Source organism: Anaerovibrio sp. JC8 (assembly GCF_002100115.1).
GTDB lineage: Bacteria > Bacillota > Negativicutes > Selenomonadales > Selenomonadaceae > Anaerovibrio.
In genome coordinates, this window is sequence record NZ_ANBM01000004.1 from 1 (window position 1) to 57,671 (window position 57,671).

Consider the following 57,671-nt stretch of genomic DNA (forward strand, 5'->3'; position numbering starts at 1 on the left):
TTCGAAGAACCTGAATGGCTCTAAAAGTTTCTAGAATTACCTTTGTAATAAAGGAATTTCAGTTTGTTGCACAAACTTGTATGTTTACTACTTTATGAAAAGTAGTACCATCATCTGGCTTGAATCATGTGTGCATGATTCCTTATTGCATTGTTTAGTTTTCAAAGAACACTATGCTTTTCTCAGAAGCTTTTACTTCGTGAGTCAGCTTTTATAATATAACTCTTTTCCAAAGCCTTGTCAACAACTTTTTAAAATTATTTCAGACTTCGCTATGAAGTTATTCATTCGTCTTCACCTTTGCTGTCCATCTCTGCGCATCGGGTGACGACTTGTCCTATATTACACGTTTATTACCTCATTGTCAACATTATTATTGCTTATTTTTAGTTTTTCAGTTACAAATTCTTCCATCAATAGCTATGTTTTAACAAAAACAGCTACCATATGTAAGCCTTTTAATAGTATAATTGAAGGTATCTTTGTGGCCTTAATGCAGGCCCAAAACGGAGGACTATTACTTAATGATTAATTTATCACAAATTGCTACTGAGCAGGCCAATCCATCTACTGCTCATATTGATGAGCTTTCCACATTGGAAATGCTGAAAACAATTAATGAGGAGGATCATAAGGTGGCCAGCTCCATTGAGCCGGCCCTGCCTGTTATAGCCCAGGTGGTTGATATCATTGCCCAGAGGCTGAAAAACGGTGGCCGTCTTTTCTATATAGGTGCCGGAACCTCAGGACGTCTTGGCATTCTTGATGCAGTGGAATGTCCCCCTACCTTCGGCACAAATCCGGAGCTGGTACAGGGCATTATCGCCGGCGGTACTCCAGCTATTTTCAAGGCTGTTGAAGGTGCTGAGGATTCCCTGGAGCTGTCCCGTGGTGATTTAAACGAATACTGCTTCAACGACAAGGATGTCTTGGTGGGCATTGCTGCTTCCGGCCGCACTCCATACACCTTGTCTGCCATTAATTATGCAAAAGAAATCGGGGCCACTGCCGTATCTCTTACCTGCAGCCCAGATTCTCCTATGGAAAAAGCGGCTGATTATGCTATTGTAGTACAGCCGGGACCGGAGGTTATTACCGGCTCCACCCGCCTTAAGGCAGGCACCGCCCAAAAGCTTGTGCTCAATATGTTATCCACCGGCACCATGATTAAGCTGGGCAAGGTGTACGGCCATTTAATGGTGGATGTAAAGGCTTCCAACAATAAACTGACTGAACGGGCCACCAGAATTGTCATGGAGGTTACGGACTGCGACCGTGAAACTGCAGTTGAAGCCTTAAAAGAGGCAAAGGGCAAGGCTAAGCTGGCTATTTTCCATATTATTTCCGGCGAATCAATTGAAACATCCAAAAAACTGCTGGATGAATCTGAAGGCTATATCGGCATGGCCTTAAAGAAGCTGCCAAAATCTGATAATTAACATAGAGAGGTACCACATGGATTACAAGGAAATTGCTGAACAAATATACACTAAAGTAGGCAAGAAGAATAACATTACCGATGTTACCCACTGCATGACCAGACTCCGTTTAAAGCTAATGGATTATGACAAGGCTGATACGGATGCCATAAAAAAAATACAGGGTGTTATGGGCATCAATATTAATGAGGCAGAGCTGCAAATTGTTCTGGGCCCTGGCAGAGTGGATAACGTATTCAGCGAATTTACTGCTCTGATGGATAATGAAGCTTCCAGTAATAATATTGAGGCATTCTCCTCCAAGAGTGGAGATATTAAAAAACCTTCCATTGGTGACGGCAAGGAGCTTCATGCACAAATCCGGGCAAAGAATGCCACTCCATTTAAGTTGCTGACCAAGCGTATTGCAAATATTTTTATCCCTATGATTCCCGGTTTTATTGCCTGTGGCTTGCTGACCGGAATTTTGGGAATATCCTTCAAGATTAATCCGGAACTGACCAGCTGGCCTATTATTCAGCTGCTGACAGTTATGAGTAATGCTATTTTCTTTGGCTTAAATATCCTGGTGGGCTACAATGCAGCCAAGGAATTTGGCGGATCTCCCACCATGGGTGCCATTTTGGCCATTGTTCTAAGCCATCCAAATCTTGCCAATATTAATCTTATGGGAAATAATCTGGTGCCGGGCCGTGGTGGTATAATTGCAGTCCTTATGGTGGCTATTCTGGGAGCTCTTCTGGAACGTTATTTGAAAAAAATCATTCCTGAAATGTTTAGCCTGTTTCTCACGCCATTGCTTGTTCTGCTTATTGGTGGTCTGACTGCCATATTTATATTGCAGCCTGTAGGACAGATCATTGCAGAAGGCATCGGAATGGCAGCTACTACTGCCATTCAACAGGGTGGCGTTATTACCGGCTTTATACTTGGCGGAATATGGTTGCCCCTGGTCATGCTTGGGATTCATCAGACCATGACTCCTATTCATGCCCAGCTTTTGTCTGAATATGGTGTTACTATTCTCCTGCCTATTCTGGCTATGGCCGGCTGTGGCCAAATTGGTGCCTCCATTGCTGTCTATGTAAAAACAAAAAATAAATTTCTCAAAAAAACCATTCTCTCTGCCCTGCCTGTTGGTATAATGGGAGTAGGCGAACCACTTATTTACGGTGTTACCCTGCCCCTGGGCAAGCCTTTTATCGGAGCCTGCATTGGCGGTGCCTTCGGCGGTGCCGTACAGGCGGCATTTATGGTAGGAGCCTCTGCCATGGGTATTTCCGGGTTGCCTCTGGCTGCCACCACTAACAATATCCCTGTTTATCTTGTTGGTCTTGTAGTGGCATATATAGGTGGTTTCATTGCCACATGGATTATAGGCTTTGATGACCCTGAGGAGGAAGAAGAGTAATATGAGTAATGGAATTTCAGTTTATCTCGGTCTTGATAACCATTTTGATGAAAACATTGCACTTATAAAAAAAGCATCCCAGTCCGGGATTAAGCGGATTTTTACCTCCCTGCACATTCCTGAGACTAATGCTGAAGTTTTAAAGGCTGAACTTAAAGAGATTCTTGATACAGCCAAAGAATGCAATATGGACGTTATCTCCGACGTATCTCCGCGTGCCATGAAGACTTTGGGCATTGCTGGATTCTCCCTCAATAATTTTGCTGAGCTGGGAATCTACACTCTGCGACTCGATGACGGTTTCACTACCGACGACATTATTACTATGAGCCAGAATGACCTTGGCATAAGGCTGCAGCTTAACGCCTCCACCGTCACCGGAGAATTTCTGGATAAGCTGAAATCTTCCGGTACAGACATGACAAAGCTGGAAGCCATGCACAATTTCTTCCCCCGGGAAAATACGGGGCTTTCTGAAGAATTCGTTTATAATAAGACCTGTCTCTTACATCAATATGGCATTAAGGTGAGTGCGTTTATTCCGAGCCTTCATCGTCCACGTTCACCAATCTTTGCCGGGCTTCCTACTCTGGAAATGCACCGCAAAACCAGCTTTGATTTTTCTCTGCGTCATCTGTTGGCTATAGGCATTGACTCCGTATTTGTGGGTGATTCCCTGCCAAGTGACAGGGAGCTGGAATTATTGGGGGCCTATTCCGATACTGATGCCATCCTGCTTCGTCCTGAGCCTTGGACAACAGATGAGGACATTATAGATATCCTGAAAAAATCCTTTACCACCCGTCCTGACGAGGCACGTGACGTAATCCGTACCCAGGAAAGCCGAAGATATGTGCAGGAGGCCAATATAACCATAAAAGCGGACAACTGCGGTCCACGAAATGTTGGCTATGTTACCCTTGATAATGAAAACTACGGCCGTTATCAGGGGGAGCTGCAGATCATAAAGAGCTTCCTCCAGGCCGATCACCGAGTCAACATTGTGGCCTCCCTGTCCAATGATGAAAAACAGCTTATCAAATATCTTACTCCAGGCAAAGCCTTCAAATTCGTATTTTAAGTATTTGTTATAACAAAAAAGGGATAAAACCTAACCGCCAGGCGGATTGGTTTTATCCCTTTTAAATTGCTCAAATCAATGGATTAGCTATGAGCTGCAGCCTTTCTGACTACATCATAGTCTCCATCCTTGGCCTTTACGAAGCCGTTAATCTTAACGCCCTTCATGATGCTGCCGACAGCTGCATCGCTGTCATTCATGCGCTCAAAGGCCTGAGTCAGCTGCTTAACAATCTCCGGATCTACACCAGGACCTGCTGCAATAGCATCCTTTGGAATAGGGTCAGTCATGAAGATAATATCCAGATTGTTGGCTGCATTGGCACCAGCCTGCTCAAATGCCTCGGAATATGTAGCACCGGCCTCAATTACACCGTTCAATACGGCCTCAATAACCTTGTTGTGGCTGCCCAGGAATCTGGTAGAGCCAAAGAAGGTATCAGGGTTCTTGCCGTTTTCAATAAGAGCTGCCTTTGGATATACATAGCCGGAAGCAGACTTCTTGTCAACAAAACCGAAGGACTTGCCCTGCAAATCGTTGAGGGTCTTTATGCCGCTGCCCTTCTTGGTAATGATGTAACCAGTATAATTAGTTGCATTGTTTACCTTTGGAGTTACCAAAGGAGTAATATTGGTAGTACTCTTGGCAGATACATAAGCCGCCGGGGAGAACCAGCCCACATCAGCAAGATTATTTTTCAGGGCGCTGCCCAATGCTTCATAATCATTTACAATAATGGTTCTTGCCTTCAGGCCAATCTTCTTGGCTACCTCAGCAAGAATTGGCATATGGCTTGCCCGAATCTTTTCCGGAGCAGTGAACGGATTTACTGCGAAGATAATCTCATCCTTGCTCTTGAACTGTACAGCCACCTTCTGGAGGTTATCACTAACATTCAGGAGAGACTTGGCATATTCACCGATTTCATCCAGACTTGCCAGCTGATGGCTAACCGCAGAGCTGGTCTCCTGGGTATTGCCGGCAATATCAACAGTAGCCTGTCCGATGCTCTCAATAACCTTGGCCATTTCATCAGTAGTTGCACACTGTCTGTTGGACATGTCACTAAGGGAGCTTACCACACTTTCAATGGTACGGATATTGTTAACCATTTCACCCATAGCTGCGGAAGATTCAGCTGCCATGGTTTCAACAGAAGTAAGGCGCTGGGAACCCTCGCGCATGCTCTTGGTAACACCGGAGGTAGTACCGGTGATTTCTTTTACGATTTCCTCAATTTCCTTGGTGGTCTCTTCACTTTCAGCAGCCAGCTTTCTAACTTCCTCTGCTACTACGGCGAAGCCCTTACCATGCTCGCCGGCACGGGCAGCCTCAATAGCCGCATTCAGCGCCAGCAGATTTGTCTGGCTGGCAATACCACGAATCTTTTCAACGAAGTTTTCAATTTTCTCAGAGGCCACATTCAGCTCATCAATATCAGCTACCGCAGACTGTACCACTTCACCAACATTATTGATAGCCCGACTTACCTCATTAATGGAATCACGATACTGTTCAGCCAAGGAAGAAGATTCCTTGCACTGCTCCAAGCTGGAGATAGCAGTATCAGACACATTATGGGCAGAACCGGCAATTTCCATAACACTGGCGGAAGCCTCCTCCAGGCTGCTGGCATTTCCCTGGCTCTTGGAGCTAATGGACAATGCCAATTTATCCAGCTTGTCCAAAGTATTTCTAAACTGGCCAATACCCCATAACAGTTGCTGAGACGCATAGGCCATTTCCTCTGAAATACCCAGCATGTCTACATTTGGCTTGTCTGCCCGTACAACAGCGCTGCTTTCCTTGGCAATTCTTGCTGCTGGTCTGCTGACAGGCTTTGAAACGACCTGTTCATCACCCTTCACGATGGCATTAACACCGGCTGCACCAATGCCTCCCGCAACCACAATGCCAACTATTACGCCAAGGCCACCGCCTATCAGTGAACCGATGACGCAACCAACAGCTGCACTAAGCACCTGGCATAAAATAAGTTTTGATTTCATTCCCTTACTCGCCCCTTTTTATCCTTTTAAAATGCTAATAATTAGCAAGACTCACTATATAAAAATACATGATATTGAAAAAATACACAAGCCTATTATTGCACCGACTATGGAACCATTCATCCTGATCCACAGCAAATCAGGCTCTGCCTTGTCGTAAATCAGATGGTTCATCTGGTCGTCCGTTAGGCTTCCAAGCACATCCCTTGAAATATCACCCAGCATCTCCTGTGCCTGAAGGGCACCACGCCCGGTAATACCATACACTGTATCATTGACAAAGTCATTGATACCCGTCTTGTTTTCAAGTAGCTTCCAAAAGGTATCAATCAATAATCTCGCCAGCCAATACATGATTTTGCCTTCTTCACTGCCCCCAACAAAATCAATTTTGGCCACAGAATTCCTTACATAAAAAGTCTCTTCCTTAGTTTTCGACCAAGTGGTGGAGAATTCCTGCTTTAATTCAAAATTATTTAGGGTCTTTTTTACTACTTCTGTTAATGAAGCTAAAACCGCCTGTCGCTCATGACTACCATTGGTTGCCAGCTGTTCCAAAAGCTTGACGGCCTGTTGCTGAGTAAGCTCTGCCGCCTCCTCTACATTAACAAGATTGGAGCTTTGCGCCCCTGCCATCATCATCTTGGCCATGGGGTTGTCAAGCTTTCCTTCTATATAATTGTCCAAATAATCACCCAGGACCTGTTTAAAACCGTCCTGAGATACATAACGGCCTGCGCCCTTAATAAATTCATCAGCCAGACGCTCCACAACATCGCTGTTTTCAGTGCCACGGCCCAGCTCCTCCATAAGCTTTTCACCCATAGCGGGGCTGTTCAGCCACTCATCCAGCTTATTGGCCGCCAGTATCTTTATGCCATTTATATTTTCCGCCAGAAGGGTCTGAAGCCATTTGGCCGCCTTGTCACGGTTTTCCTCCAGGGTAAGCCATTCCATAATCCTTGCGGAATAATCAATGGATTTGGCCTTGTTCAAGAGCTTCTTCTTGGAAAAAAATTCCTTCTGCAGCATTTTTCCTGTAGCTTCCACAAAGGCCTCCCGCCGTCTCGGCAGAATAGCTGTATGATATGGGAACCCCAAAGGCTTTTTGAAAAGGGCCGTTACTGCAAACCAGTCGGCAATACCACCCACCAGTGCAGCCTCCGCACAAAAAAGCAACCCCTTGGCAAAAAGATTATCAGGATATTCAATGTGGAGGCACAGGGTAAAGAAGAATATCGCCGCCGCCCCAAGCAGGGTTTTATCGGCCTTGTTCCAGTTCTTCCAAATCATGGATGAATCACCTGCCCTGCCAAATAAACTACAATATACAAAGCCATGCCGGCCAGGGAGCCAACCACAGAGCCATTGATACGAATCATCTGCAGATCATCAGCCACCTTCTCCTCGGTAAACTCCACCAATTCCTCATCGGAAAGCCCCTTAAGGCGTTCCTCAATCATATTGGTAATGGTGTGATGATTGTTCTCCAGCTCCTTTGCCATCCACGCCTTGATAACCGTGTCCATTTTCTGCTTCCATTCATGGTTTTCCACAAATTTTTCCAGAAAATCCTGAGCCGCCTTATGGACCTTGTCACCGATTTCACGGCTGGAAATAACACCCGCAAGATAGTTATTTACCATAGCCTCTATCCTTTCCTCCGAGGATAATCCACAAAGCTTCTCCTCAAGATTATCCCTGAGTCTTTGATTTTGGCATAGCAGCTGCATCCGTTCCAGCATCCACTGAGAAAGCTTTTGCCACTTTTCCTCATCATTTCGCACAGAGTCAATCCAGTTCCCAGCTTTATTAAGCAGCAGTCCCGTAACCTTTTCCCTGTCAATGCCCATGAGCCCCATTACGAAACCGCGGCCCATACCGTCTCCCTCGTATTTTTTTAGAAATTCTCCCACATTTTCCCTCAAAATAGAGGCAAGGGCTTCTTCCTTAAGGATATCCTCGCCAGCATCCAGCAGGCACCTAAGTATAACATCAGATATTTCCCTGTTGGAAAGGCGCTCCATTATATCATTGGAAACGGCAGGAATAATTTTTCCATCCACTGTTTCCTTAATAAACGGAGTCACCCTTTTTGCCATGGTTAGGGTATCAATATCCCTGATTATTACCCTTGCAGTTTCCTCTGCCAGCACAGACAGGCGTTCCTTGCCCTGGGCATCGATGTAACGGGCCAACAGCTCTGCCACATCCTGCTTGTTGACAAACTGCATGACATTTTCTGTGCTTAAAAGATCATGGCCTACGAACTCCACTATTGCGTCCATAATCCGCTGCCGGTTTCTTATGATTATTTCCGTTTTATAAGAAATGCCCAGTGGCTTTCTAAAAATAGCGGTAACAGCAAACCAGTCCGCCATGCCGCCGATGGTGGCGGCCAAAAAACCGTTGTGCAGCATACCGCCCCAAAAGCCATAAGCTGATGGCCAGGACATGGTTGCCCCCGCCCCGAGAACACTTATGGCCAGTGCCACTGTTGCTTTATATTTCTTCTTCATTGATTACCTCGACAATTCAAAATGCTGTCCGGGGAAGATGTCCATTTTCACCTGCCCCTGGACAGCACTTAAATCTATGCTTTTTTCGACAAGCCATCAGCCTCGGCCCGTGGTCCTCTTTCCTTGGCTACCGACAGCATCAGCTTGATGCGGTTCATCTGATTAACCTCACTGGCCCCGGCATCACAGTCAATGGCCAGAATATTGGCTCCCTTATAGTGACGGCGCAGCTCATGAATAACCCCCTTGCCGGTAATATGGTTTGGCAGACAGCCAAATGGCTGCAGACATACCACGTTCGGCACGTTGTTCTTTATCAGCTTAACCATTTCACCGGTCAGGAACCATCCCTCGCCGGCCATATTGCCCAAGGACACGTGTTCCTTGGCCATCTGGGCAATTTCCTTAATTGTATGAGGCGGTGTAAACCGCTTGCTGTGCTTCATGGCCTTCCGCACCGGGCGACGATAAAACTCCATAAGCTGGATAAACATCTGGGATATCAGCTTGCTCTTCAGCTTACCATCCAGCAATTCCCGTTTCACAACCGCATCATAAGCGGAATACATAAAGAAGTCCACAAAGTCAGGCATAACCACCTCAGCCCCCTCCTCGTAAAGGAGACGTTCAATGTGGTTGTTGGCCACCGGATGGTACTTGGCCAGAATCTCACCTACAATGCCAACCTTTGGCTTCCACATATTTTCATCTATTGGAACAGCCTCAAAATCCTCCACAATAGCCTTGATGTTATTGGAGAACCGCTTGTAGCTGCCCTTCTTTTCGTTCAGGTCCGCCTTGCAGCGTTCCATCCACTGGGCATACAGCCTATCACTGTCACCAATGTGCAGCTCATAAGGCTTGGTGCGGTTCTTCACATTCATGAGAACATCACCATATACCGCCGCTTTAATGGCGTCCGTCAGGCTATCCCTATCAAAATGGAAGGCATCTGTTTCCAGGCCCCAGCAGGCAAATACAGGAACCTGAGGATAACCCGCATCCTTCAATGCCTGGCGCAACACATTGATATAATTGGTGGCCCGGCAGGCACCACAGGTCTGGAACAGCATAATGGATGTATTGTTCGGGTCACACTTGCCCTGCTGAATGGCATTTATCAGCTGGCCAATGACAACGATGGCCGGATAGCACATATCGTTATGAACAAACTTCAGCCCAACATCCACCGCACTCCGTGGCATTTCAGGAATGATGACATTGTAGCCATGCTTGTTCAGCACCGACTCAAACAGCTCAAACTGAATTGGAGCCATCTGCGGTGCCAGAATGGTATGGGTACCCTTGCACTCCTCCGTAAACCGTGGACGCTCGGAAATTTCCAGCTGCTGATATTCCACCGGCTTGCGACGGGCCAAGGCCGCAATAAGGGAACGCAGGCGAATACGGGCTGCCCCCAAATTGCTTACATCATCCAGCTTAATCATGGTATAGATACGCTCATGGTCCTCCAGAATGGACTTCACCTGGCCGGTGGTCAGGGCATCCAGTCCACATCCAAAGGAGCTGAACTGAATAAGTGTTACGTTGTCATGCTCTGCCACATAGTGTGCCGCATGATAAAGCCGGGCATGATAGCTCCACTGGTTGACAATTTTCAGTGGCTCCGACTTAACCGGCATATGATAAACTGCGTCCTCGGAAATAATCGGCAAATCATAGCTCTGAATCATCTCCGGAATGCCGTGATTTATCTCCGGATCCACATGATAAGGACGGCCCGCCAGCAAAATAACGTGCTGACCCTTGGCCTCTGCTTCCTTCAGAATTTCGGCACCCTTCTGGCGCACCTCCTCCCGATAGGAGTCCAGCTCTGCGTAAGCCATTTCTGCCGCCTTGGCAATGGCCGACTTCTTTAGGCCCTCACCATGCCCCAGCTCCTCATAAAGGCGCTTGACCATCTTTTTCTTGTCATTGATTGGCAGGAATGGTTCCAGAAATTCTACATTCTTTTCCTGTAAAATATCCATGTTGCCACGGATATTTTCCGCATAAGAGGCCACCACAGGGCAATTGAAATGATTATCAGATGGATGCTGGTCATCGGTCATATTATATGGCAGGCATGGATAGAATATCTTATCAATTCCCCGCTCCACCAAATCCATTACGTGGCCGTGAACAAGCTTGGCAGGATAGCACAGGGAATCCGACGGTACTGTAGCCATACCGCTATAGTACAGCTGAGCCGAGGATTCACTGGACAATACCACCTCATACCCCAATTCCGTAAAGAAGGTAAACCAGAACGGATAATCCTCGTACATGTTGAGAACCCGCGGAATACCAATTTTACCCCGTGGAGCTTCCTTTAGCGGCTTATAGTGATTAAACAGCCTGTCATATTTAAATTGATAAATATTGGCTGCCTTTCGTTCTTTTCGTTCCTTGCCAGCTCCCCGCTCACAGCGGTTTCCGGTGAAGTAACGTCCCCCATCCGGGAATATCTGCACTGTAACCTGGCAGGAGTTGCCACAGCCCTGACAGCGGAAGGAATTGCTCTTTACAGTAAAGCTCTCCAGCTCCTCCAGTGGCAAAATACTGGACTGCTGACTGCCGGATTCCAGAGACAAGATCGCTGCCCCATAGGCCCCCATAAGGCCCGCAATATCCGGTCTGATAACATTACGCTCCAGCAGGAGCTCCATGGAACGCAGAACTGCATCATTGTAGAAGGTACCGCCCTGAACCACAATATGCTCCCCCAAGGAGCTGACATCCTTCAGCTGCATTACCTTAAACAATGCATTTTTTATGACTGACAAGGCAATGCCGGCGGAAATATCCCCTACTGCAGCCCCATCCTTCTGGGCCTGCTTTACCTTGGAATTCATAAATACTGTACAACGGGTGCCCAAATCAACCGGAGCCTTGGACTCCAGTGCCTTGGCCGCGAATTCTCCCGCTGTCATATTAAGGCTCTGGGCAAAGTTTTCTATAAAGGAGCCGCAACCGGCAGAGCATGCCTCATTAAGGGTGATGCTGCCAATGTTGCCCTTATTGACATAGAAACACTTCATATCCTGACCACCGATGTCCAATACAAAGGACACTTCCGGACAAAATTCCTGGGCCGCCCGAAGGTGGGCAAAAGTCTCTACCTCGCCATTATCTGCATGCAGGGCCGCCTTGACAATAGCTTCACCATAGCCCGTAGTGGTAACAGAGGCGATATAGGAGTCCTGGTTCATGGCCCCATAAAGCTCTTTCATTTCCTGCACCACTGTATTCAGCGGTGAACCGTGATTGCTGCCATAAGAGGTATACAGCAGCTCCTTATTTTGGCCAATAGCCGTCAGCTTGGTAGTAGTAGAGCCTGCATCTATACCCACATATATAGGCCCCTTATAGCTGGCCATATCAGCCTTTGGTACCCTGTCCCTATCGTGACGGACCTTAAATTCCTCATAATCCGCATCATTTTCAAAAAGGACAAAATCGGCCTGACGGCTTTCCGATGCCAAAACCTCCTCAGCCTTTTTAATACTATCCGTGAGCTCACTGAATTCTACCGGCCGAGCCTCCTCGCTCATGGCCGCACCCACAGCTACAAAGTAATTTCCCTCTACAACCTTCACCACATTTTCCTCGGCCAGCTTCAAGGTTTCAATAAACCGTTTCTTCAGCTCCGGCAAAAAATGCAGCGGACCACCCAAAAAGGCCACATTGCCATCAATAGGCCGTCCCTGGGCCAGATTGCTGATGGTCTGATTCACCACTGCCTGGAAAATGGACAGGGCAATATCGGCCTTGGAAGCGCCATCATTCATCAAAGCCTGAATATCTGTCTTGGCAAATACGCCACAGCGGGAGGCAATGGTATAAATCTGCTTGCCCTTTTCCGCTAAAGCATTAAGGCCCTGAGCATCCGTGGACAGCAGAGAAGCCATCTGGTCGATAAAGGAACCTGTACCACCGGCACATACCCCATTCATACGCTGCTCCGGTGCCTCGCCAAAATAAGTAACCTTGGCATCCTCTCCCCCCAGCTCCACTACTGTATCAGTGCACGGAATCAGAGACTTTACAGCAGAAGCACAGGCAATAACCTCCTGAACAAAAGGCAGACCAATCCGCTCCGCTATACCCATACCGGCCGAACCAGTAAGGGCCAGTGAAAACGTCTTGTCTTCGATGACCTTACTTAATGCATGAAGGTTTTCTTTTAAAACAGAATTGATTTCAGAAAAATGCCGGGCATATTTCTTGTAAATCAACTCCCGTTCCTTGTTGAGAACTACTACTTTAATCGTGGTTGAACCAACATCAATTCCAACCCGTAAAAGAGTATTCATTCTTTCACCACCTGAGAACACAAAACTATCTAAAAGCCTGCCTAAAAACAGGCCTACTTACCCTAATGTATATTATAACTCAGTTGTTCTAATTTTTCCATTCTATGGAAAAATCTACCTATTTAGAGTTTCAACAAGACCCACTTAAACATCATGTCTTGTTATAACTCAGTTGTTCTAATTTTTCCATTCTAAGGAAAAATCCTTATATTTAATCATACTGTATTTTATCAATTTTCTGTTTAAATAAAGTACTATATGACATCTGTTTTGTTATATTAGCTTTTTATGGTGTCAGCAAATTTTACTGCCACTATTTTCTTTTTAGAAAAAATCTTTTTCCACTTATGATATTTGAATAATTTTTCGATTAGTATATAATCAAACCTATAGAGGGATTGTTGGGGGAGGTAAATATGAACTTCGAAGATTACTATGCCTTAGGCGAACAGATTCATAGCTGTTTGCTTGATGTCCGGGGAATGAAGGATGAAATGAAGCAGGTTGACAAAATGCTGGACAGTATTCAGGAAAAGCTGAATACATCCATTGATTCATTCCCGGGTGCTTGTCGATCGTAATATGTAATAGGATATACACAAAAAAGGACAGTCGTTTTGACTGTCCTTTTATTTTTATGGCTTATCCTTGCACGAAAGAGAAATGGAGCCTCTGCATATAACACACAGAAGCTCCAAAAAATTACTCATAAAAAACCTGCTCCAGATAAAGGCCCTGGGCCGGAGCGGTAGCTCCCGCCTGAGTTCTATCCAAGGAGGCCATTATCCTCTTAAAATCCTCCACGGATTTCCAGCCTAATCCCACATTACCCAGAGTACCTACAATATTTCTTACCATGTGGTAAAGAAAACCATTGGCATGGAAGGTCAGCTCCACTATGCGGCCTCCCTGCTGAACAGCCAGGGATGCTTCATAGATATTGCGGACAGGACTTACCGGTGGCCCGCCAGCCGCCCGAAATGCACTGAAGTCATGCTCACCCCTGATAAGCTCAAGACAGGCCTTCATGGACTCTATATCCAGTTCCTTGCGGATATTCCAGCTGTAATTACGCTCAAAGGGGTCGGGAATATCCCCCTGCAGAATACGATATTTATAAATCTTGCTGACAGCACTGTGGCGGGCACTGAATTCCCGGTCAGCCTCCGCCGCCTCCAGTACCACAATATCCGGTGGCAATATGCTGTTCACCGCCCGTGGTACCCTGTCCACAGGAATGGAACCATCGGTAAAGAAGTTCACCACCTGCCCCCGGGCATGAACCCCGGCATCAGTACGGCCGGATGCGGCCAGCTCCACTGTGTCCCCAAAGACCTTCTGAAGTCTGTCCTCCAAAATATTCTGCACCGCAATGGCAGGCGGATTTTGCCGCTGAAAGCCATTGTAATTAGTGCCGTCATAGGCCACCGTAAGCCTTATATTGCGCTTGCGCGCCTTCATTATATCCTTATGCTCCGGCTTCATATTTCATCCTTTATATTATTAGCATCACAATATTATCTGTACAGCAATCAAAGACACCAAAAACAGGGCAAAAATTCCCCCGGCCCAAAAATCTATATCATGAAGCCGCTGCTGCTTCATGCGGGTCCGGTCCACACCACCCTGATAGCACCGTGCTTCCATGGCAATGGCCAACTCGTCGGCCCGCCTGAAGGCTGAAATAAACAATGGTACCAATATAGGTATCATCCCCTTGGCCCGCTGGAGAAAGTTTCCATCCCCAATATCCGAGCCCCGGGATTGCTGGGCCTTCATTATCTTGTCCGTTTCCTCCAACAGTGTTGGAATAAACCTCATGGCAATGGTCATCATCATGGCCAGCTCATGGGCAGGAAAGCCGATTTTCTTTAATGGTGACATTAACGACTCCAAAGCATCTGTCAGCTTTAAGGGTGACGTGGTAAACATCAGCAGGGAGGAAACCATAATCATCAATACCAACCGTAGACTGATGATAAAGCCCTGTATTATGCCTTCCCTGGTCATGGCAAAATTCCACACCTTGAAAATAGGTTCCCCCGGAGTACTGAAAAGATGAATGCCAAAGGAAAAGAGAATAATCCACCACAAGGGCTTGATGGATTTCAATACCATACCCACCGGCAGCCTGGACAGTATCACTGCCCCCAGGGCTCCTGCCGTCATAATGCCGTAATTGACATGATTATCAAAGAGAAAAATGGCTACTATGTAAATAAACAGCAGCACAATTTTCACCCGTGCATCCATGTTGTGAAGGGGCGAGGTTCCGGGGAAATATTGTCCCAGGGTAATATCTGTCAACATTTTCCCGCCCTCCTTAATGCTTCCGTTATCTCCTGTACAGCCTTATCCATGGTAAAGGCATCATTCTCAATAGCCAGACCATTGGCCGCCAGTTCATTCATGATAGACTTGACCTCAGGCAGCTCAAGACCCGCCTGACGGATTACCTCCGTTTTTGAAAAGGCTTCCGCCGGAGGTGCTTCAAGGGTTACCTTCCCCCGATTAAGAATAATTACATTGTCAGCATAGCTGGCAATATTATCCATATTATGGGATATCAGCACGATAGTGGTTCCCTGCGCCTTGTGCAGCTTCCGAAACTTGTCCATCAAGGACTCCCGCCCCTTAGGGTCCAGCCCCGCTGTAGGTTCATCCAATACCAGATACTTTGGTTTCAAGGCCAAAATACCCGCTATGGCGGCCCGACGCTTCTGACCGCCACTCAGTTGAAATGGGGAGCGTTTACCGTACTTATCATAGTCCAAATCCACGAATTCCATGGCTTTTTTTACCCGTTCCAATGTCTCTTCCTCAGAACAGCCCATGTTGGTTGGGCCAAAAGCAATATCCTTGGCCACGGTTTCCTCAAAAAGCTGATATTCCGGGTACTGAAACACAATACCCACCTTGCGGCGGGCTGTCTTTGCCTCATTGCTTTTCCTGCTGATATCCACCCCATCCACAAGGACACTGCCCGCGGCCGGCTTCAACAGGCCATTGAAGTGCTGAATGAGAGTGGACTTTCCGGAGCCAGTATGACCCGCAATGGCGGTTATTACCCCCTCCGGAATGGTCAGGGTTATATCGTCCAGAGCCAGCCGTTCAAAGGGAGTCTTGGGCATATATACATGGGATACATTCTTTAATTCTATTGACATAATGCCTTCACCAAATCCTCTGTATTAATAATGGACTCCGTTATCTTAACGCCCTTTTGCTGCAGTCTGTAGGCCATCTCCGCGGCCATAGGCACAGCCAGCCCCCGTTTTTTCATACTGCCTATATCCTTGAATATCTCCCGTGGAGTACCATCTGCCACCAAGTGCTTCTGGTCCATGACAAATATCCGGTCTGCCAGGGCCGCTTCCTCCATAAAATGAGTAATATAAATGGTGGTGATACCCCGCTCCTTATTAAGGCGGGACACCGTATCCATAACCTCATGGCGTCCTCTGGGATCCAGCATGGCTGTAGGCTCATCCAGAACAAGGCATCTGGTATTCATGGCCAAAGCCCCCGCAATGGCCACCCGCTGCTTTTGGCCGCCGGAAAGATGATGTGGTGAAAAGCTGCGAAATTCCTCCATATCCACTGCCCTAAGGGCCGCCGTTACATTACGGCGTATCTCATGGGGGTCAAGGCCGATGTTTTCCGGCCCAAAGCCAATATCATCCTCCACAATGGCGGCAATAATCTGGTTGTCCGGATTCTGAAATACCATGCCTATCTGCTTGCGTATATCGTAGGTATGGCTCTCATCCGTGGTATCCATACCATCCACTATACACTTGCCCGACGTGGGCAGAAGCAGGCCATTAAAATGCTTGGCCAGAGTGGACTTGCCGGACCCGTTTGTGCCCAATATGGCCACAAACTCCCCTTCATTAATCTTTATATTAACATTCTCTACTGCCAAGTATTCATTTTCCATCCCGGCATTATATATATGGGTTAAATCAATGCATTCAATAAAGCTCATGCAAAACACCTCTAGTTTTATATTATACGTTTTTTCATTCGTTAACGCAATTACTACCGGAGGTTGACATTAATATTGCCTTCCAAGGCAACAAAAAAGAGACATTCCATAAGGAATGTCTCTTTCATATGTCTTAGCTGTAAATTACTTTACGAGCTCAAGGATAACCATTGGAGCTGCGTCACCACGACGTGGGCCCAGCTTCAGGATACGGGTATAACCGCCCTGACGATCCTTGCACTGCTCAGCGATTTCGCTGAACAGCTTTCTAACAACATCTTCATCAGCAAGCTGAGCAAGAGCCTGACGACGAGCAGCCAAATCACCGCGCTTAGCGAGAGTGATGAGCTGTTCTGCAAGGCCGCTGATCTCCTTGGCCTTAGCCTCGGTAGTCTCAATGCGCTCATGCTTGAAGAAGGAAGTCAGAATGCTCTTGAACAGTGCCTTACGGGCACTGGAGTTACGACCTAATTTTCTGTAAGCCATTTATTTCCCTCTTTCCTATATCTAATCTCGAAATGTCAATCAGTCATCTGCCAAATCATCAGCAGAACCATCATTTTCCTTAAGTGAAAGGCCCAACTCCTGGAGCTTGTTCTTGATTTCCACCAAGGACTTGTTACCAAGATTACGAACCTTCATGATTTCAGCCTCAGTCTTGTTGATGAGGTCACGAACTGTCTTGATTTCAGCTCTCATCAGACAGTGATAAGAACGAACAGTCAGCTCGAGCTCCTCAACCTTCTTGTCAAGGATTGGGGCATCATTCATATCAATGCCTTCACCAGCAGCTTCAATCGCATCAGCTACTGCTGCAGGCTTGGTATCAATAATCAGATTGCTGAAGAGCTTCAGTCTTGCAATCAGGATACCTGCTGCCTTGCTGACAGCTTCCTCAGGAGTAATGGAGCCATCGGTCCAAACCTCCATGGTCAGCTTGTCATAATCGACAGTGTCACCCACACGGGTATCTTCAACTCTGTAGTTAACACGGCGTACAGGGGAGAAAATAGAGTCAATAGGAATCTCACCAATAGCCTGATCAGGTTTCTTATTCTTATCGCCTGGAACATAGCCAAGACCATGCTCTACAGTCATCTCTATATTAAGGGAACCTGTTTCGTTAACAGTTGCGATATGCAGGTCCGGGTTAAGAATCTCAATATCAGCATCATGAATAATATCAGCTGCTGTTACTTCCTTCTCGCCCTTAACCTCGATGCGGATAGTTTTAGGTTCATCGCTGTGCATCTTAAGGCAGAGCTCCTTAAGGTGAAGGATGATGTTGGAAACATCATCACGCACACCTGGAACTGTGGAGAACTCATGCAACACACCATCAATTTTGATGGCGGTAATTGCTGCACCTTGTAAAGAGGACAGGAGTATGCGGCGGAGACTGTTACCAAGGGTAATGCCATAGCCACGCTCCAAAGGCTCGCAGATAAACTTACCGTAGCGGCCGTCCTCACTGATTTCCTCTATCTGAATCTCAATCTTCTGCTTGTCGATTTCGATCATCTGGAATTGCCCTCCTCAATAAATCAATGCATATATGTACAAATACGACAATTAATACACAGATATTATTTGGAGTACAACTCGACGATAGCCTGGCTGTCAACAGGGATATCGAAATCATCAGCAGCAGGGAATCTGTTGATGGTACCGGTGAAGTTATCGGAACCTACAGTAATCCATGCTGGAACGCTCAGAGCGCTGTTGGACTCAGCCAGCTCCTTGAAGAAAGCGTTGGAGCGAGCCTTTTCGGAAACTGCTACAACATCATTTACATCAACGAGAGCGGATGGAATGTCCAGACGCTTGCCGTTCAGAGTGATATGACCATGACGAACGAGCTGACGAGCCTGCTTACGGGTAGAAGCAAGACCAAGACGGAATACTACGTTGTCGATTCTTCTCTCGAGAAGGCTGATGAGGTTATCACCAGTGATGCCCTGCATCTTCTTTGCCTTGTTATAGTAAGAACGGAACTGCTTCTCCAGTACACCGTAAATGAACTTTGCCTTCTGCTTTTCCTTCAGCTGTACACCGTACTCGGAAACCTTGCCGCGGGTACGACGTGGCTGACGGTTGGAACTCTTATTCAGACCAATAACACCTGGCTCGATACCGAGGGAACGGCATCTCTTCAGTGCTGGTACTCTATCAATTGCCATTTAGTTTGCACCTCCCATTATACTCTTCTACGCTTTGGTGGACGGCAACCATTGTGTGGGATTGGGGTAACATCCTTAATCATGCTAACCTCAAGACCAGTTGCCTGCAGGGAACGGATTGCTGCCTCACGGCCAGCACCAGGACCCTTAACGTAAACATCAACCTGCTTCAAGCCATGCTCCATAGCAGCCTTTGCAGCAACCTCTGCTGCCATCTGAGCTGCGAATGGAGTGCTCTTTCTGGAACCACGGAAACCGAGGCCGCCAGCGCTTGCCCAGGAAAGTGCATTACCGTTCTTGTCGGTCAAGGTAACGATAGTATTATTAAAGGTGGAGCTGATATGAGCAACACCAAATTCGATATTTTTACGGTCCTTTTTCTTAGGACGTACAGACTTCTTAACTGCCACTCTAACTCCTCCTTACTTCTTCTTACCAGCTACAGCCTTTTTAGGGCCCTTGCGGGTACGTGCGTTATTCTTTGTGTTCTGTCCGCGTACAGGAAGACCCATACGATGACGACGACCACGATAGCAGCCGATCTCAACGAGTCGCTTTATATTCAGGGACTGCTCACGACGGAGGTCACCCTCTACTACTACCTGCTTATCGATGATATCACGAAGCTTAATAACCTCGTCTTCGCTCAGATCACGGGTACGGGTATCTGGGTTAACACCAGTCTCCTTCAACAGTCTCTGAGAAGTGGTAAGACCAATACCATAGATATATGTTAATGCAATCTCAATTCTCTTATCACGTGGCAAATCTACACCGGCAATACGTGCCATACATCAAGCACCTCCTTCTTAATTATCCTTGTCTCTGTTTATGTTTTGGGTTCTCGCAAATAACCATTACACGACCCTTACGCTTAATAACCTTGCATTTTTCACAAATTGGTTTAACCGATGGTTTAACTTTCATTGCGTTATGCCCCTTTCATGTACTATCTTCGATTGCTCAAAGATTATTTAAAACGATAGGTGATACGGCCACGAGTTAAATCATAAGGTGTCAGCTCAATAGTGACCTTATCCCCTGGCAGAATGCGTATAAAATTCATTCGAATCTTACCGGAAACATGCGCCAAGACAACATGACCGTTCTCCAACTCCACCTGGAACATTGCATTTGGCAGTGCTTCCAGGACTTTACCTTCAACTTCAATTACATCTTGTTTAGACATAAGTGGTATTGCTCCTTAGTGTCATAACCTAGGAAAGGTGGCCGCAGAGCGGCCCCATTTTCCGGCATAGCAGCCGAAGCTGCACGATTCTTCTATAATAATTCGGTAGTACCAGACAAAATCTTGTCTGTCTATGACTCTTAAGCCTTCAGGGCATCAACCATGTCCTTGAAAACCTTGTCGATAGCCTGACGTCCATCAATCTCTAAGTATAAACCAGCTTTCTGGTAATAGTCAATCAATGGTTTAGTCTGAGCTTCATATACGGACAACCGATTCTTCATAGTTTCCTCGGTGTCATCTGCTCTCTGATAAAGCTCGCCGCCGCACTCATCACACTTGCCTTCAACCTTGGATGGGCTGAACTTAATGTGGAAGGTTGCGCCGCAAGCCTTGCAGATTCTGCGTCCTACTGCTCTCTCGACGAGATCAGAGGAAGGAACAGTAATGTTAACAACGCTCTTCAGGCTAAGTCCCAAATCTGCCAAAATCTTGGTGAGGGCATCAGCCTGCTCAACTGTACGAGGGAAACCATCCAAAATAAAGCCCTTCTTGCAGTCGTCCTGAGCAAGACGCTCACGGACAATGCCGATGGTAATTTCATCTGGAACAAGGTTTCCGGCATCGATACATGCCTTCGCCTGCTTTCCGAGCTCAGTACCTTCCTTGATGGCGGCACGGAACATGTCGCCAGTGGAAATATGTGGAATACCAAACTCTTTCACCAGGTTAGCTGCCTGAGTGCCTTTACCGGCACCCGGAGGGCCCATTAAAAGTAAATGCATTTAACTATCCTCCTAATTCATAAAACCTTGGTAATGACGCATTACTACCATGGACTCAATCTGCTTCATGGTGTCAAGGCCAACGCCTACAACAATCAGCAGTGCTGTACCACCAAAGTTTACACCCTCAAGATGAGTTGCGGATGCAATAAATGTTGGAAGAACAGCTACAAGAGCCAGGAACAACGCGCCAGCAAGCGTAATTCGAGTCATGACATAATCTAAATATTCTGCCGTTGGCTCTCCCGGACGAATGCCCGGGATAAAACCACCGTATTTTTTCAGATTCTCTGCCATATCCGATATCTTTACAGTAACCGCGGTGTAAAAATACGTGAAGAAGATAATCAACAATGCGTACACTGTTGTTTGTAGCGGTGTACCCCACGCAAAATACCCGGCAATCTGTTTTACCCAGGGGATATCAATAAACTGGGCAATAGTTACTGGAAACATCAGCACGGATGACGCAAAGATTATTGGAATAACTCCCGCGGTGTTAACCTTGAGCGGGATGTGACTGGACTGTCCGCCATAAGACTTATGGCCAACAACCCTCTTCGCATAAGATACTGGAACCCTGCGATAAGCTGTGTGAATTGCAACAACGAACACAATCATCGCTACAGCAATCACTGCGAAGAAGAAAACATTAATATAACTAATGGTTCCTGTCTGTAAGTAATTATAAATCTTTCCAATGTTGTTTGGCAACGCAGCTACGATACCGGCGAAAATGATCAGTGAGATACCATTTCCAACACCGTTGGCTGTAATCTGCTCACCAAGCCACATGAGGAAAACTGTACCAGCGGTCAGTGTAATCGCAATAATCAGGATTGACACCGGACCTGGATTTAAGATAGCCTGCTTCAAACCGATGGACATACCCATAGCCTGAAGGAAGGCAAGTAATACTGTGAAATATCTTGTAACCTTGGTGGTTTTCTTGTAGCCTTCCTGACCTTCCTTTGACCACTGCTCCAGGGTTGGAACAACCACATTCAGGAGCTGAATGATAATAGAAGCGTTAATGTAAGGCGTAATACTCATAGCAAATATGGAGAACTTACTAAGAGCACCACCGGAAAACATATCCAGTAAACCGAAAAGACTGCCATTGTTGAACAGCGATTCAATTGCTGATGGATCAACACCTGGAACAGGAATATGAGTACCCATTCTGAAGATGGCGAACATAACCAGCGTAAAAGTGATCTTTGCTCGAAGCTCCGGAATCTTGACGATATTAGAGAGAGCTGATAACAAATCAGATCACCTCGACTTTTCCACCTGCTGCAGTAATCTTTTCTTCAGCGGACTTGGTGAAGCCATTGGCAACAACAGTCAGCTTCTTGGTGAGTTCACCGTTGCCGAGGATACGAACGCCATCGCGAACGTTCTTCAGGATGCCAGCCTCGATCAATGCAACAGCATCAACAGTAGCACCATCCTCAAAGCGGTTCAGGGTCTCAACATTAACCTCTGCATAAACGTTAGCAAAGATGTTCTTGAAACCACGCTTTGGCAATCTACGATACAAAGGCATCTGACCACCCTCGAAACCGGTACGAACGCCGCCGCCGGAACGGGACTTCTGACCCTTCATACCTCTGCCGGAGGTCTTGCCATTACCGCTGCCCAGACCACGACCAACGCGGAAAGCGTTCTTGCGGGAACCAGCAGCTGGAGATAATTCATTTAACTTCATCTTTTAAGTGCACCTCCTTGATCTCAGGCCTGCTCTTCAACAGTTACGAGATGCTCTACCTTGTGGATCTGGCCACGGAGAGACTCACTGTCTGGAAGCTCTACTGAGGAATTCAACTTCTTAAGTCCTAATGCTTTGATAGTAGCACGCTGAGTAGCTGGTCTACCGATCAGACTTCTGGTAAGAGTAATTTTTAAATTTGCCATTTCAAAACCCTCCTTAACCTAAAAGTTCCTGTACGGTCTTACCGCGAAGCTCAGCTACCTTCTCAGCCTGCTTCAGCTGCTCAAGACCCTTCAAGGTTGCACGAACCATGTTATTAGGATTGGAAGAACCAAGAGACTTGGTCAAGATATCCTTAATACCAGCGAGCTCGAGTACGGCACGTGCTGGACCACCAGCGATAACACCAGTACCTTTGGCAGCTGGCTTCATCAGTACACGGCCTGCACCGAAAATACCAATCATCTCATGAGGGATAGTAGTACCCTTCAGAGAAACATCAATCAGGTTCTTTTTAGCGTCTTCAACGCCCTTGCGAATTGCTTCCGGAACCTCTGCAGCCTTACCTAAGCCTGCACCAACCTGACCCTTCTCATTACCAACAACAACAAGTGCGCTGAAGGAGAAGCGACGGCCGCCCTTAACAACCTTAGCAACTCTATTAATGTATACAACTTTTTCCTGGAACTCAGGAGTCTCGTTGTCTATTCTAGCCATCTATGTACCTCCTTTACAAATATTAGAATTTCAAGCCAGCTTCACGAGCGGCTTCAGCAAGTGCTGCAACACGGCCATGATATACATAACCACCACGGTCGAAAACTACTTCGGTGATGCCCTTTTCCAGAGCGCGCTTAGCAACTGCCTCGCCAACTTTCTTAGCAGCCTCTACATTACCACCGTAGTTCTGGAAATCCTTATCCTTTGTGCTGGCAGATACGAGAGTAACACCGTTAACATCGTCGATAACCTGAGCATAAATGTTGCTCAAGCTGCGGAATACGTTAAGACGTGGTCTCTCAGCAGTGCCGGAAATATGGTTGCGTACACGAAGGTGACGCTTCTGACGAGCTTTATTTTTATCTTCCTTAACAAACACTGTCGGTTACTCCTTTCTGGTTATTATTTCTTACCCTTAGCGCCAGCCTTACCTACCTTGCGGCGGATGTGTTCGCCTTCATACTTGATACCCTTGCCCTTATATGGCTCTGGTCTTCTGTAATCGCGAACCTTAGCTGCGATAGCGCCAACAATTTCCTTATCAATACCGTTTACAACGATCTTGGTAGGATTTGGTACCTCGAATACGATACCAGTTGGTGGCTCAACAATAACTGGGTGAGAGAAACCGAGAGACAGGTTCAGGTTCTTGCCCTGGAGCTGTGCTCTGTAACCAACACCATTGATCTCAAGAGTCTTTGCGTAACCCTCAGTTACACCAACAACCATGTTGTTGATCAGGGTACGGGTCAGACCATGGAGAGATCTGTGATCTTTATTATCTGAAGGACGCTCTACAGTGAGTACACCGTCCTCAATCTTTATATTCATTTCCTGGCTGAAAGAGCGAACTAACTCACCCTTTGGGCCCTTTACGGTAACCTTATTGCCATCCTCAACCTTTACGTTTACACCAGCTGGGATAGTAATAGGTGCTCTACCTATTCTAGACATCTGTACACCTCCTGACTTCTAAATAATTACCAAATGTAAGCTACAACCTCGCCGCCGAGACCAGCCTTGCGAGCATTCTTATCGCTCATGATTCCCTTGGAAGTGGAAATGATGGCGATACCCAAACCACCGAGAACTCTAGGGAGCTCAGCAGCCTTTGCATACTGGCGCAGGCCTGGCTTGGAAATACGCTTAATACCAGTAATTACCTTCTCACGGTTAGGACCGTACTTCAGGGATACAGTGATTACACCCTGCTTACCATCCTCAGTGAAAGTGAAGTCATTGATGAAACCCTCTTCCTTAAGAACGCCAGCGATGGCCTTCTTAATGTTAGAGCCAGGAATCTCAACCTTTTCATGATAAACGGAGTTTGCATTACGCAAACGAGTTAACATATCTGCAATAGGATCAGTCATTACCATTTAAACCGATATCCTCCTTTCATTTTCGCCTTTATAGTTACCAGCTAGCCTTGGTTACGCCAGGAATGGCACCCTTGTAGCTCTGCTCTCTGAAACAAATACGGCACATATCGAACTTTCTGATATAACCGTGCGGACGACCGCAAATCTTACATCTGTTGTACTTGCGAACAGGGAACTTTGGCTCCTTGCTCCACTTTTCAATCATTGCCTTCTTGGCCACAGTCAGTACCTCCTTCTTTACGCTTTAAAAGGCATGCCCATGAGCTTTAAGAGCTCGCGAGCTTCCTCATCGGTCTTGGCAGTTGTTACTACTACAATGTTCATACCACGGAGCTTGTCGATCTTATCATACTCAATTTCTGGGAAAATGAGCTGCTCCTTCAGGCCGATTGCGTAGTTACCACGACCATCGAAAGAATTAGAGCTGATACCGCGGAAGTCACGAACGCGTGGAAGTGCAACATTCATGAACTTGTCGAGGAACTGGTACATGCGAACGCCACGAAGGGTAACCTTTGCGCCGATTGGCATGCCCTGACGAAGCTTCCAAGCAGCCAAGGACTTCTTAGCCTTGGTGAGAATTGGCTTCTGGCCTGCGATAATAGTCAAATCATTTACAGCAGCATCGAGAGCCTTAGGGTTGCCTACAGCCTCGCCAACACCCATGTTAATGATAATCTTAGAAATCTTTGGGAGCTCCATAACGTTCTTGTAACCGAACTTTTCGGTCAGAGCAGGAACTACCTCTTTAACATACTTTTCCTGTAATCTATCCACTAGATGGTCCTCCTTTCCTTATTATTTGGTCTGATCTACTACTTCGCCGCACTTCTTGCAGGCGCGTACAGACTTACCATTTACATCCTTATGAGCAACGCGGGTAGCCTTGCCGCAAGCTGGGCATACGAGCATAACCTTTGCTGCAAACATAGGAGCTTCCTTAACAAGGATGCCACCCTGTGGTGCACTCTGATTAGGCTTAGTGTGACGCTTAACCTTGTTAACGCCCTCAACTACTACCTTATTCTTCTTAGGCAGAGCCTGGATAACCTTGCCCTGCTTGCCTTTATCTTTACCGGACAATACCAGAACGGTATCGCCCTTCTTTACATGCAGTTTTGTAATGGACAAAATAGCACCTCCTAACTATCAAAGAACTTCTGGAGCCAGGGAGACGATCTTCATGAAGTCTTTATCACGAAGCTCTCTTGCAACTGGTCCAAAAATACGGGTTCCTCTTGGAGTCTTATCCTCCTTGATAATTACGGCAGCGTTCTCGTCGAAACGGATGTAAGAACCATCGCTACGACGCTGGCCCTTCTTGGAACGAACTACAACGGCCTTAACAACGTCACCCTTCTTTACCATACCGCCAGGGGATGCAGATTTTACTGCAGCCACAATAATATCACCAATGTTAGCATACTTGCGATAAGAACCGCCAAGAACACGGATGCACATAATTTCCTTAGCACCGGTGTTGTCGCCAACATTGAGTAAAGTCTGTTGCTGAATCATCAGTTAACCTCCTCAACCAGAATTTCCATCATCAGGAAATTATTTAGCTTTCTCAACGATCTCTACAAGTCTCCAACGCTTATCCTTGGAAAGTGGACGAGTTTCCATAATGGAAACAGTGTCACCAATGTGAGCCTCGTTATTTTCATCATGGGCCTTGAACTTAACAGTCTTCTTAACGGCCTTCTTATATAATGCATGCTGCTCGATGTCAAGAACTGCTACTACAATAGTCTTGTCCATCTTGTCGCTTACTACTTTACCAACTTTAGTCTTGCGTTCATTTCTTTCGCTCATTAGGGAGCCTCCTTTCATCTGCATATCAATTCGTTCAATTAAGCATTAGCCTGTTCAGTCTGTACAGTCTTAATACGGGCAATAGTCTTCTTTACTTCCTTGATACGCATTGGGTTCTCCAACTGGCCAGTAGCGAGCTGGAAACGGAGGTTAAATAACTCCTCTTTGAGAGAAGCAAGTTTCTGGTTAAGTTCCTCAGCGCTCAAATCACGAATTTCATTAACCTTCATTTACTTCACCGCCCTCTGCTTCTAAATCTTCACGAACTACGAACTTTGTCTTGATTGGGAGCTTGTGGCCTGCAAGACGCATAGCCTCAGCAGCTACCTCACGAGAAACGCCGTCCATTTCGAACATTACACGGCCTGGCTTAACTACTGCTACCCAGTACTCTGGTGAACCCTTACCGGAACCCATACGAGTCTCAGCAGGCTTTGCAGTTACAGGCTTGTCAGGGAAAATCTTGATCCAAACCTTACCGCCACGCTTAATGTAACGAGTCATAGCAATACGGGCTGCCTCAATCTGTCTGTTAGTGATCCATGCAGGCTCCAGAGCTACAAGACCATACTCACCATGAGAAACCTTGTTACCACGCTGAGCCTTACCCTTCATACGACCACGGAACTGTTTACGATATTTTACTCTCTTTGGTAATAACATTAAGCTTCGCTCCCTTCAACAGCAGCTACAGACTGCTTTCTCTCAGGAAGAACCTCACCCTTGAAGATCCAAACCTTGATACCGATACGGCCATAAGTGGTAGCTGCCTCAGCAGTACCATAGTCGATGTCAGCTCTCAGAGTATGAAGAGGAATGGAACCTTCACGATAAGATTCGCTACGTGCGATTTCAGCGCCGCCGAGACGACCGGAGCACATAATCTTAATACCCTTTGCACCAAGACGCATAGTACGGCCTACAGCCTGCTTCATAGCACGACGGAAAGCAATACGACGCTCCAGGGAGCCTGCAATGTTCTCAGCTACCAGAGTTGCATCCATGTCTGGATTCTTGATCTCTTCAATGCTGATGTCTACATTGCTGTTAGTGAACTTCTTGAGACCAGCCTTGATCTGCTCAATGCCGGAACCACCGCGGCCGATTACCATACCAGGCTTAGCAGTGTGGATAGTCAGCTTCAGACGGTTCTTAGAACGCTCAGTCTCAATCTTGGAAACGCCGGAGCTCTGAAGAAGGTTCTTCAGGTGACGGCGAATTTTAATATCTTCATGCAGATTAGCTGCATAATCTTTGCCAGCATACCACTTAGCATCCCAAGTCTTTACGATGCCAAGTCTTATACCATGTGGATTTACTTTCTGACCCAAGTTTATAACCTCCTTTTATTACTTTTCGTCTACTGCTACAGTGATGTGGGAAGAACGCTTCAAAATCTTGAAGGCCTGGCCACGGGAACGTGGATGAATACGCTTCATTGTTGGTCCCTGATCAACGTATGCAGAAGATACATAGAGGTTATCAACATTCATATCAAAGTTGTTCTCAGCGTTTGCTACTGCAGACTTGAGAACCTTTTCTATAGCTTCAGCACCAACTTTTGGTGTGAACTTTAAAATCGCAAATGCCTCAGCAACGCTCTTGCCACGGATGAGATCCATAACTACGCGTACCTTGCGAGGTGCAATGCGAACATATTTAGCAACTGCTTTTGCTTCCACAGAGGAATCCTCCTTTCAAAATCTTATCTAAGACCGGTCTTTCTCTCTTCACCGGCATGACCCTTGAATGTACGAGTAGGTGCAAACTCACCCAGCTTGTGGCCAACCATGTCCTCAGTTACATAAACTGGAACGTGCTTGCGGCCATCGTGTACAGCGATAGTGTGACCAACGAAAGTTGGCAGAATAGTAGAACTTCTGGACCAAGTCTTAACAACCTTCTTGTCGTTAGCTGCATTCAGGGCATCAATCTTCTTAGTTAAGCTTTCATGAACATAAGGTCCCTTTTTTACTGATCTTGACAATTTATATCCTCCTTCCGGTGATTATCTCTTATTTGGTACGGCCTTTAACGATTAACTTATCAGAAGCCTTCTTACGGCGAGTCTTAGCACCCATAGCGCATTTACCCCATTTAGTAACAGGATGCTTGCGGCCAACTGGGGAACGACCCTCACCACCACCATGTGGATGGTCATTAGGGTTCATAGCTACACCGCGGTTCTCCGGACGGATACCCATCCAACGGGAACGGCCAGCCTTACCAATAGTGATGTTCATATGCTCGGCATTGCCAACTACACCGATAGTTGCACGGCAGTTAACATGTACCTTACGCATTTCACCGGATGGCATACGAAGGGTTGCATAGTCACCCTCAATTGCCATGAGCTGTGCAGAAGCACCAGCAGAACGAACCAGCTGAGCACCCTTACCAATCTTCAGCTCAACATTGTGAACCTCGGTACCTACTGGAATGTTCTTTAATGGGAGACAGTTACCTGGCTTGATGTCGGCATTAGGGCCAGACTCAACCATGTCTCCAACCTTAAGACCGTTAGGAGCGATAATGTAACGCTTCTCACCGTCTACATAATTCAAAAGTGCAATACGGGCACTGCGGTTTGGATCGTACTCGATAGTAGCGACTCTGGCTGGAATACCATCCTTGGTACGCTTGAAATCGATGATACGATATAAACGCTTATGGCCGCCGCCCTGATGACGAACGGTCAATCTACCCTGCTGATTACGACCACCGTGCTTCTTCAGACGCTCAACGAGGGACTTCTCAGGCTTATCAGTAGTAATTTCTTCAAAAGATGCTACAGTCATGAATCTTCTGCCTGCAGAATATGGTTTAAAACTCTTTACTGCCACTTAATTAACCTCCTTTTCCCTAATCTTACGCTTCGAAGAACTCGATGGTTTCGCCAGCTGCAAGTTTAACAATAGCTTTCTTATAATCGGAACGCTTACCAACGAAGCGACCCATACGCTTTTTCTTACCTTCAACATTGATGGTGTTTACACCAGCAACCTTTACATTGAAGATAGTGGAAACTGCCTTGGCAATTTCAATCTTGTTGGCAGCCTTGGCTACCTCAAATACATATTTGCCCTCAGCCATGAGAGTAGTGCTCTTTTCAGTAATGAGAGGGCGAATGATAATATCACGTGCTTCCATTATGCGTATACCTCCTCAATACGAGCGATGGCATCCTTAGTGATGAACAGCTTGTCAGCGTTCAGGATGTCAAATACATTCAGGCCGATAGTGTTAATGGTCTTAACACCTGGGATATTACGGGAAGACTTGTCAACGTTCTCTGCATAATCAGCAGTAACGATGAGAGCCTTGTTATCTACACTGAAGCTCTCCAGCATCTTTACAACTTCCTTAGTCTTAGGAGCGTCAAAGTTAATGCTGTCGAGAACTACGATTTCACCATTAGCAACCTTGTCAGACAGAGCGCACATGATAGCAAGGCGACGCTGCTTACGAGGCATGCTGAAGGCATAGGAACGTGGGGATGGACCGAATACGGTACCGCCACCTACCCAAATTGGGGAACGGGTGGAACCACTGCGAGCACGGCCAGTACCCTTCTGCTTCCATGGCTTACGGCCACCGCCGCGAACCATGCTGCGGGTCTTGGTTGCATGATTACCATGACGCTGAGCAGCAAGCTGCATAACAACAGCCTGATGTACCAGACCTGCGTTCATCTCTACGCCGAAAATATTTTCATTTAATTCGAGATCGCCAACCTTCTTGTTAGCGATGTCGTAAATTGCTACTGTAGGCATTATTACTTATCCTCCTTCCGAATTAGTTTTTACCCGGTTTAACGGTTGCCTTTACAATTACGAGACCCTTCTTAGGACCAGGAATTGCGCCCTTAATAAGGAGCAGGTTACGATCTGCATCTACCTTTACAATAGAAAGACGCTGTACAGTAACCTTGTTGCCGCCCATCTGACCTGGCAGCTTCTTGCCCTTAAGAACACGACCACCGTGACCACTGATCATCGCACCTGTAGAACCAGGCTCACGATGAGACTTGGAACCATGTCCCATTGGTCCACGAGCAAAATTATGACGCTTGATACCACCGGCAAAACCCTTACCCTTGGAAGTACCAGTAACGTCAACTAATTCTCCGGCGGAAAATATGTCAACACCGATTACATCACCAGTGTTATATTCAGAAGCATCAGTCAAACGCATCTCGCGGATGTACTTAACAGGAGTAACACCAGCCTTTGCGAAATGACCCTTCATAGGCTTGTTTACCTTGTGTTCCTTGACTACGCCGAAGCCAAGCTGTACTGCATTATAACCATCATTTTCAACAGTCTTGTTCTGTACAACTACATTGTTGCCAGACTCAACAACTGTAACTGGAACAACCTGACCCTCTTCAGTGAAGATCTGAGTCATGCCCAGCTTTCTACCTAAAATTGCTTTAGCCAATTATTCCACCTCCTAATTATAATTTGAGCTCAATATCAACACCTGCAGGCAGTTCAAGACGGGTTAAAGCGTCAACTGTCTTAGGGGTTGGCTCCAGAACATCAATAAGACGCTTGTGAGTTCTCATTTCGAACTGCTCGCGGGAATCCTTATTAACGTGTGGAGAACGCAGAATTGTGTAAACCTGCTTCTCAGTAGGGAGCGGAATAGGGCCAGATACCTGTGCACCGGTTCTCTTTGCAGTTTCAACAATCTTAACTGCACTCTGATCCAATGCCTTGTGATCATAAGCCTTCAAACGAATTCTGATTTTCTGCTGCTTAGACAATTTATTTTCCTCCTTCTCGTCCGGGCTCTGGGCCCAAACATTTCTCCGTAGTAGTTCCCTTACTAACGCCCGAAGCGTTGCAAGCCATCTACCACGTCATCGCATTGGGGGTACTTAGAAGCACACCGCTTCTTATTATATATACCATACTGAAAATGTCAATATGGAGAGTACCATAAACCTTATTATAAGGGCGACCCAGAGGCCGCCCTTACTATATAAGGATTTTTAATGAATCTATTTAGTTACTAAGACTAACTACTTATTAATTAAGCGTCGATCTCAGTTACTCGACCAGCACCTACAGTGTGGCCACCCTCGCGGATAGCGAAGCGGAGACCAGCCTCGATAGCGATTGGAGTGATGAGCTCTACGGACATCTCTACGTTATCGCCAGGCATTACCATTGGTACATCCTCAGGAAGAGTTACAACACCGGTAACGTCAGTAGTTCTGAAGTAGAACTGTGGACGATAGTTGGAAGTGAAAGCAGTGTGACGGCCGCCCTCTTCCTTGGTCAGTACGTAAACCTGACCCTTGAACTTGGTGTGTGGGTTGATGGAACCTGGCTTAGCAAGTACCTGACCACGCTGAATGTCCTTACGGTCAACACCACGGAGCAGAGCACCGATGTTGTCACCAGCCTGTGCGCTAGGGAGCAGCTTGCGGAACATCTCGATACCAGTTACAACAGTGGAACGGGTCTCTTCTGCGATACCTACGATCTCAACAGTATCGTTCAGGTTCAGCTCACCACGCTCTACACGGCCGGTAGCTACGGTACCACGACCAGTGATAGTGAATACGTCCTCTACTGGCATCAGGAAAGGCTTATCGGTATCACGGGTAGGAGTTGGGATGTAAGCATCAACCTCATCCATCAGCTTGAGGATGTTTGCCTTCTGCTCAGCATCGTCTTCAAGAGCCTTCAGAGCGGAACCAGCAACTACTGGAATGTCATCGCCAGGGAACTCGTAGCTGGAGAGCAGCTCACGAACTTCCATCTCAACGAGCTCGAGGAGCTCAGGATCGTCAACCTGGTCAACCTTGTTGAGGAATACTACCATTGCAGGTACGCCTACCTGACGAGCGAGCAGGATGTGCTCACGGGTCTGAGGCATAGGGCCATCAGCAGCGGATACTACGAGGATAGCACCATCCATCTGAGCTGCACCGGTGATCATGTTCTTTACATAGTCAGCATGGCCTGGGCAGTCAACGTGTGCATAGTGACGAGCATCAGTCTCATACTCAACGTGTGCAGTGTTAATGGTGATACCACGCTCTCTCTCCTCTGGAGCCTTATCGATGTTAGCGTAGTCCTCGAACTTTGCCATACCCTTCTCAGAGAGAACCTTGGTGATAGCAGCAGTCAGGGTAGTCTTACCATGGTCAACGTGACCGATAGTACCAATGTTAACATGTGGTTTTGTTCTTTCAAATGTTTCCTTTGCCATTTTGGATTATTTCCTCCTTATTATTCGCCTTTATTCTTGGCAATAATGCCATCTGCGATATTTTTAGGAACTTCCTCATAGTGAGAAACTTCCATTGAGTAGTTACCGCGGCCCTGAGTCTTGGAACGCAGATCAGTGGAATAACCGAACATGCCGGAGAGTGGTACGAAGCCATTGATAACCTGGGCACCATTACGTGCTTCCATGCCATCGATGCGACCACGACGGGAGTTCAGATCACCGATTACATCGCCCATGTACTCTTCTGGAACGATAACCTCAACCTTAACATAAGGCTCGAGAATTACTGGATCAGCCTTGAGAGCACCGTTCTTGAATGCCATGGAACCGGCAACCTTGAACGCAGCCTCGGAGGAGTCAACCTCATGGTAAGATCCATCATAAACGATAGCCTTAACATCAACAACTGGGTAACCAGCGAGAACGCCGGCTTCCATAGCCTGCTTAATACCAGCCTCGATTGGGTTGATGAATTCCTTAGGAATAGCACCACCGACAACCTTGTTCTCAAAGCTGAAGCCAGCACCTGGCTCCTGAGGAATGAGCTGGAGTTTGCAGTGACCATACTGACCATGACCACCGGACTGACGAACGAACTTACCTTCGCAGTCAACTTCCTTGCGGATGGTCTCACGATAAGCAACCTGAGGGTTACCTACTACGCAGTCAACCTTGAACTCACGGAGCATACGGTCAACGATAATCTCCAGGTGAAGCTCACCCATACCGGAGATAATAACCTGACCAGTCTCTTCGTCAGTACGAACGCGGAAGGTTGGATCCTCCTCTGCCAGCTTCTGAAGGGCAATACCCATCTTCTCCTGGTCGTTCTTGGTCTTAGGCTCAACTGCTACGGAAATAACTGGATCTGGGAACTCCATGGACTCCAGAATGATTGGTGCATTCTCATCGCAGAGGGTGTCACCAGTGGTGGTGTCCTTGAGACCTACAGCAGCAGCAATATCACCGCTGTATACAATTTCCAGTTCCTTACGGTTATTTGCATGCATCTGGAGGATACGGCCGATACGCTCCTTCTTGCCCTTAGTGGAGTTGTACACATAAGAACCGGAGGAAAGAGTACCGGAGTAAACTCTGAAGAATGCCAGCTTACCAACAAATGGGTCAGCCATGATCTTGAATGCTAATGCAGAGAATGGCTCCTTATCGCTGGAAGGACGGGAATCCTCCTCGCCAGTCTCAGGGTTAACACCCTTGATAGCTGCGATATCAGTAGGAGCAGGCATGTAGTCAACAACAGCGTCCAGCATAGGCTGTACACCCTTGTTGCGGTAAGAAGTACCGCAGGTTACTGGGCACATCTTGCAGGCAATGGTAGCCTTACGGATAACGGACTTGATTTCCTCTTCGGAAATTTCCTCACCCTCAAGATACTTCATTGCAAATTCATCATCGAAGTCGGAAAGAGCCTCCATGAGAATCTCATGGTACTCATCTGCCTTGTCCTTCATGTCAGCAGGAATCTCAACTTCGTCAGCTACCTTACCGAGGTCATCCTCATAAATGATAGCTTCCATCTTAATCAGGTCAATGATGCCCTGGAAGTCATCCTCAGCACCGATTGGCAGCTGGATTGCAACTGCATTGGCCTGGAGACGCTCATGCATCATGTTGATTACATTATAGAAATCCGCACCAGTAATATCCATCTTATTTACATAAGCCATACGTGGTACGCTATACTTCTCAGCCTGACGCCATACGGTCTCAGTCTGAGGCTCAACGCCGCCGCGGGCAGTCAGAACTGCTACAGCACCGTCCAAAACTCTCAGAGAACGCTCTACCTCTACAGTGAAGTCAACGTGGCCTGGGGTATCAATAATATTGATACGATGTTCCTTCCAATGGCAAGTGGTTGCAGCGGAAGTGATGGTAATACCACGCTCCTGCTCCTGCTCCATCCAGTCCATGGTAGCTGCGCCTTCATGAACCTCACCGATCTTGTGGTTGACACCTGTATAGAAGAGGATACGCTCAGTAGTGGTTGTCTTACCGGCATCGATGTGAGCCATGATACCGATATTACGAGTCTTTTCGAGACTATACTCTCTTGCCACTTGTATATCGCTCCTTAAACTTAACTACTATAGAAGATTACCAACGATAATGTGCGAAAGCCTTGTTAGCTTCAGCCATCTTGTGGGTGTCTTCCTTCTTCTTGATTGCTGCACCAGTGTTGTTAGCTGCATCCATGAGCTCACCAGCAAGTCTCTCATCCATGGTCTTCTCGCCACGCAGTCTTGCGTAGTTTACAGTCCAACGAATACCGAGAGTCATGCGACGGTCAGGACGAACCTCAACTGGAACCTGGTAGTTAGCACCACCAACACGGCGGGCACGAACCTCCAGAACTGGCATAACATTCTTTAATGCAGTCTCAAAAACCTCCAGAGGATCCTGGCCGGTCTTGGAACGAATGATTTCGAATGCATCATATACTACTCTTTCAGCAACGCCCTTCTTACCAGAAAGCATTACCTTGTTGATGAACTTGGTGACGATCTTGGAATGATACACTGGATCCGGTAATACGTCACGCTTAGGTACTGAACCTTTTCTTGGCATCTGTTTTTGCCTCCTTCCATAATCTTCAGTCTTTAGAATTGTTTTTTAGCAGCTTATGCTTTCTTAGCCTTAGCGCGCTTAGCACCGTACTTGGATCTGCCCTGAGCACGATCCTGAACACCAGCGGTATCCAGGGAACCACGAACAATGTGATAACGTACACCTGGTAAATCCTTAACACGTCCGCCTCTGATCAAAACAACGCTATGTTCCTGCAGATTATGGCCAATGCCTGGGATGTATGCGGTTACTTCAATGCTATTTGTCAAACGAACACGGGCAACCTTACGTAATGCGGAGTTTGGCTTCTTAGGAGTTGTAGTGTAAACTCTTGTGCAAACGCCACGTTTCTGTGGGCAATTCTTTAATGCCGGTGCTGTAGATTTATCCTGCATGCTCTGTCTGCTCTTGCGAACTAACTGATTAATTGTAGGCATACATGCACCTCCTTCCTTCAAATTGAGTATTTAGTATTTATTCAAATCCCACATCGCCGCCAATGGCAAGTGATATGAAATTTTTAACGATGGCCCTGTTTGAGAACCGCCACTGCAGCAGCCTTAACACCAATCAGGCAGGCCTTGCCAAGCTCTTCCATGGTGTAATCTGCTCTCACTGGGATCTCTTTATCCTCGCAAAGGCTTTTCAAAGGCTTTGTGACCCTTTCCTCTGCATTGGCACCCAGAAAAACGCACGCAACCTGGTCTTTGTTGATGGCTTTGGTTACTTGTTTGATACCTGTAACGCGCTCTGCCTTCTTCAATTCATCAAGCTGCATACCCTTCACTCCTATTATTGGAAATCCTCATACCTTAGGCACAAACGTATTTTAACACCCCCAAAAACCAATGTCAACACTTTATTTTCCTATGTTTTTCTTGTACACGCAGTCTGGTGTGTCATAAGTTTCATATTTATCTTGTCAGTGTACATTTGTATTTTTTTATCATACAAAATCTTTTTTTACAAAAAAAGTTACCCAAGACTTCACTAAAAATAACTTTTGTTCACAAATTTCTGCACATTATTTCAAAAATATTTACTAAAAATTTTTTGTGCAGTTTTTGTATTTTTTGTGTTAATCTCAGTAAGTTTTGGGTAACTTTTGGAGTTTTTATTTTATGTTTTTATTTTGAATTTCAGTTCTGTGCCAAAACCTTGCGCATGGTATCAGCCACATTCTCCTTGGTAAAGCCGAACTTCTCAAAGAGCTGGGCTGCCGGAGCAGACGCACCGAAGGATTCCATGCAGACAGTGGCACCGTCCAGGCCTACATACTTGCCCCAGCCAAAGTCCTTGGCTGCTTCTACAGCTACACGGGCACGAACAGACTTAGGCAATACCTTATTTTTGTATTCCTCGCTCTGCTGCTCAAAAAGATCCATGCATGGCATGGATACAACCCGGACATCCTTGCCCTCGCCCTTAAGAATAGCCTGGGCCTCAACAGCCAGTGCTACCTCGGAGCCGCTGACAATAAAGATACCATCCGGAATCTCCTTGCCGGAGTCAGATACAACATAGCCGCCCTTTAAGGCTTCCTTGCTGCTGCCAGCCAACGGAGTCAGATTCTGACGGGTAAGTACCAAGGCAGTTGGGGTCTTGGTGCTGGTGATGGCACTGTACCAGGCCGCAGCAGTTTCCATATCATCTGCCGGACGGAATACATTGATATTTGGCAAGCTTCTCAGCATAGCCAGCTGCTCAATTGGCTCATGGGTAGGACCATCCTCGCCTACGCCGATGCTGTCATGGGTCAGTACATAGGTAACAGGCAGACCCATAATGGAAGCCAGACGAATCATAGGCTTCAGATAATCGGAGAATACAAAGAAGGTACCCACATAAGTACGCAGACCACCATGGAGAGTGATACCATTGGCAATAGCCGCCATGGCCAGCTCACGCACACCAAAGTGAATATTCTTGCCACTGTAATCTTCCTTGCTGAAGAAGGACTCACCCTTCATTTCAGTCTTGTTGGAAGGAGCCAAATCTGCACTGCCGCCAAAGAGGTTTGGCAGAATACCATTCAGCTTGTTAATCAAGTTACCGGACAAAGCACGGCTGGCAGTTGGCTTGTCGTTTCTTGCCCAGAAATCAGCATTGTTAAGGAGTGCCTCAGCATCCACCGGAGCATGGAAATCATCCCAGCGCTTAGCCTCCTCAGGGAACTTGGCCCGATAATCAGCAAAGAGCTTGTTCCACTTTTCCTCTGCTTCTGCACCCTTGGCAGCCAGATTCTTATAATCGGCATAAACCTCATCAGGAACCTTGAAGGCTTCCTTTTCAGGCCACTGGAGAGTTTCCTTGGCAGCCTGGAGATTTTCCTCCCCAAGAGGCTCACCATGAGCGCTGGCAGTACCCTGCTTAGCCGGGCAGCCATAACCGATTTCAGTATGTACCCGGATAAAGGATGGACGGGTAGTTTCAGCCTTGGCCTTTTCAATAGCCGCACCGATAGCAGCGCAGTCTGTGCCATCTGCCACATCAATAGTCTGGAAGCCAAAGGCCTCCATACGCTTCATAACATCCTCAGTGAAGGCAATATCAGTGCTGCCCTCAATGGAAATGCGGTTGCTGTCATAAATAACAATCAGCTTGCTCAGGCCAAGAGTACCAGCCAGGGAGAAAGCCTCGGAGGAAATGCCCTCCATCAGACAGCCGTCGCCGCCCAATACAAAGGTATAGTGGTCAACAACCGGGAACTCAGGCTTGTTGAACTCGGTAGCCAAATGAGCCTCAGCCATAGCCATACCTACTGCCATGGCCATACCGGCCCCCAATGGACCAGTGGTAGCCTCAACACCAACAGTGTGTCCATACTCAGGATGACCAGGAGTACGGGAATCCAGCTGACGGAAGTTCTTTAAATCATCTACAGTCAGACCATAGCCAAACAGATGCAGAAGAGAATACAGCATAGCGGAGCCATGACCGCCGGACAGAATAAATCTGTCACGGTTAGCCCACTGAGGGTTCTTTGGATTATGGCTCATGTGCTTGCCCCACAGCTCATACGCAATAGGAGCGCAGCCCATAGGCAGGCCAGGATGACCGGACTTTGCCTTCTGAATCATCTCAGCAGCCAGTATACGGATAGCATTTACGCTATTTTTCTCAACATTACTCAAAAGAATTCACTCCTTAAAATGATAACTTACTTCTATATATTATTTGGAAGCAATAACATCAATCTCAACCAAAACATCCTTTGGCAGCTTGCTGACCTCAACGCAAACCCGGGCTGGACAATTCTCAGTGAAATACTTTCCATAGATTTCATTTACCTTGCCGAAATCACCCATGTTGGTAATGTAAACGGTGGTCTTTACTACATCAGACAGGCTGTAGCCAGCCGCAGTAACAATAGCCTTAAGGTTTTCCAGAACCTGGGTAGTCTGCTCCACAATGCCGCCTTCCACAACAACACCTGTAGCCGGAACCAATGGAATCTGACCAGATACAAACAGCATACCGCCGGCAGTCTTTACCGCCTGGGAATATGGGCCAATGGCACCTGGTGCATTATTGGTTGCAATAATCTCGTTCATAGTAAATCCTCCTTATTTTTTACCAGTTAAATCAGGCCGCAAGCTTGCTGCCTTACCTAAAAATACATGCTGAATTTCCCGCTGCTTCAATGGCGTATCCACCAGCAAAAGCACCCGAATACATTTTTCCATGGCCCCATCCACATCCATCTGACGGGCATCAAACAGTGGCACCGCATCAAAGCCAGGCAGCTTTCTGGCACCTGAGGCCGGGAAGGCCGCGGTAATATCCTCCGTGGCACTAAATATGGCGGCGCCAATATCCTCCGGCTCCACATTATTTCGTTTCAGCATTTCACGGACAACCTCCTGGGTTGCCGACCAAATTGCTTCGGCAGTATTTTCCTCCACCGTAGTAGCTCCACGTAATCCCCGCAATTCCATTCCTCCCATACGATATTATATAGTCGTGTCAGAAGCAGGGATATGTGCCTATAGCACGGTTGCGGTACTAAAGTTTTTTCTTGCCTTCATATAGTGAAAAAAATCATAACTCGCTTCGTCCATATAAGGCCAGCTTCGCTCAAACAGATGATTTTTTACACTAATATTTAGGTAGGGCAACAAAAAACTTCTTAACGTCCCGCCCCCTATTGCTCTAGTCACATACCCTCTGCTCCAACTTTGATTCAACTTATTTCCCCTTTTTCTAAAGGTATTAGCTGGATAACACTTCTGTGCCGGTTTCAGTAACCAAAATGGTCTTTTCCCACTGAGCGGATAAGGACCCGTCCTTGGTCCGTACGGTCCAGCCATCCTTCTTGTCAGTAGTAACCTTGTACTTGCCGGCATTAATCATTGGCTCAACAGTAAATACCATACCCGGAACCAACAGCATGCCGGTGCCCGGCTGACCTACATGGGGCACAAATGGCTCCACATGGAAATCCTTGCCGACACCATGACCACCCAACTCAGTAACTACTGAGTAGCCGTTGGCCTTGGCATGAGCGTTGACTGCCGCACCAATATCACCCAGCCAGCCCCAAGGCTTTACAGCCTCAATACCCAGCTCCATGCATTCCTTGGCCACCCTTACCAGCTTTTCAGCCTCCGGAGTGGTCTTGCCCCCTACAATAAACATGCGGGAGGCATCTGCATAGTACCCGTCCAAAATGGTGGTAATATCAATATTCACGATATCACCTTCCTTTAAGATAGTCTTCTTGGAAGGAATACCATGACAAACTACTTCGTTAATGGAGATACAGATACTCTTTGGGAACCCCTCATAATTCAGGCAGGCTGGAATGCCACCATTCTTTTCGATAAATTCCCTTACAGCTGTATCAATAGCCTCGGTATTCTGTCCCGGCTCCACCATACTGCCGGCCAAATCCAGGGCAGCGTCATTTACCACGCCGCTCTTTCTGATGCCGTCAATTTCCGCCGGAGTTAAAATTATATTATGAGGTGGCTTGCACTGGGATTTAAATACATCATATTTATAGGAATCAATTCTGTCATCAAAATCCAGATGGCATTTCTTGTATTTTAAACCGCTGCCACACCAGCATAAATCATTTCTATTCATTATGTAGAATGCTTCCTTTCAAAACTATAGTCCAAGTTCTATTTAATCATAGTAATTTGGAAGTGGCAAGTATTTTTTATAGGTCCATTTGACAAGGAATATATAGGGTATTACAATAAAAATCGTGGCCAATCTGTTGGGCTTCATAATTATAATGAAGGGAATGTCGAAGGACTTGAACCATAAAAATAAAATACTTACTATATTATATATCGCCTTTTCATTAATATTGGTGATTTGCCTCTGGAATATCCGGGAAAGCCAGGATGGCATACCCGTGCTGAACTATCATCAGATTAACCCTACAGAGAAAAATCCCCTGACGGTACCTACTGATGATTTTGCCGCCCAGATGGCCTATCTGGAAAGAAACGGCTATAATACCATTTCCCCGGACCAGCTCCACGGTTTTCTGGTGGATGGAACGCCACTGCCGGAAAAGCCTATCCTCATCACCTTTGATGATGGATATGAGGATAACTACCAGTACGCCTATCCTATTCTCAAGGAGCACAATATGAAGGCTGCTATTTTCCTGGTATCGGACTTCATGGGCCGCTTTGACAATTATCTGGTCTGGGATCAGGTTTATGAAATGAGTGAAAACAACATTTATATGGGGAGCCATACCCTGAGCCATTTTGAGCTGACTCCACTGGACCATGGCGAGCTGGTAAATCAGCTGACCGGTGGCAAACTGGCAGTTGAGTGGAAGACCTTTAAATTCTGTGAATACATTGCCTATCCGGGAGGCTTCTATAACCAGCTGGTTCTTTCGGAAACCAAAAAAGCCGGTTACAAAGGTGGCTTTACCGTCTACAACGATTATGTCCGTGCCGGTGATGACCCGTATACCATGAACCGTATTGCCATTTTCGGCAGTCAGCATCTGGTAATGCCAAGATTCTGGATCCGCCTTCATATGGCCCCGGTAGTAGGACGGCTGGAGCGCTTCCGTTCCAGGCTCATTGAAGCCGGTTATCCTACCCTGGCAGAGTTAGTATTTATTCCATAAGGAGCAACTGAGCCTATGCTAGCAAATATCATATCCTATGCCCTTCTCATAGGGCTTATCGTTTTCTTTTTCTTCACCATGCGCCGCATTATGAGGCGGGATAACGTCATCAATGAGCTGATTATCGGTTTTGTTGACCGTCAGACCATATCCAAGGAAGAACTTATCAGCCGCATGTACCAATACGCCTGCAATGATTTCCGTCTGAAGGGCCTTATTAAAAAGTACAACGCCACTGAGGAGGATTACACCATCATCTTCGACAAGCTGATTTACTGGGCCAACTTTAAAAAGCGCAAGCGCTACATTCCAGTCAATGCCTTTTTCTTCTATGGCTCACTGAAATATCTGCTGACCCACAAGGATGACGAGGCCAAGCCTATTACCATGAAAATGATGAATTACTTCCATTTCTAAATTAAATCCAAACACAAAAAAGGGACTGTTAACACAGTCCCTTTTATTATGTCTTATTTGCCTTCCATCTTGTGCTGATACTTCTTAACGTCGCCCTTAAGAATATCAATATCAATGTCAAAGCCAGCCGGATTGTCAGGTGCTCCCTTAATGGCCTTGTCATAGTTGTAGCTGCTGTTTACCACAACCTCATCAGCAAGCTTGTCGCTGTTGCGGATTACAATGTTTCTGAAAACAGTCAGGTATTCACCCTCCATCTTCTCCACATAGAGCTCATCCTTCAGCTTCTGAATCTCCGCCTCATACTCGGTGGCCGGCTTGAAGTTTTCCAAAGCATGCTGATAGTCATTGTAGGCTTCATCACGCTTTACTACAGTCCCCTCATCCAGGTGCTCCTTTTCGATGAGGTCACCAATAACCGGATACTTGACCTTTACATAATCAAGTATTTCCTTGTTGCGGTTCAGCTCACGGATTTCCTCCTCCAGGGCCTCAATTTCCTGAGCCCGCTTCTGCATTTCGCTGTTGAGGGTCTTGATTCCCTCTTCCTTTTCCTGAAGCAACTCCCGGTCAGAAACCTTCACGTAAATAACTCCCATTACGCAAAGCAGACCGAAAATACCGGCTACCACCATTGGCATAATGTTTTCCATTTTTAATACCCCTTCCCCTTATGTTTTGTTCCGGCAACAAAAAAACCTCAGATTTCTCTGAGGCCTAGTTTTGCAATATGGTGGAGACGAGGAGAATCGAACTCCTGCCCCCCTGCTTGCAAGGCAGGTGCTCTCCCAGCTGAGCTACGCCCCCATATACTCGTTCTTTCACTGATATGCGTTGTTGCCTTTCAGCGAAATAACTTCGTATCTTACTATCATTGAAGCTAAGCATAATAACTTCACACAAAAAGTATTATATGAAACACCGAACTTAATGTCAACAACATTTTCATATAATTTTACTTTTAGATTTTGTGGATCTGCTTCAACAAAACTATGGCATTCATGCCCAATCCCGTAAAGCGTCCCACCTCTTCAGGGGTGTATCCGGCCAGCAGGAGCTTTCTTGCAATTTCAGTAGCATCATCCCCGCCTTCAATCTCAGGGTCCTCAATATATTGTTCTGCCTCGTGCTCATAATTATCTTCAGCTTTTGGTTCCAGCACGTATTCCTCCGGTTCCATCGCCGGCATTCCATCCGGCTCGCTGCTTACATCAATATGCAGGCCCATATCATTCTGGGCAGCCTCCAAATTCTTGGAAACCTCACGAAAAGCCTCCAGGGCCAGCTGGGCCTCCTGGGGCATGCTGCTGTCCATTTCAGCTTCCTCCTGAAATGGAGCAGCTTCCTGATGTGGCTCATCCACAGAGTCATCCACAAGTCTTTCAGGCTTATCAACAGATATATCCAGTTTTTCCACAGATGCTTCCGGCTCCTGTGGAAGATTTTCCGTATATTCCACATGATCCGGTACAGAAAGGTTTGGATTCTGCATATTGGCTTCCAGCATCTGGGAAAAATCCATCTTCGTCTCCGGCTCCTGGGCAGCCATCAGCCCATCAGGCACCGGGTTCAGCTCAGAAACCGTCTGATGATTAATTTGCTGGGATTGAACAGGCTGAACCACCGGATTATTCTGCAGCTTCTGCAGCTCATCAATTCTCTGCTGTAAAATCTCAGTTTTATAATCAGCTTCCCGCAGCAGGCTTTCCAGATGGTCAATATGGCCTGCCATGCGATTAATTATTTCATCAGCAGACTGCTCCAGCTCATAGCGGAGTCTGCCGGCGGATGCTTCCATCACATCAGGATCATCCTCCGCCTTCTGAAGCTGTCGGCGGGCCAAAAATACAATAATCGCTCCGACAATAATTATAAAACCTAAAATCTCAGTGGTCATCTAACTCTCCCATATTAAAAACTGATATCTATATTGTGACCTCTATACTGGTCAACTGCCATTTTCTCTGGCTCAGCTTCTTGAATCTCATCCTCAACATCCTGTGAAGCAGCCTTGCGCTTCTTGGCCTGATAGCCGCCCTTGCCCCGCTCCTCATCAGGATTTTCCCTAATCTTCTGGCCTTCAGCCTCTTCCTTGCTGCGGACCTGCTGCTGCAGATGCTCCTGCTCCTGCTTGTCCTTTACTGCCTGATAATCATGCACCACGGCACCATGCTGATTCATATTGTGCTGAATCTGTCCGACATCAGCAGACTGCGGCACAGTCATTCTGATATTCATTGGGCTAAAATCCATAAAAACAGCCCCTTTCGCCTATCAATACGCACCTATCTTAATGAAATCATCTTCCACATACTGGGTACAGCATTTCTCCTCCACCTGAACATTCTTCATAATGGAGTTAATACTTAATCTGGCCCCCGGATACAGGGTATCCTTAACCCGAATCTTACCCCGCTTCATCTTCTGAAGCTCGGTATCCAGTTCCTTGAGAAGCCGCTCGTTGCGTTCAACAGTACCAGCCAATGGGAACTGGGAACGGATAAGGGCATTAAACCGCTCTGCCTTTTCAGGAGGCAGCTGGCTAATATCCAGCTTGCCAAGGGTATTAACCATCTTGGTAACCTGGTCCAGACGTTTCTTGGCCTCATTGTACTCCTTCAGAACAGTCTGATATTGCTTCTGAAGCATTGGATTAACACCAACTGTCAGCCTGGTAACCACATTGGAGGCATTGCCCACAGTGGTGGCCCTAATTTCTTCGCCGGCTGCCAAATAGCCGCCGTTAACAAGGCCCTTTTTCCCCTCTACAATAAGGGTATGACCGGCTCTTATGGTGGAATGCATGGCCACATCCGTAATGATAACATTACCACCGGCCTCAATATCCGCATTCTCCGCAAAGGTAGCCTGGAAATCATTCTCTGCCCGGACGGTACCACGGCTCATCCCCTGGACACCACCCTTTACAATGATATTGCGTCCAATTACATCGCCGCCGCTGATCATGCCTTTTATTTCAATGTCACCAGTGGCCTTTAGCTGGAAGCCCAGCTGCACACTGCCGTTTACTGTTACACCACCTACAAAATCAATATTGCCGGTGGCCATACCCACATCTCCCTTGATATCGAGATGCGGATCGACGCTTATCTTGTTTCCATTATCGACAATCTGTCCGTCTATTTCAGAAACGACAAAGTTTTCATCCTTGATAACAGTGTTCTTGCCCGCAGGAACAGGCTTTGGCTTACCCGGCTTCTGACGAATGGTGGCACCATGCACATTGGTTCCCGGCTTCCCCTGGGTATGAGGAATCCGCTCCGCCAATACCTGGCCTTTTTTTGCCAACAGGAAAATATTCAGGTCCTTATAGTCAACCCGATCATACTCATCCGCCACAGGACGGCCTATAATGCTCAAGTCAAATTTTTTTACAATCTGTGCATCCAGCCCGTGCTCAGGAGGTATACCAAAAGCAACCTTTGTAATACGGCCGCTTTCCGCTGCTTCTCTCACAGCCTCATCATCAATTCCGAAGACGATATTTTTAACGGCCAGAGCTTCCTTTATCATTTCATATGTCGGAACGGCCTGGTTCTCCTTAATATCAAAACGGACTGTAACCTCCAGCTTGTCCTTGGAAACATCTATAAATACATTTCCATATTCCCTGTTAGCCTGAAGCTCCGCCGTGGTAAGCTGAACGTCGGCATTGCCATGCCGCCCACCTTCCTTGTAATTTTGCGGAACTACAAAGCTGTCAGATATCTTTGTTGGAATTCCCGAAGATTCACGGACCAATCTGGATAAAAGCTCCAGATTGTAATCATCAACACTAAATTCCTTCAATATCTGACGCATATCTGATAATTCAAACTGAATTCCCGGTTCTGTAGATTCATATACGGTCAAATAGACACCGTCATTGCGGAATTCAAATAAATAACCAGAATCACGACTACCCACTTTAGAGACTGAACTTGTATTATCCATAAACAGCCCTCCCTTGGTTGTTCCACCCTCTCCAGAGAAGCAACCAACAAACGCATCCTTGCATTTGTGTAAACTGATTTATATTAAATATCTAAAGCCTCGTTTGCCAAAAAGCCCCTCAGCTTGAACACTGCCTTCGTGTGCAGCTGACAAATGCGGGCTTCTGATAAATGCAATACCTGGCTGATTTCCTTCATTGTCAATTCTTCGTGATAATATAGGGATATTACCAGACGTTCCTTTTCGGAAAGCTGGTCTATTGCCTTTGCCAGTGTCTCCTTCATTTCCACTGTTTCCAGGCTCTTTGTCGGGTCATTGACAGCCGAAGTCGCTGTCTCAAATTTTATATATTCACCTAAAGGTATGATAGTGGATGCACTCACCTGCTGCTCAAGGGCATGAAGCTGATCCATGGTCACCTCAAGTGCATCTGCCAGCTCCTCATCCGTAGGGGTGCGTCCCAAATCACCCTCCAGAGTAATAATCGTACTTTCGTATTTCTTTATTTTCTGACGCAAGGAAACAGATATCCAGTCGCGGGCCCGAAGGTCATCCTTCATGGCTCCGCTGATTCTGATACCTGCATAAGTCTCGAATTTGTTGCCACGACTGTAGTCGTATCGGGAAACTGCGTCCATTAAACCAAAATACCCGCTGACCTTAAGGTCATCGGTATCTACATGACTTGGCAGACTGATGGCCAGTCTGCCCGCTATGATATTCACCAGTGGGAGATAATGCTCTACCAGTTTATTCCTGATCTCTATGTTATCCCTGTCACGGCTGTAATCCATCCAAAGCTGTCTTACCTCCTCAGGATTTAACTCTGTACCCTGCAACGTCTCTCACCACCATTATAAAACCATCAAAAAACTACCCTATTCCTCCTGATCAGTTGCCACATGACGCAACTCATCAGCCTGAAGCGGAGTAAAGCCCCCGTCTTCAGGGGAAGCAAATTCATCCTCAGGAGCTTCCTCCCCGGCTTCCTCTGTTTCCGCATCTTCTTCCGGCTTGTCGCTGTCCTCTGCGCCTTCCTCTTCCTCTATGCCCTCCTTCCAGTTTTCCTCAAACTCGTGAATAATTGAGGCATAACCCAAACGGTCAAAAAGGAAGATTGCTACGTAGACAACTATGCCGGACACTATAAAGCTACAAAATGCCCGGCCAAGAACAATCTGCAACCGGGCATCTGATAACAGTCCTGCGACTATAGCAGTCAAAGCTGCTATAGCCCCGCAGACTGAAGCTGCACCTAGCTTAAACACATTAATCACCGTCTAAATCTCTTTTTCGCCCTTATCAATGGTCTTTACCTTGTAAACACCATTTGACAAATCGATGGATACTGTGCGACCATAACTGCCCCCTGTATCTTCACCGATAATAGGAATTCCTAAGCCGGCAAGAATGTCCTTGGCAGCTTGAGCATTTCTTTGCCCCACACGCATAATATCTGTAGCGTTGGCAAAGGCAAACATCTGGGCACCACCAGCAATCTTGGCAACCAATCTGCTCTTGGAAGCACCTAACTTGAGCACTTCATCCAGCATATCCGGTATACCAGTATCTGCAAACTTTGCCCTGTTTTCGTTAGCTCTGGACTGAGTACTGTCTGGCAACATGATGTGTAGGAGCCCGCCGACCTTGGTCTGCGGATCATACAGTGAAATGCCAATACATGAACCAAGTCCATAACTAATTAATGTTGCTGGAGCTGTACCGACTTTTGCATCGGCCATTCCAACCTTAACTAATTCTGGCATATCATTCAACTCCCACTGCAGACAGTATAGTTTCCAATGAACCAGGATCAGGTACCAAGAAGAAGTGACCCTTGATACCCTCATCATCGGTCTTGAACTCAGTCTCAATAACTAATGCGTGGTCACCCATCTGACCAAGCTGAATTAATACTACACTTAAGATAGCACCTGCCATATCCATTGCCAATGCCGGAATGGATGGCAACAGTGATATGTTGGTAAAATTGAACAACGCGTTTAAATATGCACCAGAGAGAATATTACCTATTTCCATCAGTGCCGACTCATCCATGAAGTCAAGCTTCTGGGTATCACCATGTTTCTTGCCCATAAGCATGTCTACAAGATAGAAAGCACTTTCCCGTGGTAACAGGAACAGAATATTACTTGGAGCCTTACCATATACTCTAAGGAAAACTCCAACGACCATAACATCAGGTCCACCTACCAGGTCAGGAACATCTCCAAGAGGAACGATTGATACTCTTGGAACATTCATATCGATGCGTTTGCTTATAATCTGGGATAAAGCAGTAGCCGAGTTTCCAGCACCAACATTACCAATCTCACGTAGCGCATCCATCTGGTTAGCAGATAAGCTTGCAACATCATCTGACATATCTTCACCCCATCCAGAAATTACTCTTCGCCAGTAAGACCAATAATCTCGCTAATGTTAAGCTGAATAATCAGTCTTCCATCCACCTTGCCAATGCCGGAAATAAATCTGGAATTGGCATCAGTACCGGTTACAGCCCGGGTAGAATCAATATCATCTGCATCAATGGTTCTAACCTCGGTTACTGCATCAACCAGCATGCCTACCGAAACCTCGTCCAACTGAACGATAACAATACGTGTATTGGAAGTATATGGTGTATCCTCCAGGCCGAGACGACGCTTCAAATCAATTACCGGCAGAACACTACCACGGAGATTAATTACGCCCTTAATAAATTCAGGAGCAAACGGAACTCTGGTAATATCTGTCAGGCCCTTAATTTCCTGTACATTTAAAATACTGAAACCATATTCTTCATTTCTGAGCTTAAAAGCAACTACCTGAACCTCACCGTCAGATACTACCTGTCCTTCTATGTTAGCCATTTTTCACCCCTCCTATGATTACATCAATGAACTTACGTCCAGGATCATAGCAACATGACCATCACCCAGAACAGTAGCACCAGCCAGCATCTTCAAACCGGACAGGAGCTTGCCAAGTGTCTTGATAACGATTTCCTGCTGGCCGATGAGGTTATCTACCACGATACCCATCTTATGATCGCCAACATGTACAACAACTACGAAGATATCCTCTTCGTTGGTGTCCTCACCCTTAGGTACGCTGAGCACCTCACCCAGGCGGGCAATTGGGATAATCTCACCACGGAGAACAATAACTTCCTTGTTCTGAACGGTCTTGATATCATCTGGAGTGATGTTAATGGTACTGTCGATAGAACCAAGAGGAATTGCATACATCTCGTCCTGAACCTTAACCAGCATTGCCTGGATAATAGCCAGAGTCAATGGCAGCTTGATCTTGAATACAGAACCTTCATCAATCTTGGTCTCAACGTCTACGTTACCGCCCAAGGACTCAATCTTGCTGCGAACAACGTCCATACCTACGCCTCGTCCGGATACATCGGTGATAACCTCCGCAGTGGAGAAGCCTGGCAGGAAGATAAGGCGAACTGCATCTGCATCTGGCAGAGCATCTGCCTCTTCACGGCTGATCATGCCCTTTTCAACGGCCTTGTTACGAATCTTGTCGGCATTGATACCAGAACCATCATCAGTAACCATAATAACTACGTTGTTACCTTCATGGCGGGCAATGAGGCCAACCTCACCAGTACGAGGCTTACCCTTTGCTTCACGCTCATCAGGATGCTCAACACCATGGTCAAGGGAGTTACGGAGGAGATGCATCAATGGATCACCGATCTCGTCGATAACGGTACGATCCAGCTCTGTATCCTCACCCTCGATAGTAAGGTTGATTTCCTTGTTCAGTTCCTTGGTAAGGTCACGGACCATACGAGGGAAGCGGTTGAATACCTGACTAACAGGCACCATGCGGACCTTCATAACTACGGACTGGAGATCGGTGGTAACTCTGTCCATCTGCTCCAATGTCTCAGTAAGGTCTGTGAGTCTATGGGTCATACCAATCTGCTCGAGGCGAACCTTGTTGGTAACAAGCTCTCCTACCAGATTCATCAGAGTATCAAGCTTTTCAATATCTACACGTACAGACTGACCACCAACATGAGCCTTCTTGGCATCCTTGGCTGCCGCTTTAGGCTCAGCCTTCTTGGCTGGTGCAGGAGCTGCCTTTGCAGCAGGTGCCGGTGCAGCAGGAGCCGGTGCAGGAGCTGCCTCAGCGGCTGGTGCAGGAGCAGCTGCCGGAGCTGCTGCCTTTTCAGGATCAAATTCAGTAACATTTGCCACTGTGATCTCAGAGATAGCAGCAACTGCACTTTCAATAGTCTTGGCATCAGCATCGCTGACGATAATTACCTCGAAGCTGTGGTCGAATTTTTCCTGCTCCAGATCCTCTGCAGGCGGAACAGACTTAATCACATCACAGAGCTCATCCAGTGCATTCATAACCATGTAGGAGCGTGCAGACTTCAGAATACAATTCTCGGAAATCTCCACATGTACATGATAAGGAACAAGGCCGCTGTTCTTTGCTTCCACGATAACAGTCTTTTCAGTATCGCTGAGTTCAATACCACCCGAAGCCCCGGAGTCAGCCGGTGCCGCTGCAGGTGCTGCCTCAGCCGGAGCTGCTGCCTCTGCAGATTCACCCTTGGCAATGGCATTAACCTGGCGTACCAAATCAGATACATCCACCAAATCCTCAGACTCGCCATTGCTGATGTTCTCTACCATTTCCTGCAAGGTGTCCAGGCACTTGAAAATTACATCTATAATTTCAGGGCTGACCTTCAGCTGTTCCTTGCGGAGCATATCAAGCAAATTTTCCATATCATGGGTCAACTCAGCTGTCTTTGTGTAACCCATGGTAGCGGACATACCTTTTAAGGTATGTGCATTACGGAAGATTTCATTTAAGACGGACAAATCCTCCGGATCATTTTCCAGACTCAGCAGGCCATCATTCAGAGACTGCAAATGTTCCCGCGACTCGTCCAAAAACATTTCCATGTACTGATTTGTTTCCATTTCTATTCCCCCTGATTAGTTATTTTCTAACTGCATTCATAATTGCTTCGGCTATGTTCTGAACAGGCAGGACCTCATCAGAAATTCCAGCGTCCACAACGGCCTTTGGCATCCCGTACACTACGCAGCTCTCTTGAGCCTCGGCGATAATGTATCCTCCGGCCTTTTTGATTTTCTTCATTCCGGCGGTGCCATCACACCCCATGCCGGTCAATATGACGGACACCACGTCACTGCCATACTTAACAACAGAATCAAACATGATGTCTACTGCCGGGCGGTGGGCCGCCAAAGGTGGGTTCTGATTCAGTGAGATTACTCTTTGTGAACCGTTACCAGTGATCTCCATGTGATAATCGCCTGGAGCTATGTAAACATAACCCGGTAAAATTGGCTCATTGTCCTCAGCTTCCTTGACCTTCACCTGAGACATGTCATCCAATCGTTCCGCCAATGATTTGGTGAAACCGGCGGGCATATGTTGCACTATTACCATGCCACACGGCATATCTGCCGGCAGCTTGGGAACCACATACTGCAAAGCCTTGGGACCACCTGTAGAGGTGCCTAAAGCAATGAGCTTGTTGCCTCCGCCGGAGGAACCACTTTTTGCCTGACGCATTTTCAGGTATGGGTTCTCCCTTTTTGCCAGCTTCTCCACAGCGGAGGTATGCTTGGGCAACATGGAGGCCGTTCTTGAGGTTGCAGTCACGTGAGCCGTTGGCTTTAGGCGACTCGCAACTATTGATGTCGGTGTCACTCCCTTTTTAGGTGCAGTAACACCTTTTCTTTCAAGTATATTTATTCGCTCTAAATTCGCTGCTTCCTGCTTTTTTCCTAGAATATTATTATTTATTACAATTTTTTTACTTTTGCAGTAGCCGCGTTTCGACTTTTTTCGAGAATTTCATCTTTTATGGTGTCAATTTTGGAGACTGAACCACCTGCTTTGGTAATGAAATCAACGGCTCCCAGCTGAAGTGCCCTGATGGTTTCGTCAGCATCCTTTTTGGTAAGGCTGCTGAGCATGACCACAGGCGTTGGGCATCCCTCCATTATCATTTCCAATGCCTCAAGTCCGTTCATAAGCGGCATGTTTACATCCATGGTCACCAAATCAGGCTTCAGCCTAAAGACCATTTTTACTGCTTCACTGCCGTCCGAGGCAGTCCCCACTACCTCAAAATCAGGAGTCTCCGTAAACAAGTCTGATAAAACCTTTCTCATGAAAGAAGAATCATCAGCAATTATTACGCGAATCATAATGACACCCCCTCAGTTTTGTAAATTCCCTTACACTTTTTCAATCCCCTTGGCCAAACCTCTCCGCTGCAGATCGAAGATAAATTTTACAAGGCGGTTTTGGGTATTTCTGTCAATTGACAAAAATTCTGTACCTATATGATAAACTTTTTCGCCATTAACATCAATTTCAGCACAACGGGCCACACGGCACATCAGCTGCAGCAGACCAATGTTGGGGATATCATCCAGCTCAATGGCCACCTTGCTGTCCACCGGCAGCGGTCGCTTAAACGCTATACAAATACCACCGCCGCTGATATCAACGGTATAGGTAATCTCCATGGGTTCAAGGGCTCCCTCAGCGTTGACAGGACGCACCACCACTGGCTGGGATGTCTTAACACGGACAAACTCGCGATGCTGGGCCTTTTCGACTTCCGCAGGTCTGCTGATATACCACACTGGAATATTTTCTATGCCTTTATCCATAAAGACGGCACGGAAAATATAAAAACAGCGCTCATCTATAACCTTGCAAATCACATTGGTACCTGGCTCCGGAATGAGTGGACGATGCTTATCGTCTATGGGCATTGCCAGAACCATGTAATTATCTTTTATGTCTTCAATTCTGCTGTTGTAAAAACGGGTATCATCCATAAGTGACACCTGTGCTCGCTGTCCAAATTTAAGCACCTTGTCAGCCTTGACAATTTCTGCTCTTTTCATAGTATGTCCTTTCCGAGGCATCGTATTTAAGAAGCTTATTTCTTAAACAGTCTTCTCAGGAATCCGCGCCAGCCAAGCTTCACCTTTTCCTGGCGTCCGTTAACAAGACCATTGGCAATAGATGCAATGCATCTGGCAGATAAAGCTTCAGGATACCCTGACATTACAGGCACCTGTGACCTTACCGACTTCACCATCATCTTGTCATCATATATATATCCAAGGCACTCCACGGAAAGCTTCAAAAACTTTTCTGCAGTCCTAGACAAAGTGCCCACCACTTCACGTATCTCAGGCTCATCAATTACCCGATTTACGATAAGCTTCAGGTTTGGATTCTCAGTTATTCTGCTGTAGCCCTTCATAACGGCATAAGCATCAGTTAATGATGTAGGCTCCGGTGTGGTTACAAGAAGCACCTCATCGGCTGAAACAATAAAATCAAGCACGTTCTTGCCAATACCGGCACCGGTATCCACCAATATAATATCTGCCCAATCAGCACAGGCCTCCAGCTTGCTGAACAGCATTTCCCGCTCCATCGCGGAAAGCTCCCCCGCATGCTCCATGCCGGAGCCGCCGGAAATATAGCTGACTCCATAAGGGCCTCTGAGGAGAACATCCTCCAGGGTCACATCCGGATCAAGCAAATTCATAAGAGTCACTCTGGATGAGGTTCCCAGCAGGATATCCACATTGGCCATACCCATGTCTGCATCTATTATAATAACCCGCTTGCCCATGTTGCCAAGGGCAATTGCCAAATTAACCGTGAGATTTGTCTTGCCCACACCACCCTTGCCGCTGGTAATGGCAATAGTCCGTGGGCCAATAGATTCCGCCTGTTGTTTTATATTTACCTCAGTCTCCCTGATGGCAGGCGGTTCAGGATAAGTATTCTTATCCTCCACAAGGCGACGGAGATTTGCTGCCTGATCATTCATAACTTCTTACCTCAGCAGCATATCTGCCAGCTTGGTGAAGCTGGCCGGAGTAATATCATCGGGAACGCTCTGTCCGTTGGTAACATAGGAAAGAGCAATCTTTCTCTTGTAAAGAAGATTCATTACTATCCCCAAAGAACTGGTCTCATCGGTCTTGGTGAAAATAACCCTGTCCGGTTCACAAGGCATGAAACGGTTCAGGATTTCCTCAGCATCCCTATTTTTGGTAGTGGAGCTGAGTACAAGATGCTTTTCAATATCCTTGTTTGACTTGAAAAGACCAATAAGCTCTTTCATCTGAAACTCGTTGTACTGGCTTCTGCCAGCTGTATCAATAAGGATAAGCTGCTTGTCTGAATGCTTTTCTATAGCCTGCTGCAAAGCCTCGGGAGAATAAACAATCTCCAGCGGCAAGCCCAAAATATCCGAATAGGTCTTGAGCTGTTCAACAGCAGAGATACGATAGGTATCTGCGGTAATAAGAGCGGCACTTACGCCACCCTCCAAAACAAATTTGGCGGCTATCTTGGCAAGGGTTGTAGTCTTGCCAACACCTGTCGGGCCAATAAGAGCCACAATTTTGGGTTTATCAGAATAAAGTGTGATGCCCGATGCCACCCTGACTGTCTTTTTAAGGAATTTTTCCAGAGTACGATGGGCTTTTTCTGAGGTCTTGTCCTCCAGAATCTCCGCACCGGACATTCTGCGGATCATATCCTGAATGATTTTTTCATCAATATCACAGTCCCTCAAGGCCTGCTGAAGTGTAATTTCCTCATCCTCAGAGGCTCCAGCCTTGCCCATACGGGCCAGCATCTCCTTCATTTCATCCAATTCATTCTGCAGGGACTGGATAGTTTCCTGGTCATCCTCGACCTGCTTCGCAGCCTTTACAAAGGCTTCTTCCTTGGCAGCAGCCTCTGCCATTGCTGCCATCTCCGCATCGGAAAATTCAGGCTCCTTGGCCGGCTCCGGCTTCTTTTCCATAGGCCTTATAATGCGTCCTACAGTTATCTGATTATCATCAGCAGGAGCTGCTGCAGCTCCAGTGCCTCCCTCTGCCGCCTTGATGCGGTCAAGGGAGGATAAAATATCCTCAAATGTGGACTGAATCTGTGGACCCTGGGCATTATGGCCGGTAGTCTGTACAGCATCATACTGGGCTGCCCTTTGCTGGGCAGCATCCACGCTAAACTGGGTGCCAGCCGTCTGATAGGATGAAACTGCCGCCTTTCGTGGAACGATTGGCGGTATCACCGGCTCAGGAGCAGGAGGTGCCATAGCAGGAGCAGGAGCTGGAGCTGGTGCTGCCGCAGCCTTTGGTGCAGATGCTCTCTTAACCGGCTTCTGCTGTGGTTCATCCTCCACAGCAGCAATTACTTCAACTACTTCCTTGCTGCCAAAGCCAAGAAGGCCACCCTTCTTGGACCTGGTTGTATGTAAAATAACTGCATCTATACCAAGCTCAGCCTTGACATTGGCCATGGCCTCCTTCAGTGTAGGTGCCTTAAATGTTTTAATCCTCAATTTAAATCTTCACCACCCCAATAATCTGTATCTCTACAGTTTGTTCTATCTCAGCATGAGACAGAACGATAATCCCAGGAACGGACCTTTCAACCAACTTTCTGAAATACAAGCGCACAGTCGGGCTTGTAAGAGCAATTGGCTGATACCCCATGTCCGTCAGCTTCTGCAGCTCTCCTCCCAAGGAAGTCAGAATCTTCTGCATGGTATCAGGATCCAGACTTACATAGGAACCACGGTCGGTGCGCTGAACAGCACCGGCAATGCGGTTCTCAATGGTCGGGTCAAGAGTAATGCATGTAAGCTGATTATTCTGGGTATATTGCTGAGTGATTTGTCTAGACAATGCATGTCTTACATACTCAGTTAAAATCTCAGTATCCTTGGTGGCACGGGCATAATCCGCCAATACCTCCAAAATAGTGGCCATATCTCTGATGGACACACGCTCCCGCAGGAGATTTGCCAATACCTTCTGAATTTCACCCACATTCATGAGCTCAGGCACAATCTCGTCCACAAGGGTAGAGTTTGTCTTTCTGGCATTATCAATAATGTTCTGGGTCTCCTGACGGCCGAGGATTTCATCGGCATGTGCCTTGATAACCTCTGTCAGATGGGTTGCCAGAACGGATACGGCATCTACTACAGTATAACCATTCAACTCAGCCTGCTCGCGGGAAGCCTCCGGAATCCAAAGTGCCGGCAAGCCAAAAGCAGGTTCCTGTGTCTCGATTCCCTGAATCTCCTCAAACACAGTACCTGAATTCATCGCTAAGAAGTGGTCTAGTAATAATTCGCCCTTTGCTATCTCAATTCCTTTTAACTTTATAATATATGCATTAGGTTTTATCTGAATATTATCGCGAATACGGATGGTAGGTACCACCAAACCCAGTTCCAATGCGCACTGACGTCGAATCATAACAATTCGGTCAAGAAGGTCACCACCCTGTCCTGTATCAACCAAAGGAATCAAGCTGTAACCAATTTCCAGCTCCATAGGGTCAACCTGCAGGAGTGAAACAATATTTTCCGGCTTGGTAGCCTCGGTTTTGCTCTTTTCCTTCTTCTGAACAGTGGCAGTTTCCTCCACCTGCTTTTTCCCCTGGGTCTTCTGATATCCAATGAAAGCACATACAGCAGCCAAAATGCTGAATGGCATACCAGGCAGGCCCGGAACCAGCGCCAATGCCAGAAGCACGCCGGCAACTATAAAGAATACGCGATCGTGACGGCCCAGCTGGGTTACCAGATCATGACCAAGATTGCTGTCGGAGGCAGCACGGGTAACTATGATACCGGTTGCTGTGGAAATCAGCAGGGCCGGAATCTGGTTTACCAGACCCTCACCTACTGTCAGCAGGGTGTAGTTGGACAAGGCCTGCTCCACAGTCATATTGCGCTGCACCATACCAATGACAAAGCCGCCGGTGATGTTTATCAAAATAATGATGATAGCCGCAATGGCATCACCCTTTACGAACTTACTGGCACCATCCATGGCTCCGTAGAAGTCAGCCTCACGCTGAATCTTCAAACGCCGCTCACTGGCCTCGGCATCAGTAATGGCACCCTGATTAAGGTCGGCATCGATGGACATCTGCTTACCAGGCATTGCGTCCAGTGTGAATCGAGCGGATACCTCGGCAACTCGCTCGGCACCCTTGGTAATAACGATGAACTGAATGATAATCAGAATTATGAAGATAATGAAACCTACTACTGCATTACCACCGACTACGAAGTTACCGAAGGACATAATAACCTCTCCGGCGTAGCCTTCCAGCAGAATCAATCGGGTTGAAGATACGTTCAGCGCCAATCGGAACAGGGTGGTTATGAGCAACAGGGACGGGAACACGGATAAATCCAGTGCCTCCACATTATATATAGCCGCCATAACTACTATCAGGGCCAGGGTTATGTTCATACACAACAGCAGGTCCAACAGCATGGTTGGCAGCGGTATAATCATCATTACAACGATGGTAACAATACCTACTGCTACCATTACGTCGCTATATTTAGTTAAAAAACTGCCCTTTTCCTGGGCAGCCGTTTCGGGAGCTGCCATGTTGTTCTCCTAAATGTATCAAAAAATAAAACAAAATTTATGCGTAATATCTGGTTTTTCTCTTCAGCCTGTATACATAAGCCAAAACCTCAGCCACAGCCTTATAAAGCTCCTGAGGAATAGCAGCGCCGATTTCAACGGCGGCAAAGAGGGCCCGTGCCAAAGGCTTGTTTTCCACAATAGGAACCTTGTTATCCCTGGCAATGGCCTTTATTTTCTGGGCAACCAAATCCTGCCCCTTGGCAATAACAATAGGAGCAGCCATGCCCGACTGATATTTAAGGGCAACAGCAAAGTGGGTAGGGTTGGTAACGATTACGTCCGCCTG

General features: G+C 46.8%; 70 protein-coding genes and 1 tRNA gene (1 of these 71 running past the window's edge). 6 read left to right on the top strand and 65 right to left on the bottom strand.

Features of this window, described 5'->3' with window-relative positions; all coding sequences use genetic code 11:
- Positions 1-524 precede the first annotated feature (524 nt).
- From murQ to D081_RS04285, 3 genes are read left to right on the top strand one after another with little or no spacing between them, the layout of a single operon-like run.
- Positions 525-1,439, top strand: coding sequence for an N-acetylmuramic acid 6-phosphate etherase (gene murQ, locus D081_RS04275; RefSeq protein WP_085022907.1), 915 nt, complete (start codon positions 525-527; stop codon positions 1,437-1,439).
- 16 nt (positions 1,440-1,455) lie between these two features.
- Complete coding sequence (locus D081_RS04280; RefSeq protein WP_085022908.1) at positions 1,456-2,850, top strand: PTS transporter subunit EIIC; 1,395 nt, start codon at positions 1,456-1,458, stop codon at positions 2,848-2,850.
- 1 nt (position 2,851) lies between these two features.
- Complete coding sequence (locus tag D081_RS04285; protein ID WP_085022909.1) at positions 2,852-3,931, top strand: DUF871 domain-containing protein; 1,080 nt, start codon at positions 2,852-2,854, stop codon at positions 3,929-3,931.
- Between the two features lie 83 nt (positions 3,932-4,014).
- Here D081_RS04285 and phnD read toward each other — a convergent pair whose 3' ends face one another.
- The 4 genes from phnD to D081_RS04305 form a co-directional block, all read right to left on the bottom strand.
- Entirely contained in the window at positions 4,015-5,940 is a 1,926-nt protein-coding gene (phnD, locus tag D081_RS04290; protein WP_085022910.1) for a phosphate/phosphite/phosphonate ABC transporter substrate-binding protein, read from the bottom strand.
- A 54-nt stretch (positions 5,941-5,994) separates the two neighbouring features.
- A complete protein-coding gene (locus tag D081_RS04295) occupies positions 5,995-7,233 on the bottom strand; it encodes a DUF445 domain-containing protein (protein WP_085022911.1) in 1,239 nt (412 codons plus the stop codon).
- A complete protein-coding gene (locus D081_RS04300; RefSeq protein WP_085022912.1) occupies positions 7,230-8,459 on the bottom strand; it encodes a DUF445 domain-containing protein in 1,230 nt (409 codons plus the stop codon). Before D081_RS04300 ends, D081_RS04295 begins: the two co-directional genes overlap by 4 nt.
- Before the next feature lie 74 nt (positions 8,460-8,533).
- Positions 8,534-12,775, bottom strand: a complete 4,242-nt coding sequence (locus D081_RS04305; RefSeq protein WP_085022913.1) for a 2-hydroxyacyl-CoA dehydratase — start codon at positions 12,773-12,775, stop codon at positions 8,534-8,536.
- 416 nt (positions 12,776-13,191) lie between these two features.
- On the opposite strand from D081_RS04305, the gene D081_RS12615 reads away from it, so the two are divergent.
- Positions 13,192-13,356, top strand: coding sequence for a hypothetical protein (locus D081_RS12615; RefSeq protein ID WP_158087553.1), 165 nt, complete (start codon positions 13,192-13,194; stop codon positions 13,354-13,356).
- A 121-nt stretch (positions 13,357-13,477) separates the two neighbouring features.
- Here D081_RS12615 and truA read toward each other — a convergent pair whose 3' ends face one another.
- The 43 genes from truA to map form a co-directional block, all read right to left on the bottom strand.
- The gene (gene truA, locus D081_RS04310) at positions 13,478-14,260 is read right to left on the bottom strand and encodes a tRNA pseudouridine(38-40) synthase TruA (protein ID WP_085022914.1); all 783 of its coding nucleotides are present in this window, start codon (positions 14,258-14,260) and stop codon (positions 13,478-13,480) included.
- A gap of 24 nt (positions 14,261-14,284) precedes the next feature.
- Positions 14,285-15,085, bottom strand: coding sequence for an energy-coupling factor transporter transmembrane protein EcfT (locus D081_RS04315; protein ID WP_085022915.1), 801 nt, complete (start codon positions 15,083-15,085; stop codon positions 14,285-14,287).
- A complete protein-coding gene (locus D081_RS04320; RefSeq protein ID WP_085022916.1) occupies positions 15,079-15,942 on the bottom strand; it encodes an energy-coupling factor transporter ATPase in 864 nt (287 codons plus the stop codon). Before D081_RS04320 ends, D081_RS04315 begins: the two co-directional genes overlap by 7 nt.
- A complete protein-coding gene (locus D081_RS04325) occupies positions 15,933-16,763 on the bottom strand; it encodes an energy-coupling factor transporter ATPase (protein ID WP_085022917.1) in 831 nt (276 codons plus the stop codon). The genes D081_RS04320 and D081_RS04325 overlap by 10 nt, the downstream gene beginning before the upstream one ends.
- 144 nt (positions 16,764-16,907) lie before the next feature.
- Complete coding sequence (gene rplQ, locus D081_RS04330; RefSeq protein WP_085022918.1) at positions 16,908-17,249, bottom strand: 50S ribosomal protein L17; 342 nt, start codon at positions 17,247-17,249, stop codon at positions 16,908-16,910.
- A 39-nt stretch (positions 17,250-17,288) separates the two neighbouring features.
- On the bottom strand, positions 17,289-18,284 hold the full coding sequence (locus D081_RS04335) for a DNA-directed RNA polymerase subunit alpha (protein WP_085022919.1): 996 nt from the start codon (positions 18,282-18,284) through the stop codon (positions 17,289-17,291).
- Between the two features lie 65 nt (positions 18,285-18,349).
- Positions 18,350-18,943: a 30S ribosomal protein S4 gene (rpsD, locus tag D081_RS04340; protein WP_027397573.1), complete on the bottom strand. Its 594-nt coding sequence runs from the start codon at positions 18,941-18,943 to the stop codon at positions 18,350-18,352.
- Positions 18,944-18,960: 17 nt separating this feature from the next.
- Complete coding sequence (gene rpsK, locus D081_RS04345; RefSeq protein WP_027397572.1) at positions 18,961-19,353, bottom strand: 30S ribosomal protein S11; 393 nt, start codon at positions 19,351-19,353, stop codon at positions 18,961-18,963.
- A gap of 12 nt (positions 19,354-19,365) precedes the next feature.
- Complete coding sequence (rpsM, locus tag D081_RS04350; protein ID WP_085022920.1) at positions 19,366-19,734, bottom strand: 30S ribosomal protein S13; 369 nt, start codon at positions 19,732-19,734, stop codon at positions 19,366-19,368.
- Positions 19,735-19,756: 22 nt separating this feature from the next.
- Entirely contained in the window at positions 19,757-19,870 is a 114-nt protein-coding gene (gene rpmJ, locus D081_RS04355) for a 50S ribosomal protein L36 (RefSeq protein WP_058965281.1), read from the bottom strand.
- Positions 19,871-19,913: 43 nt separating this feature from the next.
- Positions 19,914-20,132 (bottom strand): translation initiation factor IF-1, encoded by a 219-nt coding sequence (gene infA / locus D081_RS04360; RefSeq protein ID WP_009645081.1) that lies wholly within the window; start codon positions 20,130-20,132, stop codon positions 19,914-19,916.
- A gap of 140 nt (positions 20,133-20,272) precedes the next feature.
- Positions 20,273-20,917, bottom strand: coding sequence for an adenylate kinase (locus D081_RS04365; protein ID WP_085022921.1), 645 nt, complete (start codon positions 20,915-20,917; stop codon positions 20,273-20,275).
- A 12-nt stretch (positions 20,918-20,929) separates the two neighbouring features.
- Positions 20,930-22,186 carry a preprotein translocase subunit SecY gene (secY, locus tag D081_RS04370; RefSeq protein ID WP_085022922.1) on the bottom strand — a complete coding sequence of 419 codons (1,257 nt, stop codon included), beginning with the start codon at positions 22,184-22,186 and terminating at the stop codon, positions 20,930-20,932.
- Between the two features lies 1 nt (position 22,187).
- On the bottom strand, positions 22,188-22,628 hold the full coding sequence (gene rplO / locus D081_RS04375) for a 50S ribosomal protein L15 (protein WP_085022923.1): 441 nt from the start codon (positions 22,626-22,628) through the stop codon (positions 22,188-22,190).
- Positions 22,629-22,651: 23 nt separating this feature from the next.
- Positions 22,652-22,834, bottom strand: coding sequence for a 50S ribosomal protein L30 (gene rpmD, locus D081_RS04380; protein ID WP_027397567.1), 183 nt, complete (start codon positions 22,832-22,834; stop codon positions 22,652-22,654).
- Positions 22,835-22,847: 13 nt separating this feature from the next.
- Entirely contained in the window at positions 22,848-23,348 is a 501-nt protein-coding gene (gene rpsE / locus D081_RS04385; protein ID WP_085022924.1) for a 30S ribosomal protein S5, read from the bottom strand.
- A 22-nt stretch (positions 23,349-23,370) separates the two neighbouring features.
- Complete coding sequence (rplR, locus tag D081_RS04390; RefSeq protein ID WP_085022925.1) at positions 23,371-23,730, bottom strand: 50S ribosomal protein L18; 360 nt, start codon at positions 23,728-23,730, stop codon at positions 23,371-23,373.
- A 23-nt stretch (positions 23,731-23,753) separates the two neighbouring features.
- Entirely contained in the window at positions 23,754-24,305 is a 552-nt protein-coding gene (gene rplF / locus D081_RS04395) for a 50S ribosomal protein L6 (protein ID WP_085022926.1), read from the bottom strand.
- 26 nt (positions 24,306-24,331) lie between these two features.
- The gene (gene rpsH, locus D081_RS04400) at positions 24,332-24,730 is read right to left on the bottom strand and encodes a 30S ribosomal protein S8 (RefSeq protein ID WP_085022927.1); all 399 of its coding nucleotides are present in this window, start codon (positions 24,728-24,730) and stop codon (positions 24,332-24,334) included.
- 37 nt (positions 24,731-24,767) lie between these two features.
- Positions 24,768-24,953, bottom strand: coding sequence for a type Z 30S ribosomal protein S14 (locus D081_RS04405; protein ID WP_027397562.1), 186 nt, complete (start codon positions 24,951-24,953; stop codon positions 24,768-24,770).
- A 17-nt stretch (positions 24,954-24,970) separates the two neighbouring features.
- On the bottom strand, positions 24,971-25,510 hold the full coding sequence (gene rplE / locus D081_RS04410) for a 50S ribosomal protein L5 (protein ID WP_085022928.1): 540 nt from the start codon (positions 25,508-25,510) through the stop codon (positions 24,971-24,973).
- Between the two features lie 21 nt (positions 25,511-25,531).
- Positions 25,532-25,864 (bottom strand): 50S ribosomal protein L24, encoded by a 333-nt coding sequence (gene rplX, locus D081_RS04415; RefSeq protein ID WP_085022929.1) that lies wholly within the window; start codon positions 25,862-25,864, stop codon positions 25,532-25,534.
- 18 nt (positions 25,865-25,882) lie between these two features.
- Positions 25,883-26,251: a 50S ribosomal protein L14 gene (rplN, locus tag D081_RS04420; protein ID WP_027407286.1), complete on the bottom strand. Its 369-nt coding sequence runs from the start codon at positions 26,249-26,251 to the stop codon at positions 25,883-25,885.
- Positions 26,252-26,290: 39 nt separating this feature from the next.
- Complete coding sequence (gene rpsQ / locus D081_RS04425) at positions 26,291-26,548, bottom strand: 30S ribosomal protein S17 (RefSeq protein WP_085022930.1); 258 nt, start codon at positions 26,546-26,548, stop codon at positions 26,291-26,293.
- Between the two features lie 38 nt (positions 26,549-26,586).
- A complete protein-coding gene (gene rpmC / locus D081_RS04430) occupies positions 26,587-26,778 on the bottom strand; it encodes a 50S ribosomal protein L29 (protein ID WP_027397557.1) in 192 nt (63 codons plus the stop codon).
- A complete protein-coding gene (rplP, locus tag D081_RS04435) occupies positions 26,768-27,211 on the bottom strand; it encodes a 50S ribosomal protein L16 (protein WP_027397556.1) in 444 nt (147 codons plus the stop codon). The genes rpmC and rplP overlap by 11 nt, the downstream gene beginning before the upstream one ends.
- Positions 27,211-27,879 carry a 30S ribosomal protein S3 gene (gene rpsC, locus D081_RS04440; protein ID WP_085022931.1) on the bottom strand — a complete coding sequence of 223 codons (669 nt, stop codon included), beginning with the start codon at positions 27,877-27,879 and terminating at the stop codon, positions 27,211-27,213. The genes rplP and rpsC overlap by 1 nt, the downstream gene beginning before the upstream one ends.
- A gap of 18 nt (positions 27,880-27,897) precedes the next feature.
- Positions 27,898-28,230 (bottom strand): 50S ribosomal protein L22, encoded by a 333-nt coding sequence (gene rplV, locus D081_RS04445; RefSeq protein WP_085022932.1) that lies wholly within the window; start codon positions 28,228-28,230, stop codon positions 27,898-27,900.
- Positions 28,231-28,253: 23 nt separating this feature from the next.
- Positions 28,254-28,535: a 30S ribosomal protein S19 gene (gene rpsS / locus D081_RS04450; protein WP_027397553.1), complete on the bottom strand. Its 282-nt coding sequence runs from the start codon at positions 28,533-28,535 to the stop codon at positions 28,254-28,256.
- Positions 28,536-28,563: 28 nt separating this feature from the next.
- Entirely contained in the window at positions 28,564-29,391 is an 828-nt protein-coding gene (gene rplB / locus D081_RS04455) for a 50S ribosomal protein L2 (protein ID WP_085022933.1), read from the bottom strand.
- 25 nt (positions 29,392-29,416) lie between these two features.
- Positions 29,417-29,698: a 50S ribosomal protein L23 gene (rplW, locus tag D081_RS04460; RefSeq protein ID WP_085022934.1), complete on the bottom strand. Its 282-nt coding sequence runs from the start codon at positions 29,696-29,698 to the stop codon at positions 29,417-29,419.
- Entirely contained in the window at positions 29,698-30,321 is a 624-nt protein-coding gene (gene rplD / locus D081_RS04465) for a 50S ribosomal protein L4 (protein ID WP_085022935.1), read from the bottom strand. Before rplD ends, rplW begins: the two co-directional genes overlap by 1 nt.
- Positions 30,322-30,343: 22 nt before the next feature.
- Complete coding sequence (gene rplC / locus D081_RS04470) at positions 30,344-30,988, bottom strand: 50S ribosomal protein L3 (protein WP_085022936.1); 645 nt, start codon at positions 30,986-30,988, stop codon at positions 30,344-30,346.
- A 16-nt stretch (positions 30,989-31,004) separates the two neighbouring features.
- Positions 31,005-31,316, bottom strand: coding sequence for a 30S ribosomal protein S10 (gene rpsJ, locus D081_RS04475; protein WP_027397548.1), 312 nt, complete (start codon positions 31,314-31,316; stop codon positions 31,005-31,007).
- A gap of 269 nt (positions 31,317-31,585) precedes the next feature.
- On the bottom strand, positions 31,586-32,773 hold the full coding sequence (tuf, locus tag D081_RS04480) for an elongation factor Tu (protein ID WP_085022937.1): 1,188 nt from the start codon (positions 32,771-32,773) through the stop codon (positions 31,586-31,588).
- A gap of 20 nt (positions 32,774-32,793) precedes the next feature.
- Entirely contained in the window at positions 32,794-34,872 is a 2,079-nt protein-coding gene (gene fusA, locus D081_RS04485; RefSeq protein ID WP_085022938.1) for an elongation factor G, read from the bottom strand.
- A gap of 37 nt (positions 34,873-34,909) precedes the next feature.
- Positions 34,910-35,380: a 30S ribosomal protein S7 gene (gene rpsG / locus D081_RS04490; protein WP_027397545.1), complete on the bottom strand. Its 471-nt coding sequence runs from the start codon at positions 35,378-35,380 to the stop codon at positions 34,910-34,912.
- 53 nt (positions 35,381-35,433) lie between these two features.
- The gene (rpsL, locus tag D081_RS04495; RefSeq protein WP_027397544.1) at positions 35,434-35,817 is read right to left on the bottom strand and encodes a 30S ribosomal protein S12; all 384 of its coding nucleotides are present in this window, start codon (positions 35,815-35,817) and stop codon (positions 35,434-35,436) included.
- A gap of 83 nt (positions 35,818-35,900) precedes the next feature.
- Positions 35,901-36,158, bottom strand: coding sequence for a ribosomal L7Ae/L30e/S12e/Gadd45 family protein (locus D081_RS04500; RefSeq protein ID WP_085022939.1), 258 nt, complete (start codon positions 36,156-36,158; stop codon positions 35,901-35,903).
- 361 nt (positions 36,159-36,519) lie between these two features.
- Entirely contained in the window at positions 36,520-38,514 is a 1,995-nt protein-coding gene (gene tkt, locus D081_RS04505; RefSeq protein WP_085022940.1) for a transketolase, read from the bottom strand.
- Between the two features lie 39 nt (positions 38,515-38,553).
- Positions 38,554-38,934, bottom strand: a complete 381-nt coding sequence (locus D081_RS04510; protein WP_085022941.1) for a RidA family protein — start codon at positions 38,932-38,934, stop codon at positions 38,554-38,556.
- Between the two features lie 12 nt (positions 38,935-38,946).
- Positions 38,947-39,312, bottom strand: a complete 366-nt coding sequence (gene aroH, locus D081_RS04515) for a chorismate mutase (protein WP_085022942.1) — start codon at positions 39,310-39,312, stop codon at positions 38,947-38,949.
- Between the two features lie 280 nt (positions 39,313-39,592).
- Positions 39,593-40,468, bottom strand: a complete 876-nt coding sequence (gene map / locus D081_RS04520) for a type I methionyl aminopeptidase (RefSeq protein WP_085022943.1) — start codon at positions 40,466-40,468, stop codon at positions 39,593-39,595.
- A 277-nt stretch (positions 40,469-40,745) separates the two neighbouring features.
- Between map and D081_RS04525 the strand changes: the two genes are divergently transcribed.
- Positions 40,746-41,483, top strand: coding sequence for a polysaccharide deacetylase family protein (locus D081_RS04525; protein WP_158087554.1), 738 nt, complete (start codon positions 40,746-40,748; stop codon positions 41,481-41,483).
- A 15-nt stretch (positions 41,484-41,498) separates the two neighbouring features.
- Positions 41,499-41,900 carry a hypothetical protein gene (locus D081_RS04530; RefSeq protein ID WP_085022945.1) on the top strand — a complete coding sequence of 134 codons (402 nt, stop codon included), beginning with the start codon at positions 41,499-41,501 and terminating at the stop codon, positions 41,898-41,900.
- Positions 41,901-41,953: 53 nt separating this feature from the next.
- Here the strand turns inward: D081_RS04530 and D081_RS04535 are convergent, their stop codons facing one another.
- The 18 genes from D081_RS04535 to flhB all read right to left on the bottom strand — a co-directional run.
- Entirely contained in the window at positions 41,954-42,553 is a 600-nt protein-coding gene (locus D081_RS04535) for a hypothetical protein (RefSeq protein WP_085022946.1), read from the bottom strand.
- A gap of 78 nt (positions 42,554-42,631) precedes the next feature.
- Positions 42,632-42,707 (bottom strand) — tRNA-Ala (locus D081_RS04540).
- Positions 42,708-42,861: 154 nt separating this feature from the next.
- Positions 42,862-43,797: a hypothetical protein gene (locus D081_RS04545; protein ID WP_085022947.1), complete on the bottom strand. Its 936-nt coding sequence runs from the start codon at positions 43,795-43,797 to the stop codon at positions 42,862-42,864.
- A 14-nt stretch (positions 43,798-43,811) separates the two neighbouring features.
- Entirely contained in the window at positions 43,812-44,153 is a 342-nt protein-coding gene (locus tag D081_RS04550) for a hypothetical protein (protein ID WP_085022948.1), read from the bottom strand.
- A gap of 21 nt (positions 44,154-44,174) precedes the next feature.
- The gene (locus D081_RS04555; RefSeq protein WP_233127421.1) at positions 44,175-45,854 is read right to left on the bottom strand and encodes a DUF342 domain-containing protein; all 1,680 of its coding nucleotides are present in this window, start codon (positions 45,852-45,854) and stop codon (positions 44,175-44,177) included.
- Between the two features lie 83 nt (positions 45,855-45,937).
- Complete coding sequence (locus tag D081_RS04560; protein ID WP_369823993.1) at positions 45,938-46,693, bottom strand: sigma-70 family RNA polymerase sigma factor; 756 nt, start codon at positions 46,691-46,693, stop codon at positions 45,938-45,940.
- Between the two features lie 39 nt (positions 46,694-46,732).
- Positions 46,733-47,131: a hypothetical protein gene (locus D081_RS04565; RefSeq protein ID WP_085022949.1), complete on the bottom strand. Its 399-nt coding sequence runs from the start codon at positions 47,129-47,131 to the stop codon at positions 46,733-46,735.
- A 3-nt stretch (positions 47,132-47,134) separates the two neighbouring features.
- Positions 47,135-47,620, bottom strand: coding sequence for a chemotaxis protein CheD (locus D081_RS04570; protein WP_085022950.1), 486 nt, complete (start codon positions 47,618-47,620; stop codon positions 47,135-47,137).
- Position 47,621: 1 nt separating this feature from the next.
- Entirely contained in the window at positions 47,622-48,239 is a 618-nt protein-coding gene (locus tag D081_RS04575; protein WP_027407309.1) for a chemotaxis protein CheC, read from the bottom strand.
- Positions 48,240-48,259: 20 nt separating this feature from the next.
- Positions 48,260-48,727, bottom strand: coding sequence for a chemotaxis protein CheW (locus tag D081_RS04580; RefSeq protein WP_085022951.1), 468 nt, complete (start codon positions 48,725-48,727; stop codon positions 48,260-48,262).
- A gap of 18 nt (positions 48,728-48,745) precedes the next feature.
- Positions 48,746-50,821, bottom strand: a complete 2,076-nt coding sequence (locus D081_RS04585) for a chemotaxis protein CheA (RefSeq protein ID WP_085022952.1) — start codon at positions 50,819-50,821, stop codon at positions 48,746-48,748.
- Between the two features lie 19 nt (positions 50,822-50,840).
- Entirely contained in the window at positions 50,841-51,506 is a 666-nt protein-coding gene (locus D081_RS04590) for a CheB methylesterase domain-containing protein (RefSeq protein WP_085022953.1), read from the bottom strand.
- A 170-nt stretch (positions 51,507-51,676) separates the two neighbouring features.
- A complete protein-coding gene (locus tag D081_RS04595) occupies positions 51,677-52,084 on the bottom strand; it encodes a response regulator (protein ID WP_085022954.1) in 408 nt (135 codons plus the stop codon).
- 30 nt (positions 52,085-52,114) lie between these two features.
- On the bottom strand, positions 52,115-52,795 hold the full coding sequence (locus D081_RS04600; RefSeq protein ID WP_158087556.1) for a flagellar brake protein: 681 nt from the start codon (positions 52,793-52,795) through the stop codon (positions 52,115-52,117).
- A 35-nt stretch (positions 52,796-52,830) separates the two neighbouring features.
- Complete coding sequence (locus D081_RS04605; RefSeq protein ID WP_085022956.1) at positions 52,831-53,739, bottom strand: MinD/ParA family protein; 909 nt, start codon at positions 53,737-53,739, stop codon at positions 52,831-52,833.
- 6 nt (positions 53,740-53,745) lie between these two features.
- On the bottom strand, positions 53,746-55,266 hold the full coding sequence (gene flhF, locus D081_RS04610) for a flagellar biosynthesis protein FlhF (RefSeq protein ID WP_085022957.1): 1,521 nt from the start codon (positions 55,264-55,266) through the stop codon (positions 53,746-53,748).
- A 1-nt stretch (position 55,267) separates the two neighbouring features.
- Positions 55,268-57,343 (bottom strand): flagellar biosynthesis protein FlhA, encoded by a 2,076-nt coding sequence (gene flhA / locus D081_RS04615; RefSeq protein WP_085022958.1) that lies wholly within the window; start codon positions 57,341-57,343, stop codon positions 55,268-55,270.
- Positions 57,344-57,380: 37 nt separating this feature from the next.
- Positions 57,381-57,671: the 3' portion of a flagellar biosynthesis protein FlhB gene (gene flhB, locus D081_RS04620; RefSeq protein WP_369823994.1), read on the bottom strand. Its footprint extends 855 nt past the window's final position; only the last 291 of its 1,146 coding nucleotides appear in the window; the start codon falls outside the window, past its right edge; it ends in the stop codon at positions 57,381-57,383.

Excerpts from the sequence above, each read along its gene's own strand:
- D081_RS04280 (WP_085022908.1), top strand. The coding sequence starts at position 1,456 with ATGGATTACAAGGAAATTGCTGAACAAATATACACTAAAGTAGGCAAG.
- rpsM (WP_085022920.1), bottom strand. The coding sequence starts at position 19,734 with ATGGCACGTATTGCCGGTGTAGATTTGCCACGTGATAAGAGAATTGAG.
- rpmJ (WP_058965281.1), bottom strand. The coding sequence starts at position 19,870 with ATGAAAGTTAAACCATCGGTTAAACCAATTTGTGAAAAATGCAAGGTT.
- rplO (WP_085022923.1), bottom strand. The coding sequence starts at position 22,628 with ATGAAGTTAAATGAATTATCTCCAGCTGCTGGTTCCCGCAAGAACGCT.
- D081_RS04550 (WP_085022948.1), bottom strand. The coding sequence starts at position 44,153 with ATGGATTTTAGCCCAATGAATATCAGAATGACTGTGCCGCAGTCTGCT.
- D081_RS04530 (WP_085022945.1), top strand. The coding sequence starts at position 41,499 with ATGCTAGCAAATATCATATCCTATGCCCTTCTCATAGGGCTTATCGTT.
- rplP (WP_027397556.1), bottom strand. The coding sequence starts at position 27,211 with ATGTTATTACCAAAGAGAGTAAAATATCGTAAACAGTTCCGTGGTCGT.
- rplD (WP_085022935.1), bottom strand. The coding sequence starts at position 30,321 with ATGCCTACAGTAGCAATTTACGACATCGCTAACAAGAAGGTTGGCGAT.
- flhA (WP_085022958.1), bottom strand. The coding sequence starts at position 57,343 with ATGGCAGCTCCCGAAACGGCTGCCCAGGAAAAGGGCAGTTTTTTAACT.
- D081_RS04295 (WP_085022911.1), bottom strand. The coding sequence starts at position 7,233 with ATGATTTGGAAGAACTGGAACAAGGCCGATAAAACCCTGCTTGGGGCG.
- D081_RS04325 (WP_085022917.1), bottom strand. The coding sequence starts at position 16,763 with ATGAGCTTTATTGAATGCATTGATTTAACCCATATATATAATGCCGGG.
- infA (WP_009645081.1), bottom strand. The coding sequence starts at position 20,132 with ATGTCTAAACAAGATGTAATTGAAGTTGAAGGTAAAGTCCTGGAAGCA.
- D081_RS04335 (WP_085022919.1), bottom strand. The coding sequence starts at position 18,284 with ATGATCGAAATCGACAAGCAGAAGATTGAGATTCAGATAGAGGAAATC.
- D081_RS04575 (WP_027407309.1), bottom strand. The coding sequence starts at position 48,239 with ATGTCAGATGATGTTGCAAGCTTATCTGCTAACCAGATGGATGCGCTA.
- D081_RS12615 (WP_158087553.1), top strand. The coding sequence starts at position 13,192 with ATGAACTTCGAAGATTACTATGCCTTAGGCGAACAGATTCATAGCTGT.
- map (WP_085022943.1), bottom strand. The coding sequence starts at position 40,468 with ATGAATAGAAATGATTTATGCTGGTGTGGCAGCGGTTTAAAATACAAG.
- rpmD (WP_027397567.1), bottom strand. The coding sequence starts at position 22,834 with ATGGCAAATTTAAAAATTACTCTTACCAGAAGTCTGATCGGTAGACCA.
- D081_RS04590 (WP_085022953.1), bottom strand. The coding sequence starts at position 51,506 with ATGTTGCCCAAGCATACCTCCGCTGTGGAGAAGCTGGCAAAAAGGGAG.
- D081_RS04315 (WP_085022915.1), bottom strand. The coding sequence starts at position 15,085 with ATGTTGACAGATATTACCCTGGGACAATATTTCCCCGGAACCTCGCCC.
- D081_RS04570 (WP_085022950.1), bottom strand. The coding sequence starts at position 47,620 with ATGCCAGAATTAGTTAAGGTTGGAATGGCCGATGCAAAAGTCGGTACA.
- rplN (WP_027407286.1), bottom strand. The coding sequence starts at position 26,251 with ATGATTCAGCAACAGACTTTACTCAATGTTGGCGACAACACCGGTGCT.
- rpmC (WP_027397557.1), bottom strand. The coding sequence starts at position 26,778 with ATGAAGGTTAATGAAATTCGTGATTTGAGCGCTGAGGAACTTAACCAG.
- D081_RS04555 (WP_233127421.1), bottom strand. The coding sequence starts at position 45,854 with ATGGATAATACAAGTTCAGTCTCTAAAGTGGGTAGTCGTGATTCTGGT.
- murQ (WP_085022907.1), top strand. The coding sequence starts at position 525 with ATGATTAATTTATCACAAATTGCTACTGAGCAGGCCAATCCATCTACT.
- phnD (WP_085022910.1), bottom strand. The coding sequence starts at position 5,940 with ATGAAATCAAAACTTATTTTATGCCAGGTGCTTAGTGCAGCTGTTGGT.
- rpsQ (WP_085022930.1), bottom strand. The coding sequence starts at position 26,548 with ATGAGCGAAAGAAATGAACGCAAGACTAAAGTTGGTAAAGTAGTAAGC.
- rpsH (WP_085022927.1), bottom strand. The coding sequence starts at position 24,730 with ATGGTAATGACTGATCCTATTGCAGATATGTTAACTCGTTTGCGTAAT.
- D081_RS04595 (WP_085022954.1), bottom strand. The coding sequence starts at position 52,084 with ATGATTCGCGTAATAATTGCTGATGATTCTTCTTTCATGAGAAAGGTT.
- truA (WP_085022914.1), bottom strand. The coding sequence starts at position 14,260 with ATGAAGCCGGAGCATAAGGATATAATGAAGGCGCGCAAGCGCAATATA.
- D081_RS04510 (WP_085022941.1), bottom strand. The coding sequence starts at position 38,934 with ATGAACGAGATTATTGCAACCAATAATGCACCAGGTGCCATTGGCCCA.
- D081_RS04365 (WP_085022921.1), bottom strand. The coding sequence starts at position 20,917 with ATGCATTTACTTTTAATGGGCCCTCCGGGTGCCGGTAAAGGCACTCAG.
- rplF (WP_085022926.1), bottom strand. The coding sequence starts at position 24,305 with ATGTCTAGAATAGGTAGAGCACCTATTACTATCCCAGCTGGTGTAAAC.
- D081_RS04300 (WP_085022912.1), bottom strand. The coding sequence starts at position 8,459 with ATGAAGAAGAAATATAAAGCAACAGTGGCACTGGCCATAAGTGTTCTC.
- rplW (WP_085022934.1), bottom strand. The coding sequence starts at position 29,698 with ATGGAAGCACGTGATATTATCATTCGCCCTCTCATTACTGAAAAGAGC.
- D081_RS04605 (WP_085022956.1), bottom strand. The coding sequence starts at position 53,739 with ATGAATGATCAGGCAGCAAATCTCCGTCGCCTTGTGGAGGATAAGAAT.
- D081_RS04580 (WP_085022951.1), bottom strand. The coding sequence starts at position 48,727 with ATGGCTAACATAGAAGGACAGGTAGTATCTGACGGTGAGGTTCAGGTA.
- D081_RS04585 (WP_085022952.1), bottom strand. The coding sequence starts at position 50,821 with ATGGAAACAAATCAGTACATGGAAATGTTTTTGGACGAGTCGCGGGAA.
- tuf (WP_085022937.1), bottom strand. The coding sequence starts at position 32,773 with ATGGCAAAGGAAACATTTGAAAGAACAAAACCACATGTTAACATTGGT.
- rpsG (WP_027397545.1), bottom strand. The coding sequence starts at position 35,380 with ATGCCAAGAAAAGGTTCAGTACCTAAGCGTGACGTATTACCGGATCCA.
- D081_RS04285 (WP_085022909.1), top strand. The coding sequence starts at position 2,852 with ATGAGTAATGGAATTTCAGTTTATCTCGGTCTTGATAACCATTTTGAT.
- D081_RS04600 (WP_158087556.1), bottom strand. The coding sequence starts at position 52,795 with ATGAAAAGAGCAGAAATTGTCAAGGCTGACAAGGTGCTTAAATTTGGA.
- D081_RS04320 (WP_085022916.1), bottom strand. The coding sequence starts at position 15,942 with ATGTCAATAGAATTAAAGAATGTATCCCATGTATATATGCCCAAGACT.
- rplQ (WP_085022918.1), bottom strand. The coding sequence starts at position 17,249 with ATGGCTTACAGAAAATTAGGTCGTAACTCCAGTGCCCGTAAGGCACTG.
- rpsD (WP_027397573.1), bottom strand. The coding sequence starts at position 18,943 with ATGGCAATTGATAGAGTACCAGCACTGAAGAGATGCCGTTCCCTCGGT.
- rpsE (WP_085022924.1), bottom strand. The coding sequence starts at position 23,348 with ATGGCTAGAATAGACAACGAGACTCCTGAGTTCCAGGAAAAAGTTGTA.
- D081_RS04535 (WP_085022946.1), bottom strand. The coding sequence starts at position 42,553 with ATGGAAAACATTATGCCAATGGTGGTAGCCGGTATTTTCGGTCTGCTT.
- D081_RS04500 (WP_085022939.1), bottom strand. The coding sequence starts at position 36,158 with ATGCAGCTTGATGAATTGAAGAAGGCAGAGCGCGTTACAGGTATCAAA.
- D081_RS04305 (WP_085022913.1), bottom strand. The coding sequence starts at position 12,775 with ATGAATACTCTTTTACGGGTTGGAATTGATGTTGGTTCAACCACGATT.
- rpsL (WP_027397544.1), bottom strand. The coding sequence starts at position 35,817 with ATGCCTACAATTAATCAGTTAGTTCGCAAGAGCAGACAGAGCATGCAG.
- D081_RS04545 (WP_085022947.1), bottom strand. The coding sequence starts at position 43,797 with ATGACCACTGAGATTTTAGGTTTTATAATTATTGTCGGAGCGATTATT.